Raw genomic sequence first — 56,274 nt, forward strand, 5'->3', positions numbered from 1 at the left:
CAGATCCGGTCGACGCCCGCCTCGACCTCGGCGGCGGGGCGCAGGGCGGACTCGTTCGCCCACGCGACCGCCGCGATCGAGGTGCGCTCGCGCTCGCACAGCGCGAGGAGCTCGGCGGCGTTGGCGAACGGGAACGGTACGCCCGACGGCTCCGTCCCGGGGTCGATCGCCTCGCCCGCGAGCTCGGCGCCGAGCTGCGCCGCCTCGTTCGCGGCCGCGGACTCGAGCGCGGCGGCGGTGAGCACGAAGCCGCCGCCGACCGAGTAGTACGCCTCCTCCGCGAGCGGAGCCCCGCTCGCGTCGAGCGCGGTGAACCGCATGCCGTTGGGGTGGCCCGGCATCCGGGTCAGCGGCGCGAGGCGCACGTCGGCGCTCGTCATCGTGATGCGGTGCCGGCCCAGCAGCGCGACGGGCGCGCCGTCGCCCAGCTTCTCCCACGAGCCGGGTACGCGCGCCGGGTCGCACGTCTCGGGGTCGAGGCCGAGCACCCCCGCGACCACGGCGTCCGGCGTGCCGTGGCCCGCTCCCGTCGCCCCGAGCGACCCGCACAGCACGACCCGCAGCCCGGCGACCTCGCCCAGCACGCCGCGGTCGTCCAGCGTCGCGACGAACGCCTTCGCGGCCCGCATCGGCCCGACGGTGTGCGAGCTCGACGGACCCACGCCGACGGAGAAGAGGTCGAGGACGGACACGTACGCGCTCATGAGGCCATCGTCGCACCTCGTCTCACCATGTGGTCGCCGCCAGGGGGCAGGGCCGCGCACGGAGACGCCCGACGGTCCGCTCGCCCTGCCGCACCGGAGTCGCGAGCCGTCCGCGGAGGCGACGGCGCGGACCGAGGTGCGGCTCGCCGCCGCTCACGGGCGGCGCAGCACGACGGGGCAGGTCGCGAGGTGGTCGTCCACGAGCCCGCACGCCTGCATCGCGGCGTAGGCCGTCGTCGGCCCGACGAACCGGAAGCCCAGCTTCTTGAGCGCCTTCGAGAGCGCGGTCGACTCGGGGGTGAGCCCCGGGACGTCGCCCCAGGTCGCGGGGCGCTCGCGACGGGCCGGTGGCGCGAACGACCAGATCAGCTCGTCCAGCGTGCGCCCGCTCTCCTGGAGCGCCAGCAGGGCGCGCGCGTTGTCGATCGTGGCCGTGATCTTCTGCCGGTTGCGGATGATGCGCGCGTCGGCGAGGAGGCGCTCGACGTCGGGCTCGGCGAACGCGGCGACGGCCTCCGGGTCGAACCCCGCGAAGACCTCGCGGAAGGCGGGGCGCTTGCGCAGCACGGTGATCCACGACAGGCCGGACTGGAACCCCTCGAGCGCCAGGCGCTCGAACAGCGCCGTGTCCCCGTGGACCGGGACCGCCCACTCGGTGTCGTGGTACTCCTCGTAGAGCGGGTCGCCGTCGCCGAAGCAGCGGGCGCCGGGTCGGGGACCGCCGGGGGCCTCGGCGGGCGCGTCGTCGGGCACCGCGAGGGGTGTCGACGCGGTCGTGTCGGTCGTCATGCGTCCACTCTGCCCGGTCCCGCCGACACGGAGGCGCCCTCCGGTGCGCGCTGTGGACGGGGACCGCGGTGTCCGGGCCTGTGCACGGTCAGGCTCCCGGGGACGGCGCGGATAGCAGGGTGCCGATGGTCGGCGTCACCGGTCCGGGGCACACTGTTCCCGGCCGGCCGCGCTCACGGGCGCACCGGCGTCGTCGTCCCCGCCCGACCCGAGGAGCACCCATGTCCGACGCCCTGGCCGCGCTCGCCGCCGCGGTGGCGGCCGCGCCGTCGAGCGCCCCGCTGCGCGTCCACTACGCGAGCCTCCTGCTGGCGGCGGGGCGGCCGGTCGAGGCGCTCGAGCAGGCGAGCACCGCGCTCCGGATCGACCCGGCGGACGGCGAGGCGCTGCGCCTGGTCCAGGACTCGGCCGTCGCCGCGGCGACGGGGAGCGGCCCCGCGGCCGACCGGCCCGCGACGGCCCCCGCTGCACCGCCGGCCCCGGTCACCGGCCTGCACGCGCCGGCGTCCGCACCCGGCGGCCCCGACGACGGGATCATCACGGGCGTCCCGTCCGACGCGACCGTCCCGCGCGCCCCCGGCGCGCCCGCGACCCCGACCGCGGGGATCCCCGCCGAGCCCGCCCCGTCCACCGGGCCCGGCGCCCCCGCAGCCCGGGGCCCGGCGGCGCCGTCGGGCATCGACTGGGACCGGCTGGAGCACGAGGTGGGCGTCCACGTCCCGGCACCGTTCGTCGAGACACCCGTCGTCGAGGCGCCGCCCGGACAGGTGCCCGCCGCACCGCCCGCCGGCCCGGGCGGCGTGCCCCGCACGGACGACGACGCCGTCCCGCCCGCACCGGGCGACGGGCCGTTCCTCGTCCCCGCGCGCGACGACGCCCCCGACGACGGCTCGGGCCTGCTGGAGGTCTCGCGCGAGACGGTGACGCTCGCGGACGTCGGCGGCCTGGAGCCGGTGAAGCAGCGCATCCGGGAGGCGTTCCTGGAGCCGATGCGCCACCAGGCGATCGCGAAGGCGTTCGGCAAGTCGTTGCGCGGCGGGCTCCTGCTCTACGGGCCTCCCGGGACCGGCAAGACGTACATGGCGCGGGCCGTCGCGGGCGAGCTCGGCGCACGGTTCCTCACCGTGACGCTCGCGGACATCCTCGACAAGTTCATGGGGGAGAGCGAGCAGAACCTCCACGCGCTGTTCCAGCGCGCGCGCCAGCTCGCGCCGGCCGTGCTGTTCCTCGACGAGGTCGACGCGATCGGCGGCAAGCGCGCGCAGTACTCCGGCTCGTCGGGCATGCGGACCGTGGTCAACCAGCTCCTCCAGGAGATGGACGGCATCGGCTCCGACAACGACGGGCTGTTCGTCCTCGGCGCCACGAACCACCCGTGGGACGTCGACACCGCGCTGCTGAGGCCCGGGCGGTTCGACCGCGTCGTGCTCGTGCTGCCGCCCGACGAGCCCGCGCGCGAGGCGATCCTGCGCCACCACCTCGCGGGCCGCCCGGTCGCGGGGATCGACCTGCGCGTGGTCGTGCAGCGCACCGACGGCTTCTCCGGCGCCGACCTCGAGCACCTCGCGGCGACGGCGGCGGAGAAGGCGATGATGGACTCCATCGCGACCGGCCAGGTGCGCCCGATCACCATGGCCGACCTCGACGCGGCGCTCGCGGACGTGCGGCCCTCGACGACGGCGTGGCTCCAGTCCGCGCGCAACGTCGTCACGTTCGCGAACAACGACGGCCGCTACGACGACCTCGCCGCGTACCTGCGCGCGCGGCGCATGCTCTGAGCGCCGGAGGACCCCGGACCGTGAGCACCACGACCGACCCGCGCGCCGTCGCCTCGCGCGCGGAGCTGCTCGTCCAGATGGGGCGGCCCGAGCGTGCGCTCGACGAGGTCGACGACGCGCTCGCGAGCGTGCCCGACGACCCGCGGCTGCTCCTCACCGCCGCCTGGGTGCGGCTGCACCTGCAGCGGTCGGCCGAGGCGCTGCCGCTGCTGGAGCAGGTCGTGGGCGCCCAGCCCACCGCCGACGGCGCGCTCCACCTGCTGTCGATCGCGCGCCAGAACACGGGCGACGTGCCGGGAGCGCGCGACGCCGCGGCGAAGGCGCTCGAGCTCGACCCCGACGACGCGCGGTACCACCTGCAGCTCGCCGACACGCACCTGTCGGGCCGGGTCCGCGGTGCCGACCGGAGGCTCGCGCGCGAGCGCATCGACGCGGCGCTCGCGCTCGCGCCCGAGAACCCCGACCGGCTCGCGCAGGCGGCGCGGCTGTGGTCGCGCCTCGGGGACGACGACCGGGCGCGCGCCCTCGTGCGCCAGGGCCTCGGCGTCGCCCCGGAGCACGAGGACCTGCTCTACCTCGACGCGGCGCTCGCCCTCGACACCGGCCGCAGCGCGAAGGGGTACAGCAGCGTCCTCGCGACGAACCCGGAGCACGCCGAGGCCGGCTACCTGCTGCACCTCAGCGTGTGGCAGCAGGTGCTGCGCCTCGTCGAGATGCCGGTGCTGCTCGTCGGGGCGGTCGCGCTCGTCGTCACGTTCTCGATGAGCGACGCGCACGTCGGCGGCGTGCCCCTCTGGGGGATCGTCGTCCTGCTGTGGACGGCGATCACGGCCCTGCGCGTGCTCCCGGTGCTCCTCCAGGTCCCCCGCGGGCTGCTGCGTCGCACCCTCCGCCAGACGCCGTTGCGGGGCGGGGCCGTCGCGGCGGTCGTCGTGGGCTGGGTGGCCGTGCTCGCCGGGCTCGCGCTGCTGTACGTGGTGCGCGACGCCGTCGTCGTGCGGTGGTTCCTCGTCGCCCTCGGTGCGGTGCTCGCGGTGACGACCGTGACCTCGGCCGTCCTGTACGCGGCCATGGTCACGCAGACGCGCGACCTGGGGTACCTCCCGCCCGGCCCGGTGGGCGCGGCGCGGATCGCCGGGCTGCGCTCGGGTCTGCGCGGCGCCGCGGTGCGCCGCACGATCGTGACGGGGATCGTCGCGGTCGTCGTCGCGGCGATCGGGCCGGGGGCGCTCGCGCGCGAGGACGCCCGCTCGGTCGCGGCGCTGGCCGCCGTGGCGTTCGTGCTCCCGGTGACGGTCGGCCTGTGGGTCGCGTGGCGTGCGGCGGAGCGGCAGCGCGCGGCGTCGGACGAGCGCCTGCCCGTGAGCGCCGGCGCCGCGGTCCGCGCCGGGCTGGGCGCGGCGGTCCTCCTCGTCACGACGGCGCTCCTCGCCGTCGGCGGCGTCGCGGCCGTCGTCGCGCTGCCCGTCACGCCGAACGCGCACGACGCCGACGGCCGCTACGTCCAGTCGCCGAAGGCCCCGCGCGACCCGGACTCGGAGGTCCAGGAGTGCGGCGGCCGTCCCGTGACCCGGCTCTCCTGCATCCAGGAGAACAACCGCATCCGTCAGGAGGAGCTGCGCGACCGGATGGAGGACGTCGACATCCCGAGCATCGACGTCCCGACGCTCGACCTGCCGGACCTGCCCGACGTCCAGGTGCCCGACGCCCCGGTCCAGCCGACGCCCTGACCGGCTCCGAGCGCCGACGGCGTCCCGTTCGCGACCCGGGCACCGTGGGCGGTCAGCCGTGGTCGGCGGCCCTGCGGGCGGTGGCGCGCCGGGCGACGAAAGCCTCGATCCCGTCGAGGAGGATGTCGAGGCCGAAGCCGATGTCGCTCTCCCAGTCGTCCGGCTGCGGTGCGGTCGGCGACCACGAGGCGAGCGCACCGGTGAGCGCGGGGTAGGTCTCGGGATCGACGAGCCGCGTGAGCACGAGCTCGTAGTCGGCGTACGGGTTGGCGGCGGCGACCGCGTCCGCGTCGAGGTCGGACTCGGGGGTGTCGGCGGGCAGGCCCTGGGCGCGGCGCACGGCCTCCGCGGCCGCACGCCGGGTCTCGACCTGGACGCGGCCCTCGCCGAGCACGTGCTGGGCGAGGAGCCCGACGATCTGCAGCTTCTCGTCCACCGTCAGGTCGAGCGGTGCGAGGATCGCGAACGCGCGGTCGATCCAGCGCAGGCGGTTCGGCCCGACCTGCGCCGTCGTCAGCGGTAGGTCGAGGAACCACGGCCGCGCGAGAATGCCCGCGATCTGCGCGCGGGTCCAGGCCTCGAGCCCGGCGCGCCAGTCGCCCTCGTCGTACGGGGGCAGGGTGAGCACGTCCGCCGCGGCGTCGGCCATGAGGACGAGGAGCTCGTCCTTGCTCTCGACGTACCGGTAGAGCGCCATCGGCGTGTAGCCGAGCGCCTCCGCGACGCGCGCCATGGAGACCGCGGGCAGGCCCTCGGCGTCGGCGAGGTCGACGGCGGCCCGCACCACCTGCTCGACCGTCAGCGCGGGCTTGGGGCCGCGCCGTGGGCCGGGTGCGCGACCCCAGAGGCGCGCGATCACGGGCGGCAGCTCCGTCGTCGGGGCCGACTCGTCGGGCGCGTGCCGCTCGGTGGGTTCGGGCGTGGTCATCTCGTCATCCTCCCGCGGGCCTTGACCGCCCACGAAACCGTGTCTACCGTACACAGAACAGTGGATAGCATAAACAGTTTCTCTCACACGCGGTTCTGCCGCCTGAACCCTGGAGGCCTCATGCCCGCACCGGACGTGCTCGTGCACGCCGACGGCCTGCGCAAGAGCTACGGGACACCGCGCCGCCCCGTGCGCGTGCTCGACGGCGTCGACCTCACGCTGCGCCGCGGCGAGGTCCTCGCCCTGCTCGGCCCCAACGGGGCGGGGAAGACCACCACGGTCCGCATCCTCGCCACCCTCCTGCGTCCCGACGGCGGCACGGCGACGGTCGCGGGCCACGACGTCGTGCGCGACGCCGCGCGCGTGCGCGGGCTCATCAGCCTCACCGGCCAGTACGCGGCGGTCGACGAGAAGCAGACGGGCCGCGAGAACCTCACGATGATGGGCCGCCTCGCGCACCTGCCCCGCCGGGCCGCGCGCGCCCGCGTCGACGGCCTGCTCGACGCGTTCGACCTCGCCGCGGCTGCCGACCGCCGCGTCGGGACCTACTCCGGCGGCATGCGCCGCCGGCTCGACCTGGCGGCCGGGCTCCTCACCCGTCCCCAGGTCATGTTCCTCGACGAGCCCACCACCGGCCTCGACCCGCGCAGCCGCCAGACCATGTGGGAGGTGATCCGTGGCGTCGTCACCGACGGCACGAGCCTGTTCCTCACGACGCAGTACCTCGAGGAGGCCGACCAGCTCGCCGACCGCGTCGCGCTGATCGACGACGGCCGCGTCGTCGCCGAGGGCTCCCCGTCCGACCTCAAGCGCCGCGTCGGCGACGCGAGCATCGAGCTCACCTTCGCGTCGGCCGCCGCGGCGGCGTCGGTCGGGGCCGCGGGACCGTGGCCGGAGGCGCTCGACCTCACCTCCGCGACGCTCCGCGTCCCCACCGACGGGTCGGTCGAGCACGTCCGCGACGTCCTCGCCGCGGTGGCGGCGACCGGCGTCGAGCCGATGCGGTGGGAGGTGCGGGAGCCGACGCTCGACGACGTGTTCCTCACCCTGACGGGCCACGCCGCGCGGACCCGAGACCGGGACCGCGGCACGACCGAGACCGACCACGAAGCCGACCGTGAGGAGACCGCAGCATGACCGCCCAGACCGCCGCTGCGCCGTCGGGCACGACGCCGCGCCTCCCAGCCCCTACGGCCCGGCCGGGCCGCCACGTGCTCGCCGACGCCGGGACGATGGTCGCGCGCTCGCTGCGGCTCGTGCGCCGCGAGCCGGACGAGCTGATCCTCGCGCTCGTGCTGCCGGTGATGCTCATGATCCTGTTCGTGTACGTGTTCGGCGGCGCGATGAGCGTCGGCACGGACTACGTCACGTACGCGACGCCGGGGATCATCCTGCTGTGCGCGGGCTACGGGGCGTCGAACACGGCGATCGCCGTCGAGCAGGACATGTCCGGCGGCATCATGGACAGGTTCCGGTCGATGCCGATCGCGAGCGGGACGGTGCTCGTGGGGCACGTCGTGGCGAGCGTCGTGAAGAACCTCGTGACGACGGCCGTCGTGCTGGGCGTCGCGTTCCTCATCGGCTTCCGGCCCGACGCGACCGCGCTCGAGTGGCTGGGGGCCGTCGGGGTCGTCGCCGCGTACGTGCTCGCGATCACGAGCGTCGCGGCCTTCGTGGGCGTGCTCGTGCGCTCGCCCGCGGCGGCCGGGGGGTTCAGCTTCTTCATGCTGTTCCTGCCGTACGTGTCGAGCGCGTTCGTGCCGCCCGAGACCATGCCGTCGTGGCTGCGCGGGTTCGCGGAGCACCAGCCCGTCACGCCGGTCATCGAGACGATCCGCGGCCTGCTCGTCGGGACGGGCTCGACCGGAGCGCCGGTCACCGACCTGGGCCCGACGGCGGCCCTCGCCCTCGCGTGGTGCCTCGGCCTGGTCGCGGTGTTCCTCGGCGGGGCGGCGTCCGTGTTCGCCCGGCGCCGTCGGCAGTAGGCGTGGGCCGGCGGTCGCCGCGCGGTGCCGCGCAGGGCGAGAGGGTCGGCGACCGACCGGATCGCGGGGACGTGCCGCCGCGGTCCGCGCGGCACGGGGGTCGTCGTGCAGGTCGTGCCCACGCCCCTGCTCACCCGACGCTCGGTCGTCGAGCACCCCACAGAGACGGTCGTCCCGGCGACCCGTGACCGGCCACGCGGCGTGCGTCCGGAGCAGAAGGTGCCCGCCGGCCAGTACCGGCCCGGTCAGGTCGTCCCCGTCGTCCAGCGCGCGGGCGACCCCGACTCGGACCGGCTCGACCGCCCCCGACCTGGGGGCGTCGGACGTGTCCCGGTGGAGGCTCGGCGCGATGCTCGTCGCCCTGCCGGTGATCGCCGTCCGCGGTGTGCTGAGCGTGCTCGCCGGTGGTCAGCGACGACCAGTCCGCAACGGGTCGCGGGCTCCGTCGCCTGGCGTGGTCGGCGCGTCGTCGTCCTGGGCGTCCCGTCCTGCGCCGACGAGCCGCCCGGCGAGCGGCACGGCGGCCTGCACGGCGACGCTCGCGGCGAGGGCGACCCCGAAGGCCGCGGCGATGCCGAGCCGGTCCACGAGGAGCGCGACGAGGAGGCAGAACACCGCGAACCCGGTGAGCCCGGCCAGCAGACCGCGCAGGAGCCGGACGGTCTCGGCCGACCCGCGCTGCGCGAGCGCGAACGCGGCGACCACGCTCGACGCGATCGGGAACGGCGCGAGCACGCCCGTCATCGCCGGGCCGAGCGCACCCGACGCGGTGGTGACGGCGAGGACGAGCGCCGCCGTCGTCGCGGCGCGGGCGGGGAGGTCCCACCAGGGCGACGGGACGGTCGACGGCGGGGGGCCCGCCGCGTCGGGCGGCATGACCCGGGACGCGCCCCAGAACGTCGCGAGCGCCACGACGAACGTGATCCCGGCGGGCAGCGTCAGTCGGGCGAGCGCGACGTCCGCCACGAGGCACGCGGCCCAGGACGCCGCGAGCGCACCGAGCCAGCCCGTCCGGCGCGAGCACCAGGCGAACACCACGGCGAACAGGGCGAGAGACGTGAGGCCGAGCAGCGCTGACGACGCCGCGGCGGCGCCGAACCCGGTGCCGTGGTCGAGCGTGGTGATGAGGAGGATCGGCCCGGCCACGACGGGCAGCCCGACGAGCACCCCGGTGAGCCGGGCTCCCCAGCGCCGTCCGGCGAGCGTGGACGCGACCACCAGGGCGGGTGCCAGCACGAGCTTGAGGAGCAGCGTCACGCGGCCACGGTAGCCCGTGCCGGTCCGGTGGTCGGTGCCGGTCCGGTGGCCGTGCCGGGTCGCCGGGCGGTCGACCCTGGGCTGCTGCGGCCGGCGTGCACGAAGAAGGGCGGCGGGCCCGGAGTCCTGTCCACCGGGACCGCCGCCCGCGAGGGCGACACCGTCGACGTGCAGCCGCCCTCGAGCCGAGGGCCGGGCGGTGAGGAGATGCCGCCCGGCCGTGCGCGACGGTCGGTCAGACCGCCGCGAGCCGACGGCGCAGCCCGAGCCCGACGCCCGCGACGCCCGCGAGCACGGTCCCGCCGACGAGCGCCGACATGCCGAGCGACACCCGTCCGACGGGGCTGTTCTCGACGCTGTCCTTGAGCTCGGTCGTGCCGTCGGAGAGGGTCTCCGTGCCGTCGGAGAGCGTGGCGGCGCCGTCCGCGATGCGCGTGCTGCCGTCGTGCAGGTCGGACGCGCCGTCGGCGAGCGTCGTCGTCCCGGCGTGCAGCGTCGTCGAGCCCTCGGCGAGCGCCGCGTTGCCGGCGGCGAGCGTCGTCGCACCGGTGGACAGCGTCGTGAGCCCGTTCTGCAGCCGCAGCGTCCCGTCCTCCAGGCGCGTGGTCCCGGCGAACAGGTCGCCGGCGCCCGTGCGCAGCCGCACCGTCCCGGCGGAGAGGTCGGCGGCGCCCGCGGCGGCCTGGGTCGTCCCGGCGTGCAGGTCGGACGCGCCGGTCGCGAGCTCGGCCGTGCCGGCGGCGAGCTCGGAGGTCTTCGTCGCGAGGAGCGCGCTGCCGCTGCTCACGCGCGCCGCGCCGGCGGCGAGGTCGGCGGTGCCGCCCGCGATCGTCGAGGCGCCCGCGCTGAGCTCCCCGACCTTCCCGTGGAGCGTCGCGGCGCCGGTCTCGAGCTCGCCGATCTTGCCGTCCAGCGTGGTGGCACCGGCGGCGAGCGCGTCGATCCCGCCGGCGAGCTGGACGTCGATGCCGGTCCGGAGCTGCTGGACCCCGGCGGCGAGCCCCGGCTGCGCGGGGGTGCCCTCGCCGAGGCCCGTGCGGAGCCGCGCGAGCCCCGCGGTGAGCCCGGGCCGGTCCGGGGTGCCGGTCCCGAGGCCGGCCGAGAGCTGGTCGATCCCGGCGGTGACGGCGGCCGCCCCCGCGGAGAGCTCGCCCGCGCCCGACGCCAGTCGTCCCGCGCCGCCCGCGATCTGCGCGGACGCGCCGGGAGCCGACTCGGTGCCGTTGCCCAGGGCGCGGAGGCTCGCGGCGATCGTCCCGAGGGTCTCCGGGGTCGCCGCGACCTCGCCGCGCGCGATCGCGTCGAGCTGCGCCGCGAGGCCGTCCAGGTTGGTCCCGACGGTCACGGCGGAGCGCTGGAGCTCGCCGGCAGAACCCTGCAGCTGCTCGGCGTACCCGCCCAGGGTGACCGCACCACCGCGCACCCCGGTCGCTCCTTCGCGGAGCTGGTCGACTCCCGCCTGGATCGCGTCCGCCCCTGCTCCCGCCGCGGCGACCCCGCCGGCGAGGCGCGCCGCACCGGCGGAGAGCTGGGCCTGGCCCTGGTCGAGGGCCAGGACCCCTGCGCCGAGGCTGTCGCGCACGCCCGTCCGGAGCTCGGTGGTGCCCGCCGCGAGGGTGCCGGCCCCGGTCGCGAGCCGATCGGCTCCGGTCGCGAGGTCGGCGGAGCCGGTCGCGGCGCGGGCAGCCCCCGCGCTCAGGTCGCCGGCGCCCGTGCTGAGGTCGCCCGCTCCCGCGGCGAGCTGCGACGCACCGTCGGCGGCGCGCGTGCTGCCGGCCGCGAGGCGCGCGGCCCCGGCGTCGAGGTCCGTGCTGCCTGTGGCGAGGCGGGCTGCGCCGCTCGCCGCGTCGCCCGTGCCCGCGGCGAGGCGGGCCGCTCCGGCGTTCAGCTCGTCCGCACCGGCGGCGAGCTCGCTCGCGCCGTCGAGCGCGGTGGTGCCGCCCGCGGCGAGCTGGGTCGCGCCGTCGGACGCCTTCTGCGCACCGGCGACGAGGTCGCCGGCGCCGTCCCGCAGGTCGCCCGCCCCGTCGGAGAGCCGCTGGGCGCCGGCCCGGGCCTCGGCGGTGCCGTCGGCGAGCGTCGCGGCGCCGTCGGAGAGCTGTGCGGCGCCGTCGTCGAGGCGGGTCGCGCCGTCGGCGACCTTGCCGTGGTACACGAGCAGGAACGCGATCAGGCCGGCCACCGCGAGGGCGAGCACGGCGAGCGCGACGGACGTGAGGACCGTGTGGGTGCGCGACGGTCGGGGAGAGGCGTGCTGCGTCATCGGTCGTCCTTCCTCGCGCCCGGCGTCGTCGCGGGGCGGTCGGCACAAGGGGAGAGGAGCGGGGAGAGAGGCGGGTCGTGCGTCCGCCCGACGCGGGAGTGCGCCGGGGCCGCGGCCCGCCACCGTTGGTGGGACGTGGAGTAGCAGGTAAATCTCGAAAGACGCTAGCAACCGCCGGGACGGGCCGGACAGCGAGTACTAGGTACTTGCGCCGTCACGATTCGGTCACGGCGTCGAAGTATCAGGTACTCCGTCCCGGAACCCGTCGCCCAGGGCAACGGGCGCCCCGCTCCCGGCGCCGAGCGGGCCGTCGCGCACTGTTCATCCGGCGGTCACCCGGTGGCCCCGGGCCGGTCGTCGCCGCGCCACGGCGGACCACCACCCTCTGCTCGACCCACGTCGAAGGAGAGACATGTCAGCCATCCCCGAGCGGACCCTGGCGCGCACGTCCGCGCGCACCCCGGCCCGCCGCACGCGCATCGCAGCGCTCGTCGCCACGGGCGCGACGCTCACCCTGGGCCTGGGCGCGCTGCCCGCCCTCGCGGCGGCTCCCGCGCACCCGGCCGGGGCGGCGGCGCCGGTCCCGACGGCGCCGCTCGGTCTCGCGACGGAAGCGGCCTGGACGGCGCCCGCCGCGGACGAGACGTTCCACCGCCTCGCCACGTACCCGGTGTTCCAGAACCGCCCGGCCGGCGAGGACGCGGCCGCCGAGACGGTCGCTGAGATCTCCGCGGTGAGCGAGGACGGGCGCACGGTCGTCCACACGGACGCGCTCGCGCGCCGCATCGGCTTCCTCGACCTCACCGACCCGAGCGCCCCGCAGGGCCTCGGCACGCTGAGCCTCGCCGAGCTCGGCTCGGAGCACGACGAGCCGACGTCGGTCGCGGTCGTCGGCGGGTACGTCCTCGTCGTCGTGGACACGTCGGTGAGCTTCACCGAGCCGAGCGGTCGCCTCGACGTCGTCGACCTCGCGACGCGCGAGCGCGTGCGGTCGCTCGACCTCGGCGGCCAGCCCGACTCGATCGCCGTCACGCCCGACGGCGCGCACGCCGTCGTCGCGATCGAGAACCAGCGCGACGAGGAGGCGACGCCCGAGGGCGGTGCCGGCGGAGGTGACGAGGGCGACCTCCCGCAGCTCCCCGGCGGCTTCCTCCAGATCCTCGACCTGCCGGGCGACGACCCGGCCGCCTGGTCGACCCGCGCCGTCTCCTTCCTCGACGAGGCCGGGGCGCCGCTCCCGGTCGTCGCGGCCGCCGGCCTCGACACGCCGCAGGACCCCGAGCCCGAGTACGTCGCCGTCAACCCGGCGGGCACGAAGGTCGCGGTGACGCTCCAGGAGAACAACGGGGTCGCCGTCGTCGACATCGCCACGGGCGAGGTCGAGAACGTCTTCTCCGCGGGCGCGGTCGCCGTGTCCGGGATCGACGTGAGGAAGGACGGCGTGATCGACCAGACCGGGTCGATCCCGGCGACGCCGCGCGAGCCCGACGCGATCGGCTGGCTCGACGACGCGCACGTCGCGACCGCGAACGAGGGCGACTGGAAGGGCGGGTCCCGCGGCTGGTCGGTGTTCGACGCCGCGTCGGGCGAGGTCGTGTGGGACGCGGGCGCGGAGCTCGAGCGCCTCGCCGTGCGCGTCGGCCTGCACACCGAGGACCGCGCGGCCAAGAAGGGCGTCGAGCCCGAGGGCCTGGCCGTCGCGACGCTCGGCGGCACGCGCTACGCGTTCGTCGGCTCGGAGCGCTCGAACTTCGTGGCCGTCTACGACGTCTCCGACCCGAGCGCCCCGCGGTTCGTCCAGGTGCTCGCGACGACCAACGGCCCCGAGGGCCTGCTCGTCGTCCCGCAGCGCGACCTGCTCGTCGTGTCGAGCGAGGAGGACGACGCCGGTGCGGGCGTGCGGTCGGCCGTCACGGTGTTCGGGCGCGGCGCGCAGTGGGCCGACGGCGCGGGGTCGCCGCAGTTCCCGAGCGTCGTCTCCGCGGACGCGGCCGAGGGCCCGCAGGCCGGCGCCCCGATCGGCTGGGGCGCGCTCGGCGCGCTGACCGCGGACCCGACCGATCCCCAGCGCCTGTGGGCGGCGACCGACGCCGCGTACTCCACGACGCAGCTCCTGTCGCTCGACGTGAGCGGCTACGGTGCGGGCTCCCCGGCCGTCATCGACAGGTCCGTGACCCTCACGCGCGACGGCGCCCCCGTGGGCCTCGACGTCGAGGGCGTCGCGGCGCGCGCCGACGGCGGGTTCTGGCTCGGGGTCGAGGGCGCGAAGGGTGCCGAGAACGCGATCGTCCGCGTCGACGCCGCGGGGGCGGTCGTCGAGTCGGTCGCGCTGCCCGAGGCGGTCGCCGCGGGCCTCGGCAAGCAGGGCATCGAGGGCGTCGCGGTCGCTCCGGCGGTCTCGACGGACGACGGGTCCGCGGCCGCGGGCGAGCAGGTGTGGGTCGCGCTCCAGCGCGGCCTGACCACCGACGAGGGCGGCACGGCGGGCACCGCGCGCCTCGGCCGCTACGACGTCGCGTCGGGCACGTGGGACTGGTTCGCCTACCCGCTCGAGCAGACCACGACGGACGGCGACTGGCTGGGCCTCAGCGAGGTGACCGTCGTCGACCACGACACGCTCGCCGTGATCGAGCGCGACAAGCTCAACGGCCCCGCCGCCGCGGTGAAGCGCGTCTACGCGGTCGACGTACCGGACGTCGCCGTCGGGGCCGCGTCGACGACCCCGGTCGCCGTGACCAAGACGCTCGCGCACGACGTCCTGCCCGACCTGCGCGCCACGCACGGCTGGACGCAGGAGAAGCTCGAGGGCCTCACGCTCGGCGGCGACGGCACGGTCTGGGCGATCACCGACAACGACGGCCTCGCCGACGCCACGGGCGAGACGGTGCTCCTGCGCCTCGGCGCGGCGTCGGACGTCTTCGAGGGCCACCTCGACGGCGAGAACCCGGGCGGTCCGGGCGAGCCCGGCGAGACGCCCGGTGCGGGCGAGCAGCCGCCGTCGACCCCGCTCCACACGGTGGACGCCGACGACCTCACCGACGCGAACCACGGCGGGGTCACCCTCTCCCCGGCGCGGGTCCGCGCGGGCGAGCAGGTCACGGCGACGGCCGAGGGCTTCGCGCCCGGCGAGTGGGTCTCCGCGACCCTCTTCTCGACGCCGACCGACCTCGGCATGGTCCGCGCCGACGCCTCGGGCACCCTCACCGCGACCGTGACGGTCCCCGCCGACGCCGCGGCGGGCGTGCACCGGTTCGCGCTCGTCGGGCAGGTGGACGGCCGCGTCCTGTGGACGGAGCTCGAGGTCCTCGCGGCGGACGGCACGGCCAGCGGGTCCGACGGCGCGGGGCCGGGACGCCCCGACGGGCTCGCCACGACCGGAGCGCACGTCGGCGCCCTGGTGGGCCTCGCCGTCGTGCTGGTCGCCGGCGGCGCGACGATCGTCGTCGCTCGGCGCCGCATGCGCGGCCTCCCGGGCTGACGGCCCGGCCCCGCGCCGAACCCGGGCTTGCGGGCGGTCTCGATGCGGAGACTGCCCGCAACCCCGGGTTCGGCCGCGTGCCGCGGCCGGCGCGGAGGGTCAGTCGCGGTCGTTGGGCATGAGGGCCCAGAGGATCAGGTAGGCGATGACCTGCGGGCCGGGGAGCAGGATCGAGACCGCGGCGACGATGCGCACGACGGTCGGGTCCCAGCCGAAGCGGCGGGCGATCCCTGCGCACACGCCCGCGATCATCCGACCGTGGCGCGGCCGGGACAGGGTCGGCCGGAAGGAGGCTGCGGAGGCGTCGGAGGTGCTCATACCTCGACGGTAGGAGCACGCTCGTCGCGGCGGTATCGGGATGTCCCCCGAACCGACCCTGATCCTCCCGACGCCGACCCTGACCCGGGGCTCGGCCCTACGGGCTCAGCTCGCGAGGGCGGCCTCGAACGCGGCCAGGGCGCGGGGCGACACGAGCGCGAACGTCGCGGCGGCGACACCGTCGCCGCGGTCGGCGCTCGGACGGGCGGCGGACCACCTGCGGACCGCCTCGACCGCGACCCGCGCGACGTCGTCGACGTCCCAGCCGTAGACGCCCGCGCTCACGGCGGGGAAGGCGACGGTCGCGGCGCCGAGGCCCGCGGCGAGGTCGAGCGAGCGCGTGAAGCACGACGCGAGGAGCGCAGGGTCGGTCTGGCCGCGGTGGCGGTCCGGCCCGACGGTGTGGACCACCCAGCGGGCGGGGAGGTCGTAGCCGCCGGTCGCGACGGCGTCGCCGACGGGCAGGCCGTCGGGGAGGGTCGTGCGCCGGATCCGGCGGCACTCCTCCAGGAGTCCGGGACCGGCGGCGGCGTGGATCGCGCCGTCCACGCCCCCGCCGCCGAGCAGCGACGAGTTCGCGGCGTTGACGATCGCGTCGACGGCGAGCGTCGTGATGTCGGCGAGCCGGGCGTCGAGGTCCATGCCCCCATCGTGCCTCGCGGCGCGTCGCGACGGCCGAGCACGTCCTCTCGCGCGGTCGAGCACGACCTGAAGGACGGAAAGCGCCCCATAACGACCTTCAGGTCGTGTTCGGCGGGGGAGGTCAGTCGCGCGAGACGACCACGCTCGCGCTGTGGCCGCCGAAGCCGAAGGCGTTGACCAGCGCGTGGCGGGCGGTCGTGTCCCGGGCGGCGCCGTGGACGACGTCGAGGTCGATCGCCGGGTCCAGCGCGTCGAGGTTGAGCGTGGGCGGCACGCGGCCGTCGCGCACGGCGAGCAGCGCGACGAGGATGCCCAGCGCGCCCGAGGCGCCGAGCAGGTGGCCCGTCGCGCCCTTGGTGCTCGTCACGGGCGGGGGCACGCCGAGCGCCGCGTGCAGGGCGTCCGACTCGTTGACGTCGCCCACCGGGGTCGACGTCGCGTGCGCGTGGACGAGGCCGACGTCGGCGGGGGAGAGGTCCGCGGCGCGCAGGGCCATCCCGATCGTCCGGGCCTGGTTCTCGGGGTCCCCGCCGACGATGTCGAACGCGTCCGAGGTCAGCGCGGCCCCGGCGACGACGCCGTGCACCGCGGCGCCGCGCGCCCGCGCGTGCTCCTCGCTCTCGAGGACGAGGAGGGTCGCCCCCTCGCCCATGACGAAGCCGTCCCGGTGGACGTCGAACGGGCGCGACGCGCGCTCGGGCTCGTCGTTGCGGGTCGACATGGCGCGCGCCGCCGCGAACGCGGCCAGGGAGAACGGCCGGACGCCCGCCTCCACCCCGCCGCAGACGACGACGTCGGCGGACCCGGAGAGGATCATCTCCCGACCCATCGTGATCGCCTCGGAGCCCGCGGCGCACGCGCTGATGGGCGCACGCGCACCGGCCTTGGCACCCAGGTCGATCGACAGCCACGCCGCCGGCCCGTTGGCCATGAGCATGGTGACCGTGTGCGGCGAGACGCGGCGGGGCCCCTGCTCGTCGAGCACGTGGGACTGGTCGAGCGTCGTCGCGATGCCGCCGTTCGCCGACCCGACGACGACCGCGAGGCGCGTGGGGTCGACGTCGGGCGACCCCGCGGAGGCCCAGGCCTCGCGGCCCGCGACGAGCGTGAGCTGCTCCGCCCGGTCCGTGCGGCGCGCCTCGCGCACGGCGAGCCCCTCCGCGAACGCGTCGTCCACCCGCGCCGCGATGCGCACGGGCAGGTCGGCGGCCCAGTCGTCCTTGATGGCGTGCACCCCGGGCTCGGCGCGCAGCAGCGCGTCCCAGGTGCCTGCCGCGGTGAGCCCGACCGGGGTCACCGCCCCGTAGCCCGTGACGACGGCTCGTGTCATGGTGTCCCCCTACCTGCGGGCGTCGCCTCGTCGGACGACGGTTGTGGTCGATGGGTCCCATTTCAAGACATCCGTATGGGGTTTGTCTTGTCCGACAGTGTGACAGTGCGCACGCTGTCACCCACCACGAGTAAAGCGGCGGGTCGTCATCCCGGCCACGGCGGGCCCGCAAGGTCACCGAGATGGAGTGCAACAGCGGGGAGGACGCCGAGGGCCGGGTGCGGCTCTCCGACCTCGCGGTGCGCGACGACGCGATCGCCGTGGCGGTCGGCGTCGAGCCGCGCACGGGCGTGGCGGACTGCCCGTCGAACCCGCCGACGCCGTTCGTCGTCGAGCTCGACGAACCGCTGGGCGACCGCGTCGTGCTCGACGCGTCGGTGCACCCGGCGCGGGAGGTCGTGCTGCCCTGACCCGGCGGGTCAGGCCCCGTCGAGCCCGAGCACCCGGCACGCGTTCCCCGCGTAGAGGGCCGGCAGGAGGTGCGCCGGGAGGTCCGCGCCCGAGATGGCCCACCGACCCTGCGGCGGAACGGGGTCGCCGGGAGCGTAGGAGAAGTGCTCGTCGGCCGTCTCGAGGAACCGGAAGTGCGTCTCGAGCTGCTCGCGGGACAACGGGAACGCGTCGGTGCCGAACAGGACGCGGTCGGGGAAGTCCTCGACGAGCCGGCGGAAGCGCCGTGGCTGACGCCCGAGCTCCGCCAGCCGGCCCGCGACGTCGACGACGAGGTTCGGTGCGGACCGCAGGAGCCGTGAGACGTGGTCGAGGTCCTCGGCGACGCAGCCCACGTGCGCGCCGACGTAGGTGGTCCCCGGCGTCGCGACGAGCAGGCGTTCGAACGCGTCGAGCAGGTGCTCGAACGACGGGAACCGGGACCGGTCGGCGAACGACCACGACGGCTGCGCGGTGAGCTCGTCGACGCGCTCGTTGTACCGGTCCAGCGGGTCGAAGAACGCCTTCGGGTCGGCGACGTGGATCAGGACGGGCAGCCCGAGCTCGCCCGCGAGCGCGAGCGTCTCGACGACGCGAGGGTCGTCGGGCGCGACGAGCGCGCCGTCGGGGCCGGTGACGGTCAGGCCGAGGTCCTTCCACACCTTGAGGCCGCGCGCCCCGCGCGCCGCGGCGTCGCGGAGCTGCCGCTGCACCTCGCGCTCGCCGCCCGCGTGGGCGAGCGCCCCCCAGTCGACCTGGCAGAAGGTGAGGAACCGGCCCGGGTGGGCGCGGTCGTACCGGTCGAGGTTGGCCTCGAGCTCGTCGCCCCACAGGCCGTCGAGGTTGACGACCGTGCGCACGTTCGTGCGGTCGAGCAGGTCGAGCAGCGCGGGAACGTCCGGCGCGCACCAGTCGGCGGTGAGCCAGCGGCCCAGGTGGTTGTGGACGTCGACGGCGGGCACCGCGGCCCGGGTGACGTCGGTCCGGGGGAGCCGCACGCGGGCACGCGGCTCCCAGTCGGCGAGCCGCAGGTCGGGTGCGGGCGGCACCGGGGGCGGGGTGGCGTGGTGGAGAGGATCGGTCACGTCCCCGAGCATCTGCCCCCCGCGCGCAGATTTCACGGATGTTACGCGAACCGATCATCCAGAGTGAGTGAATGTGCCACTCTGCGTGACTATCGCGCAGACGATGAGCAGGATCTTGGGCATCGGGTCCGCGCCGCGCGGCACCCACCACCGCTGGACCCGGGGTCACGACCCCGCCGACGACAGGACAAGCACGTGAGCCCGAGCGCCGTCACCGAGCGAGAGATCCACAGCCAGCCCGACGTGTGGGCCAAGGCCCTCGCGGGCGGACCCGCCACCGGCTCCGTGCTCGGCGCGCCCGGCGAGCGCGTCCTCGTGCTCGGGTGCGGGACGAGCGCGTTCGTCGCCGAGGCGATCGCGGTCCTCCGTGAGGACGCGGGCCTCGGCGAGACCGACGCCGCGTACGCGTCGGAGTGGAACCCGACGCGTCCCTACGACCGCGTGGTCGTCATCAGCCGCTCCGGGACCACGAGCGAGTGCCTCGAGGCGCTCGCGGCCGTCCCCGCAGGAACGCGCACCGCCGCGGTCGTCGGGGTCGCGGGTACGCCCGTCGCCCTCGCGGCGGACGACGTCCTCGTGCTCGACCTCGCGGACGAGGAGTCGGTCGTCCAGACGCGGTTCCCGACCACCGTGCTCGCCGTCGCCCGCCAGGCGTTCGGCGAGGACCTCTCCGACCTCGTCGAGCAGGCCGAGCAGGCGCTCGCGGCGCCGCTGCCCGTCGAGCCGGGCGCGTTCGAGCACTTCGTGTTCCTCGGCCGCTCGTGGGCCTACGGCCTCGCGCAGGAGGCGGCGCTGAAGATCCGCGAGGCGGCGCAGGCGTGGTCCGAGTCGTACCCGGCGCTCGACTACCGGCACGGGCCGGTCGCCGTCGCGACCGACGCGACGCTCGTGATCCTGCTGGGCGAGGACGACCCGGCGCTCGCCGACGACGTGCGGCGTACCGGCGCGACCGTCGTGCACCTCGAGGGGGACCCGCTCGTCCAGCTCGTGCAGTGCCAGCGCCTCGCCGTCGCCCTCGCCACCGACCGCGGCCTCGACGCGGACGCGCCGCGCCACCTCACCCGCTCCGTCGTCCTCGGCTGAGGACGACCCGCGACAGCCCGTCACCGACGGGGACGCAGTACCCGGACACTCGACGAAGAGACCGCCCAAGAGACAAGGCCGACAATGTTCCGTCATCCCACCCGCCGCCGTCCCGACCGTCCTCTCACCGTGGCCCGGGGAGCCGCCGGAGCGGTCGTCGTCTCCGGCGCGCTGCTGCTCGCCGCGTGCTCGTCCGGGACGCAGGGCGCCACGACCCTCGACCCCGAGGCCGACGTCACGCTCACGTGGTGGACCGGCCAGGCCGACCAGGCCCAGACGATCCTCACGGGCCTCGCCGAGGAGTTCGAGGAGCTCCACCCCAACGTGACGATCGAGGTGTCGTCGGGCGCGCCGTCGACGGAGGACCTGCTGCAGAAGCTGTCGTCCTCGTTCGCCGGCGGAACCTACCCGGACATCTCCTACGCGTTCGGCTCCTGGGCGAGCGAGCTCGCCGAGTCGGAGCGCACGCTCGACATCACCGACCAGGTGAGCGACCCCGACGTCGGCTGGGACGAGTTCTCCGGCGCCGCTCGCGCCACCGCCCAGCCGGACGGCGAGACCACCATCGGCTTCCCGGCCGTCGTCGACAACCTCTCCCTCCTGTACAACAAGACGGTGTTCGACGCCGCCGGCGTGGACTACCCGACCGAGGACTGGACGTGGGACGACTTCCGCGCCGCGGCGAAGGAGCTCACGGACCCCGCGACGAGCACGTACGGCTACGCCTACGGGGTCTCCGGCTCCGAGGAGACGACGTGGCAGTTCTGGCCGCACCTGTGGCAGCGGGGCGGGGAGATCCTCGACGAGTCCGGCACGACCGCGACGTTCGACTCCGACGCCGGCGTGGACGCGCTGACGTTCCTGCGCGACATGGCCGTCGAGGACGGGTCGGTCTACCTCGACCAGACCGACACCAAGTTCACGCAGATCTTCGCGAGCGACCAGATCGGCATGGTCACGTCCGGGCCGTGGACGCTGTACGACCTCCAGGTCGCGGGCACGCAGTACGGCGTCGTCCCCCTGCCGGCCTACGACGGCGAGCACACGACGATCTCCGGCGCCGACCTCTGGGTCCTGTTCGACCACCAGGACGCGAACCGTGAGCACTGGTCGTACGAGTTCACGAAGTGGCTGACCGACCCCGAGCAGGACGTGCGCTGGAACGTCGTCTACGGCAACCTCCCGCTGCGCGAGAGCGAGATCGACTCGCCTGAGTTCCAGGCACAGGTCGCGGCGATGCCCGGCCTGGACGTCATGGCGCAGAACAGCGAGAACGCGACGATCCCCCGCCCGACCGTGCCGGGGTACGTGAACCTCTCCGAGGCCGTCGGCACAGCGGTCTCGGAGGTTCTCCAGGGCAAGGGAGAACCGCGCGAGGCGCTCGAGCGGGCCGCCGACCGGTCGGACGAAGCGCTGGCGGACCAGTGACGACGACGATCGCGCCCACCCCCGTCCGGCGGCCCCCGCGGCGCCGCCGGACGGGGGAGGCGCTCGCCGGGTGGGGCTTCGTCACCCCGGCGACGCTCCTCGTCGTCGGTCTGTCGATCTTTCCCGCGGTCTGGGCGTTCCTGCTGTCGCTGCAGGACTGGAACGGCTTCTCCGCCCCGGAACCGGTGGGCGCGGACAACTACCGGCGCATGCTGACCGACGCCGAGCTGGGAGCGGCGGTAGGGCACACGCTCCTGTACACCGCGCTGTTCGTCCCGGCGTCGCTCTTCCTCGGGCTCGGTCTCGCGGTCGCGCTCAACCGCCGGCTCGTCCTGGTCGGGGTCTACCGCACCCTCGTGTTCCTGCCGTTCGTGGTCTCCGCGGCGGCCACCGGCATCCTCACGACCTACCTGTTCAACCCGCAGTTCGGGTTCGTGAACAACGTGCTGCGCGTCCTCGGCCTCCCGCAGCAGGGCTGGCTCGAGGACCCGTCGCAGGCGATGGTCGTCATCACGATCATGTCGTTGTGGGGGCAGGCCGCGTTCACGACCGTCATCTACCTCGCCGCGCTCCAGGACATCCCGGTCGAGCTCGCGGAGGCCGCCCGCGTGGACGGCGCGAACCGGTGGCAGTCGTTCTGGCACGTGACGTTCCCCCAGCTCGCCCCGGTCACGGTGTTCGTCGCCATCTGGCAGACGATCCAGGCGATCCAGCTCTTCGACCTCGTCTACACGACGACGCGCGGCGGCCCGCTCGGATCGACCGAGACGATCGTGTACTACCTGTGGAAGGCGGCGTTCAAGGAGCTCGAGTTCGGGTACGCCTCGGCCGTGGCGTACGGGCTGTTCGCCGTGACCCTGCTCATCACCATCGCCGTGACGCTCTACTCCCGCCGCACGAAGGTTGGTGGACTCTGATGTCGACGACCGTTCCCGGACCTGCCGCCTACGCCACGACGCCCGGCGGACCGCAGGCGGCGCCACCCGGCGCCCCGGACGGCCCGCTCCCCGCCACCGCCACCCCCGCACCGCGGCGCCGGCGGCGACGCGCCTGGCTGTGGCACCTGCTGCTCGTCCCCGTCGCCGCGCTGTTCGCGACGCCGTTCGTGCAGATGTTCCTCACGTCGCTCACGCCCGAGGCGGAGATCAACCGGTTCCCTCCGCGGTTCTGGCCCTCGCAGCTCACGCTCGACGGCTACGTCAAGCTCTTCACCGAGACCGACGTGCTGCGCTGGACGACGAACACCGTCCTCGTCTCGGTCGTCGCCGTCGCGTCGCACATCGTGCTGTGCTCGCTCGCCGGGTACGGGTTCGCGCGCCTCAAGTTCCCGGGCCGCACGTTCGGGTTCCTCGCGATCATGGCGACGATCATGATCCCGACCCAGCTCCTCATGGTCCCGACGTACGTCCTCTTCGCGCGCATCGGCATCATCGACACGCTCGCCGCCGCGATGGTCCCGTGGCTCGCGTCGGCGTTCGGGATCTTCCTCATGCGCCAGTTCTTCCTGTCGCTCCCGCCCGAGCTCGAGGAGGCGGCCGTCCTCGACGGGTGCTCCCGGCTCGCGACGTTCTGGCGGATCATCCTCCCGCTCGCGCGGCCCGCGCTCGCGACGCTCGCGATCTTCACGCTGCTCGGCTCGTGGAACGACCTCGTCTGGCCGCTCATCGCCATCAACGACCCGTCGTCGTTCACGCTCCAGCTCGGGATCACGAACTTCCAGGGCGCGCGCCGGACCGACTGGTCGCTGCTCATGGCGAGCAACGTCGTCGCGACCCTGCCGCTGGTGCTGTTCTTCCTGTTCGCCCAGCGCCAGTTCATCGCCACCATGACCTTCACCGGAGTCAAGGGATGACCACGCCCCGCACCCTGCCCCACGGACCCGACCGGACGACTGCACGACCCGTCGTCGTGGTCGGCGACGCGAACGTCGACCTCGTGCTGCGCGGCGACGTCGTCCCGCGCTTCGGCCAGGCCGAGCAGCTCGCCGACTCCGGCGACCTCGTCCTCGGCGGCTCGGCCAGCATCGCGGCGGCCGGCGTCGCGCGCCTCGGGGTGCCGACGACGCTCGTCGCGCGCGTCGGCGCGGACACGTTCGGCACCTTCACGCTCGACGCGCTGCGCGCCGCCGGGGTGGACGTCTCCGCCGTCGACGTCGCCCACGACGAGCCGACAGGGCTCTCGGTCATCCTCTCCACGCCCGACGACCGGGCGATCCTCACGGTCCCGGGCACGATCCCGACCCTCACCGGCTCCCACGCGCTCGCCGTGCTCGACGGCTGGCACGGGCCGCCCGGCGTCGTGCACGTCGCGTCGTTCTTCCTCCAGCCGCGCCTCGCCGCGGACCTGCCCGCGGTCCTCGCGTCCGCACGCGCGCGGGGGTGGACGACGACCCTCGACACGAACTGGGATCCCGCCGAGCGCTGGACCGGGCTCGCGGACCTGCTGCCCCACGTGGACGTGCTGCTGCCGAACCGCAACGAGCTGCGAGCCGTCGCGGCGGCGTTCGGCGCGGGCGTGCGGGACGCGCCGCACACCGGCGATCCCGACGTCGCGCTCGCCCGGGCGGTCGCCGCGCGCGGCCCCCGCGTCGTGGTCAAGGACGGTGCGCGCGGCGGGTGGTCCGTGGGACCGGCCGGAGCCGACGTGCGTGCCCCGGGGCTCGCCGTGGACGTGGTCGACACGACCGGCGCCGGAGACAGCTTCGACGCCGGCTACCTCGCGGCCCTCGCGCACGGGATCGAGGACGAGACCGAACGCGTGCGCTGGGCGGCCTGCGCCGGCTCGTTGTCGACGCGCGGCCCGGGGGGCACCGGGGCGCAGGCCACGCTGGCCGCGCTGCGTGCCGCGCTCGCATGATCTCCGCGCTCGCCCTCAGCCCCTCGCTCGACGTCACGTACGTCGTCGACGCGCTCGAGGGGATCCAGCGCCCGCGCGAGGTCCGTCGCGTCGGCGGGGGGAAGGCGCTCAACGCGGTCCGCGCCGCGGCGTCGCTCGGCGCCCGCACGACCGCCGTCGCGGTCCTCGCCGGGGGATCGGGCGAGGACGTCGCGGCGGGGGCGAGAGCCGACGGCGTGGACCTGCGGGTCGTGCCCGGAGAGCACCCGACGCGCACGTGCGTCTCGGTCCTGGCCGCAGAGACCGGTGCGCTCACCGAGATCTACGAGCGTGCCGTCCCGGTGGGGCCGGACACGCTCGACCGTGCCGTCGGGCTCGCGCTCGACCTCGCCGCGCACCACGGCGGGTGGTGGCTGCTGTCCGGCGGCCTCCCCGGCACCATCGCGCCGAGCGTGGTCGGCGCCGTCGTCGGTCGGCTGCGGGCGGCGGGTGCCCGCGTCGCCGTGGACAGCCACGGTCCGGCGCTCGCGGGTGCCGTGGGGGAGGGGCCCGACCTGGTCAAGGTGAACCGGGTCGAGGCGGCAGAGCTGCTGGGCGTCCCCGAGGACACCCCGGGGCCAGCGCTCGTCACCGGGATCCGCGACCGGTCGGGCGGCCTCGTGGTCGTCACGGACGGCGCCGAGGGGGCGTGGGCGAGCGACGGCACGAGCGTCCTGCGCGTGCGGCTCGGGGGCCACGTCGGCCGCTTCCCGGTGGGGAGCGGCGACTCGTTCCTGGGCGGGATGCTCGTCGCGCTCGACACGGGGGCCTCCCTCGCCGCGGCGGTGGCGCTCGGTGCCGCCGCGGGCACGGCCAACGCCCAGGTCCCCGGTGCGGCCGTCCTGGACGCGGACCTGGCCCGCCGTCTCGTCGGCGAGGTCGAGGTCGAGGCCGTGGCGCTCCCGGTGCCGTAGACCCGCTGCGGGGTCAGAGCGGCGTGGTCGGCCCCTCGGCCGGCTGCACGGCCGTGACCGGGCCGTCGTCGGGCACGACCTGGACGTCGACACCGGCCGCCGCGATCGCGTCGAGGGCCTCCGGGTCGGCGGACGAGTCCGTCACGAGCACGTCGATCTCCTCGAGGTCCGCCATCTTGGCGAGCGTCACGCGCCCCACCTTCGACCCGTCCGCGACCACGACGACGCGCTCGGCGTGCGCGACCATCGCGTGGTTGGTGCGCGCCTCGGTCTCGTCGTGCGTCGTCGCGCCGCCGCGCACGCTGATGCCGTCCGTGCCCAGGAAGGCCGTGCCGACGTTGATCGCGTTGAACGTGTGCTCGGCGAGCACACCGACGGCCTCCAGCGAGCTCGACCGGACGAACCCGCCGGTCATGATGACCTGCAGGTTGCTGCGCGCGGCGAGCTCGGTCGCCGTCGTCAGGGCGTTCGTGGCGATCGCGAGGTCGGGTCGCGTCGCGAGGGCGCGCGCGACGGCGGCCGCCGTCGTGCCGCCGCTGATCGCGACGGAGTAGCGCCCCGGCGGGAGCAGCCCGGCGGCGTGCTGGGCGATGCGCAGCTTGGCCTCGCGGAACCGGGAGTCGCGCAGGAGCACCGGGACCTCCGTCGTGGGGTCGAGGGCGCGCACCCCGCCGTGCGTGCGGAGCACGAGGCCCTGCTCCTCCATGTCCGCGAGGTCGCGCCGCATCGTGGCCGAGGACACGCCGAGCTCGCGGACCAGCTCCGTGAGGCGTGCCGTGCCGTGCTCGTTGACGTACGTCAGCGCCCGCATCATGCGGTCGCTGCGCTTGTGGGAGATCGCGCGGGGCGCGGCGTCGGGTGCGACGGACATGCGCTTCCTTCCGGCGGTTGTGGGGCGCACGCCCGAGGCCCTCGGCGCCCGGACGAGGCAAATCGCTCATTCAAAGTGAGTGTTATCAGCGAAATCTGATCGTATTCTTGCACAGTGCGCTCGACGGCGCCGAGGATCGTCGACATGGTCAGCATCGCGTTCGTCGGCGCCGGGAGCGTCGTCTTCACCCGCCAGCTCGTCGCCGACATCCTGCGCTACCCGGAGCTCGCCGACGCCCGCCTCGTGCTGCACGACATCGACCCCGAGCGGCTCCGCGTCGCCGAGGGCACCGCGCGTCAAGTGAGCCGCCAGCTCGGGGCGTCGGCCACCGTCGAGGCGTACGCCGACCGTCGCCAGGCCCTCGACGGTGCCGACTTCGTCGTCAACATGATCCAGGTCGGCGGCATCGACGCGACGCTGAAGGACCTCGAGATCCCCGCGCGCCACGGACTGCGCCAGACCATCGGCGACACGACCGGCGTCGGTGGCGTGTTCCGCGCGCTGCGCACGTTCCCGGTGCTCGAGGGCATCGCGACCGACGTGCGCGAGCTGTGCCCCGAGGCGTGGCTGCTCAACTACACGAACCCGATGGCGATGAACGTGTGGTGGGTCTCCACCGTCGCTCCCGACCTCAAGGTCGCCGGGCTCTGCCACTCCGTCTACTGGACGGCGCACGACCTCGCGGAGCTCGTGGGCGTCCCGGTGGAGGAGACGCGGTACCGGGCCGCGGGCGTCAACCACCAGGCGTGGCTGCTCGAGTGGGAGCACCAGGGCGAGTCGCTGTACCCCCGGCTGCGCGAGACGATCCGCCGCGACCCCGGGCTCGAGCGTCGCGTCCGGGTCGAGATCTTTCGTCGCCTCGGCTACTACCCGACGGAGACGAGCGAGCACTCCTCCGAGTACCTGCCGTGGTTCCTCCGCTCCGACGAGCAGATCGAGCGCTACCGCCTGCAGCCGCTCGAGTACGTCGGCATCAGCCGGGAGAACGTCGCGGAGTTCGAGGCGGCGCGGCGTGCGCTCGCCGCCGGCGAGGACCTCGCGCTCGAGGACGGCGCGAGCGAGTACGCGCCCCAGATCATCCACTCGCTCGTCACCGGGACGCCGCGCGAGGTGCACGTCAACGTCCCCAACCACGGGCTGATCGACAACCTGCCCCAGGGCGCGGTCGTCGAGGTCCCGGCGGCGGTCGACGGCGACGGCCTGCGCCCCGTGCCGATGGGCTCGCTCCCGGCCCAGTGCGCGGCGCTCAACCAGCCGTACGTCTCGGTCGGCGCGCTCACCGTCGAGGCGGCGCGCACCGGCGACCCTCGGCTCGTGCGCCAGGCCGTGCTCATGGACCCGAACGCGTCCTCGACCCTCACCCCCGAGCAGATCTGGGCCCTGTGCGACGAGCTCGTCACGGCGCACGGCGACCTGCTCCCCGAGCCGCTCCGCGCCCGTGTGCCGGCAGGTGCCCTGTGACCCTGGCCGCGACGGGGAACCTCGTCGCTGCGGCGGCGCGCGACGGCGGCGCCGTGCTCGCGTTCAACGTCATCACGCTCGAGCATGCCGAGGGCATCGTCGCCGGCCTCGAGGACGCCGGGGCTCCCGGCATCCTGCAGATCAGCGAGAACGCCGTCCGCTACCACGAGGGCCGCATGACGGCCCTGGTCGCGGCCTGTCGCGAGATCGCCGTCGCGGCACGCGTCCCCGTCTCGCTGCACCTCGACCACGTCCAGGACGTCGACCTCGCGCGTCAGGTGGTCGACCAGGCGTGGCGACTCGGGATCACGTCGATCATGGTCGACGCCGCCCACCTCGACTACGCGGACAACGTCGCCACGACCCGCGACCTCACCCGGTCCGCGCACGACACCACGCTGTGGGTCGAGGCCGAGCTCGGCGCGATCGGCGGCAAGGACGGTGCGCACGCACCCGGCGTGCGGACCGACCCGCACGAGGCGGCGTCCTTCGTCGCGGCGACCGGTGTCGACGGGCTCGCCGTCGCCGTGGGCAGCTCCCACGCCATGACGAGCACGACCGCGGAGCTCGACCTCGACCTCGTCGAGCGGATCGCCGCGGAGGTCCCCGTCCCGCTCGTGCTGCACGGGTCGTCCGGTGTCCCTGCCCCGATGCTGCGCGACGCCGTCGCGCGGGGGATCCGCAAGATCAACGTCGGGACCGCGCTCAACGTCGGCTACACGCGTCAGGTGCGAGACTTCCTCGACGCGCACGACGCCGTCACCGACCCCCGCAAGTACCTCGCCCCGGCGCGGGGGGCCGTGCGCGACGCCGTCGACCGGCTCTGCACGCAGGTGTTCGCCTGACACCTCGGGCCGTCCTGCATCTCCTGATCGGCACCCCCACCATGGCGCGCGGGCAGCGCGTCACGACGAGAGGAACGAGCACATGAGACGAACGACGACCGGCCTGGCACTCGGCTCGGCGCTGGTGCTGACCGCGTGCGCGGGCGGCCCCGCCGTCGGCGGCACGAGCCCCGTCCCGGACACGGCGCGCACGACCACGACCGACGCGACGACCGCGGCGCTGGTCGAGCTGCCGCCCACGAGCGGGGTCCTCGACTACCAGCTCGGCGGCGCGTACGACGAGGTCGACGCCGGTTCCGGTCCGGTGACTCCCGACGTCGTGGTGCGCGACGCGACGGCGGCGCCGCTCTCCGGTGCGTACAACGTGTGCTACGTGAACGGCTTCCAGACGCAGCCCGACGACGCCGACCTGTGGCTCGCGCACGAGGACCTGCTGCTGCACGACGCCGACGGCGTGCTCGTCGTCGACCCGGACTGGCCGGACGAGTTCGTGCTCGACCCGTCGACCGCGGCGCAGCGCGACGGGATCCTCGACGTCCTCGGTCCGGTGGTCACCGGCTGCGCGGGCGACGGGTTCGACGCCGTCGAGATCGACAACCTCGACACCTGGACCCGGTTCGCCGAGATCGACGAGGCCGGCGCGCACGCGCTCGCCACGGCGTACGTCGACCTCGCGCACGACGCCGGGCTCGCCATCGCGCAGAAGAACGCCGCGGAGATCACGCAGGTCGCGCACGACGACCTCGGCTTCGACTTCGCCGTGACCGAGGAGTGCGCCGTCTGGGACGAGTGCGCCGCGTACACCGACGTGTACGGCGACCACGTGCTGCAGGTCGAGTACCCGGGCCCGCTCGCAGGCGAGGGGCTGACGTTCGCCGACGCGTGCGCCCTGCCCGACCGCGCACCGCTCACCGTGCTGCGCGACCTCTACCTCGTCACGCCCGACACGGACGTGAGCGGGATCGACCCCGTCGAGGAGACGGGCGAGCCGTACTCGTACGTGTTCGAGACCTGCTGACCGCGAGGCGGCGGGCGGCGCCCGCGCCGTGCGCGGCCTCGTGTCACCAGCCGTCGGGCGTGAGGAGCTTGCGGATGCGCTTCTCGCTCACCGGGCCGTCCGTGCCGAGCTGCTGCGCGAACAGCGACACGCGCAGCTCCTCGACCAGCCACCGGGCCTCGGCCAGGTCGGCCGCGCGGACCGGGTCGGCCGAGCCCTGGGCGTAGGCGGCCCGGGCGCGCTGGTACGCCTCCTCGACGTCGTGCACGCGCCACGCGAGCTCGGCGTCGCGGTTCGGGTTCGTCTGCGCCTTCTCCAGCCGGTACGACGCCGCGCGCAGGTAGCGCGTGAGGTGCGGCAGGCGTCGGGGCGGGGTCTGGGACACGAAGCCGTCGTGGATCAGGCCCGCGGCCTGGTCGCGCAGGTCGGTGAGCGTGTTGAGCAGCGCGAGGCTGTTCGACGCGCGGATCTCCGCGTCGAGGTTCCGCGACGCCGTGAGCGCCGCCACGACGTGCCCGACCACCTGGTGCACCTGGTCCTCCTGGTGCGCCCGGACGAACGTCCGCGCCGCCGCGTACGCCTCGCCGTCGTGGATCGCCGTGGCGTCCGGCTGCGTGCCGTGCTGCCCGCTGCCCCCGCTCGTCAGTGCGATCACCGCGGCGAGCTGGAGGTCCGCGACGAGCGCGTCCGTGTTCCGGTACGGGCTCGCCGCCATCGTGAGCGACTGCGTCCCGTTCCACCGGCTGGTGATGCGCCCGGTCTGCAGCGCCGTCTCGGACAGCAGCAGACGCCGCACGCCGCGCGCGTGCTCGCGCGCCTGCGCGGTCGCGTCGGCGAGCACGCGCAGCGCGACGACCGGCTTCCCCTTCGCGTCCTGCTCCTCGACGACCGCAGGGAACCCCCGCACGACCACCCCACCCCCGAGGTCCGTCGACACGGTGCTGGGCAGCGTCCCGTCAGGGAGGCTTGTGGGCCACGTCGTGAGCCCGCTCTGCTCGGTGATGAGCACGCTCGTGGTCGCGGCAGCGGCTGCCGCACGCCCGGGCGAGCCGGTCGCCGAGGGTGAGACGGCGCCGTCGGCCCCGATGGCCCGACCGCTGGCGGACGGCGAGCCGGACGCGGAGGTGGTGGAGGGGGCGTCGGATGCGAAGGGCGTGGCGGGCCTGGCGGGAGCGCCGTGAGGAACGAGCGGCGCGGATGGTAGCCCGAGCACCGACGCCCCCTCCGCCGCCGAACCCGACCCAGAGACCGACGTTCCCGACCCCGACGCCGCCTCGCGAAGAGCAGCGCCCACCGCGCCCTTGACCGCCGCGCGGACCGCCGCCTGGTTCTGGGCGGCGAGACGGCGCTGGAGGGCGACGAGGTCCTTCGACTCGTCCAGGACGACGGAGCCGCGCCCGCGGGTGTCCTCGACGCGGAACGTCATGCGCAGGTGCGCGGGCAGGCGCGCCTCCTGCTCGGGGCCCCACGCGTCGTCGGGGATGACGACGTCGCGCAGCGCCCGGACGGCGCGCGTGAACGCGACGGGGAACGGCTCGGCCATGTCGCCCGCGCGGGCCATGTCCTCCCAGGCGGGCGTGTGCTCGCGGAGCCAGGCGACGACGTCGCGCGCGACGTCCGGTGCCGGCACGAGCTGGACGCGGACCGGCTTGGGCAGCGAGCGGATCGTCGCCGTGGCGAGCTCGTCGAGCAGGCCGGGGACCATCCAGTCGAACCCGTCGGGCACGACGCGGTTGAGCACGGAGATCGGGACGTGCACGGTCACGCCGTCGGCGTCGGTCCCGGGCTGGAACTGGTAGGTGAGCGGGAGGGTGAGCTCGCCCTGCGGCCAGGTCTCGGGGAACTGCGACGTGTCGACCTGCTCGGCGTCGGGCACGAGCTGTTCGAGCGTGAAGGTGAGCAGGTCGGGGTCGCGGCGCTGCGCCGTCTTCCACCAGCGGTCGAAGTGCGCGGCGGACACGACGTCGTCGGGCACGCGCTCGTCGTAGAAGTCGAACAGCACGTCGTCGTCCACGACAAGCCCGCGCTGGCGGGAGCGCGCCTCGAGCTCCTCCGCCTCGGCGAGGAGCTTCCGGTTGTCGTGGAAGAACCGGTGGTGCGTCGTCCACTCGCCCTGCACGAGCGCGTGCCGCACGAACATCTCGCGCGCGGCCTCGGGGTCGACCTTCGCGTAGAGGACCTTGCGGTCCGCGACGATCGGCACGCCGTACAGCAGCACCTTCTCGGTCGCGATGGCGGCGCCGCGCTTGGTCGACCAGTGCGGCTCGGAGTACGTGCGCCGCGCGAGGTCGCCCGCGAGGTCCTCGGCCCACTCGGGCTGGATCCGGGCGACGTCGCGCGCCCACAGCCGCGACGTCTCCACGAGCTCGCCCGCCATGATCCAGGCCGGCGGCTTCTTGCTCAGCGGCGAGCCGGGGAAGATCGCGAACCGCGCGCCGCGCGCGCCGGTGTACTCGTTGCGCGCCTGCTTCTGCGCGCGCCGCAGCGCCTTGGCACGCGCCTCGCCCTTGAGGTGCGCGACCGACGACGCCTTCACCTCGCCCGTGTCCTGCATCCCGATCTGCGACAGCAGGCCGGACAGGAGCGCCTTGTGGATCGTGTCGCCGTCCCAGGCGCGCTTGTAGGCCTGGCTGTCGGGGGTCGGGTCGGGGGCGGTGGTCGGGTCCGCCGCGACTGCGCCCGAGGTGCTCGGGCTGCCGGCCGCGCCGCGTGCGCGCGGCTTGTACGACATGTCGATGCCGAGGGGCTTGGACATCTCGCGGAGCTGCGCGACGACGTCCTGCCACTCCCGGATGCGCAGGAAGTTGAGGTACTCGGCCTTGCACAGGCGGCGGAAGGCCGACGACGAGAGCTCGTGCTGCTGCTCGCGGACGTACTCCCAGACGTTGAGGTAGGTGAGGAAGTCGGAGTGCGGGTCGGTGAAGCGCGCGTGCGCCTGGTCGGCCTGCGCGCGGACCTCGGCGGGGCGCTCGCGCGGGTCCTGGATCGACATGACGGCGGCGATGATCGCGACCTCGCGCGCGACGCCGAGCCTCGAGCCCTCCCAGATCATGCGGGCGAGGCGCGGGTCCATGGGGAGCTGCGCGAGGACGCGCCCGACCTCGGTGAGGCGCGCGACGCCGTCGGACGTGGCGAGGGCGCCGAGCTCGGTGAGGAGCTGGACGCCGTCGCGCACGGCGCGCGTGTCCGGGGGCTCGACGAACGGGAAGCGGGCAACCTCGTCGGGGGTCTCGACGACGCCGACGGAGATCATCTGGAGCAGCACCGACGCGAGGGAGGTGCGCAGGATCTCCGGCTCGGTGAACTCGGGCCGGGAGGCGAAGTCGTCCTCGGAGTAGAGGCGCACCGCGATGCCGTCGGCGACACGGCCGGAGCGGCCGGAGCGCTGGTTCGCGCTCGCCTGCGAGACGGGTTCGATGGGCAGGCGCTGGACCTTCGTCGCCTTGGAGTAGCGCGAGATGCGGGCCGTGCCGGGGTCGACGACGTAGTGGATCCCCGGCACGGTGAGCGACGTCTCGGCGACGTTCGTCGCGAGCACGATGCGCCGCGAGGAGTGCGCCTGGAACACGCGGTGCTGCTCGGCCGACGACAGCCGCGCGTACAGCGGCAGGATCTCGACGCGCTGCGGGTGCTTCGGGTCGGTCACGCGGTCCTTGAGGTGGCCGGTGAGCGCGTCGGCGGCGTCGTGGATCTCGCGCTCGCCGGAGAGGAACACGAGGATGTCGCCCGGTCCCTCGCGCATGAGCTCGTCGCACGCGTCGACGATGCCGGTCACGAGGTCCTTCTCCTCGGCGCCCGCGCGCCCCTTCGCCTTCCCGGAGCCGGGGTCGACGTCCGGCGACAGCGGTCGGTACCGGATCTCGACCGGGTAGGTGCGGCCGGACACCTCGACGACGGGCGCGGCGTCGGGCAGCGCGTCGACCACGTACTCCGGCGCGCCGCCGAGCCGGGCGAGGTGCGCGGGGGAGAAGTGCTGCGCGAAGCGCTCGGAGTCGATCGTCGCCGACGTGATGATCAGCTTGAGGTCGGGGCGGCGCGGCAGGAGCCGCGCGAGGTAGCCGAGCAGGAAGTCGATGTTGAGGGACCGCTCGTGCGCCTCGTCGACGATGATCGTGTCGTACGCGAGGAGCTCCGGGTCGCGCTGGATCTGGGCGAGCAGGATGCCGTCCGTCATGACCTTGACGAGCGTGTCCTCGCTGGAGGTGTCGGTGAACCGCACCTGGTACCCGACCACGCCGCCCAGCTCCGTGCCGAGCTCCTCCGCGATGCGCTCGGCGACCGTGCGCGCGGCGATGCGGCGGGGCTGGGTGTGCCCGACCTGCCCCGCACGGCCCCGCCCGAGCTCCAGCGCGATCTTGGGGAGCTGCGTCGTCTTCCCGGAGCCCGTCTCGCCCGCGACGATGACGACCTGGTGGTCGCGGATCGCGGCGGCGATGTCCGCGCGTCGGGCACTGACGGGGAGCTGCTCGGGGTACGTGATCGGCGGGACCGTCACGGTCTCGCGCGCCTGCGCGGCCCGCTCGAGCTGCGCGCGGCTCACCTGTCGCGGGCCCGACGTCGCTCGCTCGCCCCGGCTGCGCCGCGCCGTCGTGCCGGTCGTCGGGGTGCCCGACGTCGGGCGGTCGCCTCGCCCGCGGCCGCGGCGGTTCCCGCGGCGCCGACGACCCTCGCGCGGGGTGCCCTCGGCGGCGCCGCCCTGCTGGGGAGGGCGCGCGTCAGGCGGGTTCGCTGCGGGCTCGGTACTCACGACGGTCCATTCTCTCAACCCGCCGCAACTTCATTGCTCCCGAGGGCGGGGCGACCCTGGTGGGCAGTGCTGTCGTTTTGCTAGCGTGGTGATCGGAGGTGGTCGAGATGGCGACGCTGACGATCCGAGGGCTCGACGACGACGTGCGCGAGCGGCTGCGAGCGCGTGCCGCAGAGCACGGCCGGTCCATGGAGGCGGAGATCCGCGCGATCCTCACGTCTGCGGTGACGGCACCGAGCGGGCTGGAACGCGGGCTCGGCACGTTCATCCACAGCTCGTTCGCCGACGCCGGGCTGACGGTCGAGCTCGACCTGCCCCCGCGCTCGGAGCACGGACGCGCCGTCGACTTCTCCGACGAGCCGGGCGGGCCGGACCGCGAGGTCGCGGACGCGTGATCGTCCTCGACACGAACGTCGTGTCCGAGGCGATCCGCCCGGTACCCGAGGCGCGCGTGCTCCGCTGGCTCGACGCGCAGGCTCCGGAGGCGCTGTGGATCACGGCCGTCACCGTCGGCGAGATCGTCCACGGCGTGGCTCGGCTGCCCGAGGGGCGGCGCCGGGACCGCCTCGCCGCGCTCGTCGAGGAGCACGTCACCACGACCTTCGCGGGCCGGGTGCTCGCGTACGACGCCGACGCCGCGCGCGTCGGTGGCACCCTCCTCGCGCTCCGCGAGCGAGCGGGGCGGCCGATGAGCATGGCCGACGCGCAGATCGCCGCGATCTGTCGCGTGCACGACGCGACGCTCGCGACGCGCGACGTGCACGACTTCGTCGGCACCGGCGTGGCCGTCGTCGACCCGTGGGGCATCGGGCCGTCCTGACCGAGCGCGCTCAGCCGAGCGCGCGGCGCATGACGACGCGCGGCACGCCGCCGCTCACGCCGGTGGTCGGGGCCGCGCGCACGAACCCGGTCCGCTCGAACAGCGCGACGGTGCCGACGTACCCGGAGATGACGTCGACGCGCTCGCCGCCCGCGTCGACGGGATAGCCCTCGACCGCGGGCGCGCCGTGCGCTGCGGCGTGCTCGACCGCCCCCGCGAGCAGGTGGTGCATCAGCCCGCGGTGCCGGTACCCGGCCCGGACGACGAAGCACACCGCGCTCCACGCGTCGAGGTCGTCGACGAACGGGATGGTCCGGGCGTTCATGAGCCGCCGGTACGTGCTGCGCGGCGCGACGGAGCACCAGCCCGCGACCTCGCCGTCGACGTAGGCGAGCACGCCCGGCCCCGGCTCGGTCCTGCACAGGTCGGCCATGAAGCCGGGGCGGTCCTCGGCGCTGACCCGGCTGTCGCGGTAGGACATGCACCAGCACCCGCGCACCCCGGCCTTCCGCGGCCCGACCACGGTGGCGAAGTCGTCGTAGCGCCCGACGGCGGAGCGCACCTCCACGTCCATCCCCCACACGCTAGGCGCGCCCGCCCCCGCGGGCGAGCGCCGCCGTCGGACCCGCCCAGGACCGACCGGCGCCGAGAACGACCCCACCCGCCGTCGAGCACGACCTGAAGGACGGAAAGCGCCCGAGAACGACCCTCATGTCGTGTTCGGCGACCGACCGGGGGCCCGGGGGCCCGGGGGCGGGAGTCAGGGCGAGATGGCGTGGGTGTAGCGGGTTGCGAGGGTGCGGACGTGGTCGACGAGGGCCTGCGGCTCCGTCACGTGGAAGTCGAGGCCGAGCATGCCGACCCACACCGCGACGACCTCGACGCTGTCGCCGCCGGTGACGAGGACGCAGCGGTCGTCGTCGAGCGGCTCGACCGTGCCGACCGTCGGGTTGATGCGCCGCAGGACCTCCTCGGCCGGGGCGTCCACGACGATCCGGGCGTGGACCGCCCATCCCGTGCGCGCGACCTCCCGCACGACGAACTCCGTCATGTCCCCGGGGAAGCTCACCGGCGTGAACCGCCGCCCACCGGGGACACGCAGCACCAGCCAGTCGACGCGGTACGGAGCCCACCCACCCGTCGTCGGGTCGCGCGCGACGAGGAACCAGCGGCGCTGCCACGCGACGAGGCGGTACGGCTCGAGCTCGACCGGCTCGTCCTGGTAGAAGCAGCGCAGGCCCTGGTGGTCGCGCACGGCGTCGGCGAGGGCGGTCAGCGTGTCCGGGTCGACGACCGGGTCCTCGACGTTCGAGTCGGTGTTCGCGGGGCCGGCGGCGCTCGCGGACCGCAGCGCGGAGAGCCGACGGCGCAGGCGGTCGGGCATGACCTGCTCGAGCTTCGCGAGCGCGGACGCCCCGGACTCCTCGAAGCCCGCGGTGCCGGTCGCGGCCCGCAGCCCGACGGCGACCGCGACGGCCTCGGCGTCGTCGAGCAGGAGCGGGGGGAGTCGTGCACCCGCCCCCAGCCGGTACCGGCCGCCCGGGCCGCGCACGGCGTCGACGGGGTAGCCGAGCTCGCGCAGCCGGGCGACGTCGTTGCGGACGGTGCGGTCGGTGACGTCGAGCCGGGCGGCGAGGTCGGCGCCCGACCAGTCGGGGCGGGACTGGAGCAGCCCGAGCAGCGCGAGCATGCGGGCAGAGGTGGAAGCCACGAGGTCCCTCCGAGGGGCCGCCGGAAGAAAGTCGGAACCAGGTCAGAATAGCGGAAGAAAACGTTCCGGAACGCTGCGTAGCGTCGGTACCAGAGCAGGGCACGAGGCCCGCTCCGACCGAGGAGGCATCATGAGCAGCACCACCCTCGAGCACCGCCCGTTCTCCGTCGCCGTCCCGCAGGCCGACCTGGACGACCTGCGCGAGCGGCTCGAGCGGACCCGCTTCGCGCCGGCCGCGCCCGGCGACTCCTGGGACTACGGCACGCCCGAGTCCTACCTGCGCGACATGGTCGGGCGCTGGACGGCGTTCGACTGGCGCGCCGTCGAGGACCGGGTCAACGCGTACCCGGGCTTCCGCACCGAGATCGACGGCCAGCCGATCCACTACCTGCACGTGCGCTCGCAGCACGAGGACGCGACCCCGCTGCTGCTCGCGCACTCGTACCCCGGGTCGTTCCTCGACTTCCTCGACATGATCGACCCGCTCGTCGACCCCGTCGCGCACGGCGGCCGCCCCGAGGACGCGTTCCACCTCGTGATCCCGTCCATGCCGGGCTTCGGGTTCTCCACGCCCGTCGTCGGCGACACCGACTGGACCATGGCGCGCGTCGCCCGGGCCTACGACACGCTCATGCGCGACCTCGGCTACGCGTCCTACGGCATCCACGGCAGCGACGGCGGGGCGATGGTCTCGCGCGAGCTCGCGGTCCTCGACCCCGAGGGCTTCCGCGGCGCGCACGTGCTCCAGCTCTTCTCCTTCCCGTCCGGTGCGCCGGGCGAGATGGACGGCTTCGGGGAGAAGGAGTACGCGGCGCTCGGCCACCTCCAGTGGTTCCAGTCCGTGGGCGCCTACAACACGATGAACGCGTCCCGGCCGCAGACCATGGCCGCGGGCCTCGCCGACTCGCCCGTCGCCGTCCTCGCGTACCACGAGCTGTTCGAGAGCTTCGGCAACGGGACGAGCCTCGTGAGCGCCGACCAGGTGCTCGCGCAGGCGACGCTCTACTGGCTCACCAACTCCTACGCGACCGCCGCGCGCTACCACTACGCCGAGCAGCGCTCCGGTGCCGAGCCGGTCGTGAGCCAGGGCCGGATCGGCGTCGCCGTCTTCCGGGACGTCTTCCAGACGATCCGCGCCTTCGCCGAGCGCGACAACGCCCGGATCGAGCACTGGTCCGAGTTCCCGCGCGGCGGCCACTACGCCTCGCTCGAGGTCCCGCAGGACGTCGTCGCCGACCTCCGGGTGTTCTTCGCCTGAGCCGCAGGGCGGTGCGCGCCCCGGCGGTCGCGGTCCTCAGGACCGCGGGCCGCCGGGCCGTGCGAGCAGCAGCGCCGGGTCGCGCCGGGCCCGGGTGCTCGGCGCGGCCGGGTCGCCGGCCTCGGACCGCCCGCCCGACGTCGGCCTGGCCGACGCCGGTGCTTCGGTGACGAGCCCGGCGAGCCGCTCGCGGTGCGCGGCGAGCTGCGCCAGGCGCGCGTCGACGCGCGCCAGCTCTTCCTGGAGGAGCGGGTCGAGGCACGGTTCGACGTCTCCCGACCCGCCGCACGCGCACGCGAGGACCTGCCCGATCACCGTCGTGGACAGCCCTGCGTCGAGCAGGCGGCGGACCCGCCGGACGCGCTCGAGGTCGTCGGGCGAGTACAGCCGCTGCCCGGACGGCGATCGGGCCGGGGCGAGCAGGCCCTGCTCCTCGTAGTAGCGCAGCAGCCGCGCGCTCGCGCCGGTCGCGCGAGCGACGTCCCCCACGCGCAGCGTGACCTCGGTCACCATCGCTTGCCCCTCCCATGCATGTGAGCCCCCAGCATCGGTCCCATGACGAACCGAACACATCTTCTCGGCGGCGATCTTCCCGTGCACCGCATCGGGCTCGGCACCATGCGCCTCGCCGACGGACCCGACGAGCGGCGCGGCCCGACCGCCCCGGTCTGGCAGGCTCCCGCGGACCGCGCCGACCTCGTCCGTCTCGTCCGCACGGCGGTCGACCGCGGCGTGGACCTCGTCGACACCGCCGACGCGTACGCGCTCGGGGCGGGGGAGGAGCTCGTGGGCGAGGCGCTCGCGGGCGTCGGACTGCCGGTCGCCGTCTCGACCAAGGTGGGCGTCGTGCGCCCCTCGCCGGACGAGTGGGTCCCGCTCGGCCATCCCGCCTACCTCCGCCAGCAGGCCGAGCTGAGTCTGCGCCGTCTGGGCCGCGACACGATCGACCTCCTCTCCCTCCACCGCGTGGACGACGCGTACCCGCTCGAGGACCAGGTCGGTGCCCTCGCGCGCCTGGTCGAGGAGGGCAAGGTGCGCCACCTCGGACTGTCCGAGGTCACGACGGCGCAGCTCGACGCGGCGCGGGAGGTCGCGCCGATCGCCGCGGTGCAGAACCTCTACAACGTCGCGACGCGCGACCACGACCCGGTCGTCGAGCGCACGCGCGAGCTCGGCGTCGCCTTCGTCCCGTACTTCCCGGTGTCGTTCGACCCGCGCACGACTCCCGGCCTCGTCGAGGTCGCGACCCGGCGCGGTCTGGACCCGCGGCAGGTGGCGCTCGCGTGGCTGCTCCACCGCGGGCCGCACGTGGTCCCGATCCCGGGCACGACGTCGGTCGAGCACCTCGCGCACAACCTCGCCTCGGCGGACGTCGTGCTCGACGAGCACGACCTGTCCCTGATCGACGCCGTCGCGGCGAGCACGACCTGACCCGCCGTCGAGCACGACCTGAAGGACGGAAAGCGCCGGATACCGACCCTCATGTCGTGCTCGGCGCAGAATGGGGCGGTGTTCGCCCGAGCCCGCACCACCCTCGACCTCGTTCCCCGCCGCGTCCGCGTGCACCGCGTCCAGGAGACGTCCGGCGCGCTGCGGCGCATCACGTTCCGCGACGCCGCCCCGGCCGCGCACGACGACGGGCGGGCGGCCGGGCCGGTCGTCGACGGCTCGCGCCTGGCCTCGCTCGCTGCGCTGCGCACCCCCGGCCCGGACGACCACGTGAAGGTCTTCCTGCCCGACCCGGCGAGCGGTGTGCTGCACGCCCCGACCCTGACGGCGGACGGCGCGCTCCAGCGCCCGACCGGCGTCGTGTCGATCTCGCGCGAGCTGACCGTGCGGGCGACGCGGACGGTCGACGGGGTCGCGGAGGTCGACGTCGACTCGGTGCTGCACGGCGGCGACGCCCCGGGCGTGCCGCCCACCGGCGAGGGTGGTCCGGCGTCGGCCTGGGCTGCGGGCGCCGACGTCGGCGACGAGGTCGTGCTCGCGGGCCCGACGACGAGCCGCGGCGTGCCCGACGGCGTCGCCCGGCTGCTGCTCGTCGGGGACGAGACGGGGCTGCCCGCGCTCGCCCGGTGGGTCGACGCCGTCGGGACGGACGTGCCGGTGACGGCGATCGTCGAGATCGGCGACGACGTGGACGAGGCGTTCGTCGAGGACGAGCTCGGTCGCGCGACGCTCGAGATCCTCTACCGCACGGACGGTCCCGGCCAGCTCGCGGAGGCGGTCCGCGCCCTGGGCCCGCTCGACGCCGACGAGTACCTGTTCGGCGCCGGTGAGGCGACCGACCTCGTCCCGGTGCGCCGCGACCTACGGCGGGCGGGGGCGCGGCCCGACCAGGTCGAGGTGCACGGCTACTGGCGCCGCGGCGTCGTCAACCTCGACCCCGACGCACCCCTGGACCCGACCGACCCCGACTGAGCGTCGGCCGGTGCGCGAGCGCACCTGGGTCCGGGTCAGGCGCCGCGTAGCACGTCCACGGCGAGCCCGCGCCCGGCGACGGCGAGCCGCGCGTCGTTCGTCCACAGGGCGGTGCACCCGTGCACCTGCGCGACGGCGAGGTGGAGTGCGTCAGGCGTGCGGAGCGACGAGGTGGCGCGGAGACGCGTGGCACGCTCGAAGACGGTGGCGTCGAGCGGCACCTCGGCGAACAGCCCGAGTGCCGCGCGGTACCGGTCCTCGAGCTCGACGTCCCCGGACCGGAGCGGCCCGGCGAGGCACTCGAGCCGGACCAGCGGGCTGATCGCGAACTCCTCCTCGCCGTGCCGGGCGAGCAGCCCGCGGACGTGGGACCCGCGCTCCGCGTCCTCGACCAGGTAGATCACGAGACACGAGTCGAGGTAGATCACTCCCAGCCCTCGCGCTCGGCCTCGATACCGGCGTCGACCTGCTCCGCGGGGCGGATCGAGCGCGTGGACGGCGGATGGTCGTCGAGCCACTCGACGATCGCCGCGCCCGTGCCGTGCGCGAGGTCCGCGCGGACCGGCACGAGCCGGACCAGCGGGACGCCGCGGCGGGCGATGACCACGTCCTCTCCGGCCGCGGCGCGGTTCACGAGCTGGGAGAGGTTGTTCTTGGCCTCGAGCACGTTGACCTGCACGGTGCCTCCTCGGTGTCGGGCGTCATGGCCAGGTTACCTGGCCAGGTGGGGCAGGCGGGGACCCGGGTCGAGAGGACCTGTCCGAGCGCGCGTGCCTCCGGCCGTCTGCCCGCGGCGAAACCGCCTGCGGGCGAGTCGACGACACACCAGAGTGGGTCCATGACCCGACTCCTGGTCCTCGGCGGCTCCGACTTCGTGGGACGTGCCGTCGTCGACGACGCGCTCGCCCGCGGCTGGGACGTGACCGTCCTCAACCGCGGCAGCACGCCCGTGCCCGACGGCGTCCGACAGCTCGTGGGGGACCGCACCCGGGCGGACGGCCTGGACGCGCTGCGGGCCGGCGACGTCCCGCAGACGTGGGACGTCGCGGTGGACACGTGGTCGTGGGCCCCCGCGGCGGTCCGCGACGCCGCGCGGCTGCTCGCCGGCAGGATCCCCGGCGACAGCCGGTACGTCTACGTGTCGTCGCGCTCGGTGTACCCGTTCCCGACGCCCCGCGGAGCCGACGAGACGGCGTCGGTCGTCGACGGCGACCCGGACGACACGAGCCACGACGACTACGCCCGCGCGAAGCGGGGGGCGGAGATCGCCGCCGTCGACGCGCTCCGCGACCGGGCGGTCCTGCTGCGCGCGGGGCTGATCGTCGGCCCGCGCGAGAACGTCGGGCGGCTGCCGTGGTGGCTCCGGCGCGTCGCGCGGGGCGGGCCCGTGCTCGCGCCCGGTCCGAAGGACCTGCCGCTGCAGTACGTCGACGCGCGCGACCTCGCGGCGTTCGCGCTGGATGCGGCGCTCGCGGGCGCGTCGGGACCGGTCGACGTCGTCAGCGCCTCGGGCCACACGACGACGGGCGAGCTGCTCGCCGCGTGCGTCGCCGTGACGGCCGACGACACCGCCGCGGCCGGGAACCCGCCCGCCGAGCTCGTGTGGGTCGAGCCGGAGGCCGTGCTCGCGGCGGGCATCGAGCCGTGGAGCCAGCTCCCGGTGTGGCTCCCACCGGGCGAGCTGCACGACGCGCTCCACGGCTCCGACACGTCGCGCGCGTACGCCCTCGGGCTCCACCCCCGGGACGTGAACGAGACCGTGCGCGACACCTGGGCCTGGCTCCGCGAACTCGACGTCGCGGGCGAGGCGACGCCGCAGCGCGCGGACCGCCCCGCCGTCGGCCTCCCGCCGGACCTCGAGGCCGCCGCGCTCCGCGCAGCCGCCACCGGCTGACCCGCCGACCCCGCCGCCCAGGGACCACCCCCCGGGGGGCCGGCCGTCGTCGAACACGACCCTGCCCGCCGTCGAACACGAGGTTGGTGTCGTTATCAGCCCCATAACGACAGCAACCTCGTGTTCGGCGGGGGGCCGGAGGCCGGGGCGGGGGGCGGGGCGGGCGGCTCAGGAGTCTGCGAGGAGCTCGCGGACGCGCGGGATGACCTGGGTGCCGTAGAGCTCGATGCTGCGGAGCATCGTCGCGTGCGGGAGCGTGCCGGTCGAGTACTTGAGGTCGAACCGGCCCGCGCCCAGGAGGCGGACGGTGCGGGCGATCTTGCGGGCCACCGTCTCGGGCGAGCCGACGTAGAGCGACCCGTCGCGCACGTCGTGGGCGAAGCGTCCGCGGTGGTAGGCGGGCCAGCCGCGCTCGCGGCCGATCCGGTTGTTCATCGCCGCGAAGTGCTCGTAGACCTCCTCCTGCGCCTGCTCGTCGGTGTCGGCGACGTGGCCGGGCGAGTGCACGCCGACCGGCAGCACCGGGTTGCCGAGCTCCTCGACGGCGCGGTGGTAGAGGTCCACGTACGGGCGGAACCGCTCGGGCTCGCCGCCGATGATCGCGAGCATGAGGCCCAGGCCGTGCCGTGCGGTCCGCACGACCGACTCGGGCGACCCGCCCACGCCGACCCAGGTCCGCAGCCGGCCGCTCTCCGTCTTGGGCCAGACCTCCTGGTCGGCGAGCCCGGCGCGCGTCGTGCCCGACCACGTGACGGGGCCCTCGTCGAGCAGGTGGACGAACAGGTCGAGCTTCTCCTCGAACAGCACCTCGTAGTCCGCGAGGTCGTAGCCGAACAGCGGGAACGACTCGATGAACGACCCGCGCCCCAGGATCACCTCCGCGCGTCCGCCGGAGAGCGCGTCGAGCGTCGAGAAGCGCTCGAAGACGCGCACCGGGTCGTCGGAGCTGAGCACGGTCACCGCGGACCCGAGCCGGATCCGCGAGGTCCGGGTCGCGATGCCGGCGAGCACGACCTCCGGTGCGCTGATCGCGAAGTCCGCGCGGTGGTGCTCGCCCACGCCGAAGAAGTCGACCCCGACCTCGTCCGCGAGGACCGCCTCCTCGACGACGTCGCGGATCGTGCGCGCCCCGCTGAGCAGCGCGCCGTCGGGACCGGCGGTCACGTCGCCGAACGTGTCGAGGCCGAGCTCGACCGTCGTGGGGTCCGACGGCGGTCCGGCGGTGGTGCTCTCGGGTCCGGTGGGGGTCGGGGGAGTCGTGTCGGTCATCGTCTGCTCCTGCGGTCGGTCGACCGTCGGCGGACCGGTGCTCTCACCGGCGGCGCGGTCGTGCGCCGTCTCAACCGTGCCCGGCCGTGGGATCTTCCGCGACCGGGCAGCGTGCCGGGTGGACAGGCCCGGAGCAGTCCGTGGGCGCACGGGTCACGACGACGGCCGCCGCCCCGGGTGGGACGACGGCCGTCGGACGGTGCGCCGGCAGCGGCGCGGCGACGTCAGTACGTCGAGGTCACGGCGCCGTTCGCGACGAGCGCGGCGATCGCGACGATGTAGATGATCGTCCCGATGGCGCCGAGCACCGTGAAGATGATGCTGAGGATGAGGCCCCACTTGGCGAGCTGGTTGTCGAAGCCCGCCTCCTTGCTCTTCTTGCGCGCGATCGCGCTGACGACGATGCCCGCGATGGCGAAGACGAACGCGAGCACGAAGCCCACGATGCCGAGGGTCTTGCCCGGGTCCTCGATCGGGGCGGCGTAGCCGGAGGGGGCCTGGGGGGCGGCGGGGTACTGCTGGGCCATGGTTGTTCTGCTTTCTGGGTGGGCCGTCGAGGCCAGGTCCTGAGGATGCGCGGACGGGCCGTCCGCGGGTGCGGGGCTCATTGTGGGCCATGTCGTGTGTGTCTGAACAGGGGGAGTTCTCCCCCATGTCCGTGAAAGAAGGACGAATGGTATGGATCGGGCGCGCTACCCGGCGGTCGGGTCGCTCGGCGCGTAGAGGCGCACCGCGCCGGGCCGCATGGTGAGACGGACGGTCACCGGCTCGGCGTCCGCGACCGCGTCGAGCGCGAGCGTCTCGCCGTCGTGCGCGAGCACGACGGGCGGCGACCCGGCGGCCGTGGGCGAGGTCCCGTCGTCGCGCACGGACCTGCCCGGGCCGACGACCGCGCCCCGGGCGGGGAACCGGAGCTCGAGCGCCGGGACGGTCGTCGCGTCGACCACGAGGTGCCGACGCACGCCGGGCACCCGCCGCGCGAGGCGCGTCCCCGTGTCGCCCGCCGCGACCTCGAGGAACGTGCGCAGCCGGCTCGCGCGTCGCTCGGCGCGGGCGGTGCGGACGTCCAGCACCCCGTCGTCGAGCCGGCGCCGTTCGACCGGGGCGAGACTCTGCGGGAAGTAGCGGTTGACCCCCGCGAAGAGCGACCAGTACTCGCCCTCGTGCCCGTCCACCTCCATCCGCACACGGTGGGCCCGCCGCAGGACCCGTGCCGCGGCCAGGACTGCCGCCGGCCACTTGCCCAGACGGTGCTCGTGCTTCTCGCGCTCCGTGACGAGCTCCGGGTAGACGCCCGCCGAGAAGGTGTTGAGCACGGTCCGTGGCGGTCCGTCCTGCCCGTCGACCTCGAGGTCCGCGACATCGATCGTCACGCCGGATCCCGTGCGGACGGCGGCCGCCGTCGCGCTCATCGAGGTGAGGTCGGCGGCCCGGGCGAAGTGGTTCAGCGTGCCCCCGGGGAAGACGGCGAGGGGGAGGTCGTGCGCGCGGGCCGCCGCCGCGGCCGTGGAGACGGTCCCGTCGCCGCCGCTGATGCCGAGCGCCCGGACGCCCCTGCCGGCGGCGTCGTCGAAGAGGCGCCGGAGGTCGTCGCCCTCGCCGAGCACGTGCACCTCGGCGCGAGGCAGGCCCTCGCGCAGCGCCACGAGCGGGTCCTCCTTGAGCAGACGACCCGACCCCGCCGCCGGGTTCACGACGACGAACAGCCCCACCCCGTCGTCGAGCGCAGGGACGACGGCGGGCGGTCCCGCGGGCACGTCGGGGCCACGCTCGGCTCGGTCGGGGACGAGCGCCCGGCCCACGAGGGCGACCCCGGCTCCGAGCGCGGCGCCCGCGGCGACGTCGGAGAACCAGTGCGAGCCGGTGTGGAGGCGCGAGTACAGCACCGCGCCCGCGAGCGGCGCGAGCGCGAGGCCCAGCGTGGGCCACACGGTCGCGACGCCCGTGACGAACGCCGCCGCCGACGCCGAGTGGCCGGAGGGGAACGACGGCGACGTCGGCGGGTCGGCGAGCCGGCGCCACAGCGGCAGCGGCTCGAGCGAGGGTCGCTCGCCGCCGAACACGGTCTTGCCGACGACGTTGGCCAGGAGGCTCGAGACGAGCAGCGAGCCGTAGCCGCGCAGCGCCGCCTCGCGCCCGCGCCGGCCCGTCGCGGCGATGCCCAGGGCCGCCCCGGCCCACAGGACGCTGTGGTCGGCCGCGGCGGACAGCCGCGAGAGCGCGGCGTCGGCGCGGGGGCCGAGCGCGCGGCGGTTGGTCCAGTCGTTGACCGCGCGGTCGAGCCGGGCGACCCCGGGGAACGCCTCGTGCGGCTTGACGATCCCGGTGACGCGCGGCATCCCGCCATCGTAGGAAGCCGCGCGACGGACCGCGCGGCGGCGGTCGGCACCCCGAGATCGACCCCACCGTCACGTGATCGACCCACCGAGGGTCGATCTCGACCGTGCGGGTCGATCTCGCGAGGGGACGGGAGGCGGGTCAGACCCCGGCGCGGCTCGTCTCGCCGCGGAGCACGTCGATGTGGGCCTGCAGCCGCTCGAGCGCGACGGCGACGCCCTCGCCCGCGTCGTGCGCGAGGTCCGTCACGTGGCGCAGCTGCGCGGACGCCGCGTCGAGGGCGACCTGCGCGTCGGCCAGCGCGACGGCGGCCCGGCCGTCCGCGGCCTCGTCGCCGTCGGTCGCGCGGTCGAGCGCGGAGCGGGCCTCGTCCGTCGCGGCCTGGACCGACTCGACGGCGTCGAGCACGTCGTTGCGGAGGACGGGGTGCAGGGCGGGGAGCTGGGCGTGGACCCGGTCGAGGTCGTCGCCGATGGTCTCGGTCTGCACCTGCGCGTCCGCGATGAGCTGCTGGACCTCCGCGGCGTTCGCCGAGGCGCACATCGGGAGCATCATGGCCAGCGCGAGCAGGCTCGCCGCGGCGAACCGGGCTGACGTGCGCGTGCGCTGCGGCGTCGTGGGCTCGCTCGTCCTCGCTGACATGGCACCTAGTCTCCCGGTCGAACCTGAGAAGAGCCAGGGAATCGTGGGCGAATTCATGGAGATTTCGCACACAGCGCACGTGGGCGACACGTCCGGAACGGCGCGGGGTGCGCCGAGCGCGAGGTCAGACCCGGACGAGGCGGCGGCGCCGGGCGGCGGCCGCTCGCGTCCCGATCAGTCCGTGGCGCGGGCTGAACAGGTAGGCGAGGGCGAACGCGACGCCCAGCGCGACGACGACCGTGCCACCCGAGGCCGTGTCGAGGTAGTAGCTCACGTAGATGCCGACGACCCCGCACACGGCCGCCACGAGCGGCGAGATCCACAGCATCCGCGAGAACCGGTCGGTGAGGAGGTAGGCCGTCGCGCCGGGCGTGATGAGCAGCGCGACCACGAGCACGACGCCGACCGCCTGGAGCGCGACGACGACGGTCAGCGCGAGCAGGCCGAGCAGCAGCGCGCCGAGCCGTCGCGGGGACAGCCCGATCGCGTGCGCGTGCGTGGGGTCGAACGCGTAGAGCGTGAGGTCGCGCCGCTTGAGCACGACGACCGCGAGCGTCACCGCGCCGAGCGCGAGCACCTGGAGCAGGTCCGCGCGCGACACCCCGAGCAGGTTGCCGAAGAGGATGTGGTTGAGGTCCGTCTGGCTCGGCGTCACGGAGATGAGGACGAGGCCGAGCGCGAACAGCGTCGTGAACACGACCCCGATCGCGGCATCCTCCTTGACGCGGGACGTGTCGCGCACCGCGCCGATGAGCAGCACCGCGAGCAGCCCGAAGACGAGCGCGCCGAGCGCGAACGGCGCGCCCACCACGTAGGCGAGCACGACGCCGGGCAGCACGGCGTGCGAGACGGCGTCGCCCATGAGGGACCAGCCCACGAGCACGAGCCAGCACGACAGGACGCCGCACACGATCCCGGCGGTCACCGTGACGGCGAGCGCGGTGCGCAGGAACTCGAACGACAGGGGCTCCAGAAGGGTGGCGAGGAGGTCGGTCACGGGGCCACCTCCACGCCGAACGCGAGCGCGAGGTTCTCGGGCCGCAGGACCTCCGCGGGCGTCGAGTGCAGCAGGACCCGCTGCTGGAGCAGCACGGCCTCGTCCGCGAGCTCGGGCAGCGCGTGCAGGTCGTGGGTCGAGACGAGGACGGTCGCCCCGCCCGCCGCGAGCTCGCGCAGCAGCGTGGTGATGGTCGCCTCCGTGCGCTTGTCCACACCGGCGAACGGCTCGTCGAGCAGGAGGATGGTCGCGCCCTGCGCGAGCCCCCGGGCGACGAACGCGCGCTTGCGCTGCCCGCCCGAGAGCGCGCCGATCTGCCGGTCGGCGAGGTCGGTGAGCTCGACGCGCGCGAGCGCGTGCTCGACCGCCTCCCGGTCCGCGGGCCGCGTGCGCCGCGTGAAGCCCTGGTAGCCGTAGCGGCCCGTCATGACGACGTCGCGCACGCTCAGCGGGAACGCCCAGTCGACGTCCTCGCTCTGCGGCACGTACCCCACCGCCTGGGCGCGCCGGGCGCGGGCCGCGGGAGCGCCGTCGACCAGGACCGTGCCGCGGTCGGGCCGGACCATGCCCATGACCGCCTTGAACAGCGTCGACTTGCCCGAGCCGTTCATGCCCACGAGCCCGCACACCGTGCCCGGCCCGTGCGCGGACCCCAGGGCGAGGGTCGCGCCGTCGAGCGCGAGGACGTCGCCGTAGTGGACGGTGAGGTCGCGCACGTCGATCGCGGGCGTGCCCGACGGCGCCCACTCGCCCGCGCTCACGCGTCACCGCCCGCGGTGGTGCCGGTGAGGCCCGCGACGATGGTCTCCGTGTCGTGGCGCAGGAGGTCGAGATAGGTCGGCACGGGGCCGTCGGGCGCGGAGAGGGAGTCGACGTAGAGCGTCCCGCCGAAGGCCGCGCCGGACTCGCGCGCGACCTGCTGCATCGCGTCGTCGGAGACGGTGGACTCGCAGAACACGGCCGGGACGTCGTGCTGCTCGACGAACTCGATGGCGCCGACGACCGACTGCGGCGTCGCCTGCTGCTCGGCGTTGACCGCCCACAGGTACTTCTCCGCCAGCCCGGCGTCGCGCGCGAGGTAGGGGAACGCGCCCTCGCACGTGACGAGCGCGCGGTGGCCCTCGGGCAGCGCGTCGAGCGCCGTCGTGAGCTCGTCGTGCACGGCGGCGAGCTCGGCGGAGTAGGCCGCGGCGTTCGCCGCGTAGTCGTCGGCGTGGGCCGGGTCGAGCTCCGCGAACGCGTCGGCCATGTTCTGCACGTAGACCTGCGCGTTCACGGGCGACATCCAGGCGTGCGGGTTCTCCTTGCCCTGGTACTCCTCGGCGGTGTCGTCCCCCAGTGCGATCGGGTCGACGCCCTCGCTGACGACGACGTGCGGCACGTCGAGCCCGTCGACGAACCGCCCGAACCACGCCTCGAGCCCCATGCCGTTGTCGAGGATCAGGTCGGCGTCCGCCGCCTTGCGGACGTCGCCGGGCGTCGGCTCGTAGCCGTGGATCTCCGCCCCGACCTTGGTGATCGACTCGACGCGCAGGTGGTCGCCCGCCACGTTCTGCGCCATGTCCGCGAGCACGGTGAACGTCGTGAGCACGACGGGCCGGTCGTCGTCGGGCGGGACCGACCCCGCGTCCGTGGCGCTCGAGCAGCCGCTCAGCGTCGCTGCGGCGAGGGCCGCGACGGCTGCGGCAGCACGACGTACGGACCTCCGCGTCAAAAAGTTCGGCATACCGAAAAATCTAGTCGGGACGTCGGCCGTGCGCAACGTCGTCGGCGTCCCCTCGCGAGGTAGAGCCCTGGTCCCGCGAGGTAGAGCCCTGGTTCAGCGAGAAGAAGACCAGAGCTCTAGCTCGGCAGACCGGGCTCTACCTCGGGGCGGTCGGGCCGGACGGGCGGGTCGAGGTGGCGCGGGCGCCGAGGCGGCGGCTGACCTCGGTGGCGGCGCGTCCGACGGCGGCGGCGAGCTCGGCACGGCGGGCGGGTGGGGCGTCGTCGGCCCAGAACGTGAGGGCGATGCCGGCGACGGGGAGGCCGGTGTGGTCCACCGCCGCGTGGGCGACGGACGCGAGGCCGGGGGTGACCTCGCCGTCCTCCTCGGCCCAGCCGCGCCGGCGGACGCCGCGCAGGACCTCGCGCAGCGCGCCGAGGGTCTGCGGCCCGACGCCGGTCCGGTCGGCGAACGCGGCGGCGCTGGGGAAGAGGGCGCGCACCTGGGCGGCGGGCAGCCCGGCGAGGACGGCGCGCCCGCTCGCGGTGAGGTGGGCGGGGAGACGGACGTCGACGTCGGTCACGAGCGTGGGGCGGCGCGGCGCGCGCTGCTCGACGAGGTAGAGCACCTCGCGCCCGTTGAGGACGGCGAGGTGGGCGCTCTCGCCCGTGGACTCGACGAGGCGCGCGACGACGGGCCGCGCGAGCCGGGCGAGCGGTGCCTGGCGCGCGTACGCGGAGCCGAGCGCGAGCGACGCCGTCCCGAGCCCGTACCGGTGCTCCTCGGGGAGGTGCGTCACGAACCCCTCGTCCACGAGGACGGACAGCAGGTGGTACACGGTCGACCGGGGGAGCCCGAGGCCCTGCGCGACGGCGGCCGCGGGCGACGGGCCGGCCTGCGCGGCGAGGTAGGTGAGCACGCGGACGGCCTGGCGCGCGGCGGGCACGTCGCTCGGCATGAGGACCACGGTAGGGCCGTGGCACGATCGAGGCGTGACGACCGTGCCCGACGACCAGCGCCTGCGCGACCTCGCGCGGCTGCGGCGCGTGCGGGACCGGATCGACCGCGAGTACGCGCAGCCGCTCGACGTCGCGGCGCTCGCGGCCGGTGTGCACGTCTCGGCCGGGCACCTGAGCCGCGAGTTCAAGGCCGCGTACGGGGAGTCGGTGTACGCGTACCTCATGACGCGACGCATCGAGCGGGCGAAGGCGCTGCTGCGCCGCGGCGACCTGAGCGTCACGGACGTGTGCTTCGCCGTCGGGTGCTCGTCGCTGGGGACCTTCAGCACGCGGTTCACGGAGCTCGTGGGCGTGCCGCCGAGCGTCTACCGGCGCCGCGCGGCGGAGGCCGACGCCGCGTCTCCCGCGCCCGTGGAGTCCCGGACGGCCGCGGCGGGCGCGTCGCGCGGGGCCGGCACCGCGACCGACGCCGTCGAGGCGCTGCCGGACGGGAGCGCCGCCGTCCCCGGCGCGGAGCGGCTCGACGGGATGCCGGCGTGCGTCGCGCGCCGCGTCACGCGACCGGTCAGGAATCGAGAAGCGCGGGCCGGGTGACGCGCCTAGCGTCGATCCCATGAACCTCACCATCAACTCCAGCTTCCTGCCCCAGACCGACCCCGACGCGTCGCTGGCCTTCTACCGCGACGTCCTCGGCTTCGAGATCCGCAACGACGTCGGCTACGAGGGGATGCGGTGGATCACCGTGGGCCCGGCCGACCAGCCGGACACCGCCATCGTGCTGCACCCGCCGGCCGCGACGCCGGGCCTCAGCGACGACGACAAGCGCGCGCTCCTGGAGATCGTCGCGAAGGGCGCCTACTTCGGGGTGAACCTCGCGACGACCGACGTCGACGAGACGTTCGCGCGCATCGAGGCCGCGGGGGCGGAGGTCGTGCAGGAGCCGATCGACCAGCCCTACGGCGTGCGCGACTGCGCGTTCCGGGACCCGGCGGGCAACGAGATCCGCATCCAGCAGCGCCGCTGAGGGTCGTCAGACCCGGCCGCTCGACCCCGCAGCCGCGAGGTCGAGCGAGAGCGCGAGCGGACCGAGCTCAGCCGCGACCTGGGAGAACTCCGCGACCAGCGGCGGGATCGGACCGGCGCGCCGGACGAGGCCCCAGCGCAGCACGGGCTGCTCGTCGAGCGGCACGTAGGCGACGTCGGAGCGCTCGAGGTAGCGGATGCCCTGGGCGCACGCGACCGCGACGCCGTCGCCGGACATGACCCGCCACAGCACCTCCTCGCGCGTCGGGGTGGTGCCGCCGCGGTCGGGCTCGCTGCGGGGGACGGGGCTGACGGCGTCCTCCCAGTAGTCGGGGACGGGCAGCCCGGAGGGCAGGACGTTCTCGTCGGCCAGCTCGGCGACGGACACCGACGAGCGCGTGGCGAGCGGGTGCGTCCGCCCGACGGCGAGCACGATCGGCTCGGTGAAGGTCACCGGGCCGACCGCGAGGTCCTTCTCCTCGACGGGGAGCCACAGGAGCGCGACGTCGACCTCGCCGTCGCGCAGGAGGCGGAAGGGCTCGTCGAGGCGGACCTCGCGCATGCGCAGGTCGACGTGCGGGTTGCGGGCGCGGAACAGCGCCGTGACGGGGGCGATCTCCTGCCACAGGGGTCCCATGACGCCGAACGTCAGGGTCTCGCGCGCGGCCCGAGCGGTGCTCGCGGCGGACTCGACGCCCTCGAGGATGCGGCGGTACCCGGCCTCGAGGTCGGCCCGGAGCTGTTCCCCGAGGGGCGTGAGCGCGACGCGCCGGCTGGTCCGCTCGAAGAGCGGGGCGCCGATGCGGCGCTCCTGCTTGGCGATCGCCTGGCTCACCCGGGGCGCGGACACGTGCAGGCGCTCCGCAGTGCGCCCGAAGTGCAGCTCCTCGGCGAGCGTCAGGAAGATCTCGATGTCGCGCAGCTCCACCCGACGATCGTCGCGTTCGTTAACCCCGGGCGCAACCACCGTTGCCGGATCGGCCGTTGTTCGCCCGCGCGTGCGGCCCGAGCCTGGAAGGGCGCGGCGAGAGGCGCCGGGCGGGACGGAGAGGAGACGACCATGGCCGTCGTCAGGACGCACCGGTACACGGTGGAGACGGGCCGGCTGGCCCAGATGCTCGAGCAGCGCAGCGCGCTCATCCAGGGGCTGCGGGCGGCGAACCCCGCGTTCACCGCCGCCACGCTCGTCCGGCTCGAGGACGGGACGTACCTCGACATCTGGCGCTGGGACTCGGCCGCCGCGATGCAGACCGCGGCCCAGGCCGCGCGCGACGTCCCGCTCGTCGGGGCGACGCTCGGCCTCACGACGGACCACGAGGCGCTCGACGGCGAGGTGCTCGACGAGCGGTGAGGACCGCCGTCGGCCCCGGGCCACCCCCCCGGGGGCGACGCAGCACCGACGACGCAGCACCACGACGCACCACGGACCGGCCCGACGGGCGGGGCCGACCACGAGGACGAAGGAGACGACGATGAGCACCGAAGGACGCACGACGAACGGCGCGGGGCGCGCCCCGGGCACGCCGGGACGGTTCTCGCGCTGGATGCAGCGCCGCTCGAACGCGCGGCTCGTCCGCAAGGTCCGGGGCGGCAAGGCCACGTTCATGGGCATGGACGTCCTCGTGCTGCACACCGTGGGCCGCCGCAGCGGGGCGCCGCGCGAGACGCCGCTCATGTGGCTGCCGGACGAGGGCGACGCCGTCCTCGTGGTCGCCTCGGGAGGCGGCAGCCGCAACCCGGACTGGCACGCGAACCTCGTGGCCCACCCCGACGACGTCGCGATCGAGCTGCCCGGCAGGGCGCCCGTCCCCGCGGTGCCGCACGAGCTCGCGGGGGCGGACCGGGAGCGGGCGTGGCGGCGCGTCGCGACGGAGCAGCCGCGCATCGCGCGGTACCAGAGCAAGGCCGAGCGGCAGTACCCGCTCGTGCGGCTCACGCCGCGATGAGCGGCGCCCGCGTGGCCGGTCCTGACAGGGACGGCCGCGCGCCCGGCACCGGACGGTCGCGCGGCGCGGCAGGATCCGCGCGCCGGACCGACCGGTTCTCGGGCAGACTTTCACGGGGCTGCCGAGGTCGGACGGTCGGCGCCGTCGACCGGCCGGTCGACCGGATCGGCGGTGGCCGCGCGACGAGGCTCGACGACGAGGAGACACGATGAGCACGGCAACGACGACGGGAACGCAGACCGCGGCTCCGCGGGGCGCGGACGGGCACGACGTCATCCGGGTCCAGGGGGCACGGTCGAACAACCTGCAGGACGTGAGCGTCGAGATCCCCAAGCGGCGCCTCACGGTGTTCACGGGGGTCTCGGGGTCCGGCAAGAGCTCGCTCGTGTTCGACACGGTCGCGGCCGAGTCGCAGCGCCTCATCAACGAGACGTACCCGGCGTTCCTGCAGGGCTTCATGCCGACGCTGGACCGTCCCGACGTCGACGTGCTCGAGGGCCTCACGACGGCGATCGTCGTCGACCAGGAGCGCCTCGGCGCGAACCCGCGCTCCACGGTCGGGACGGTGACCGACGCGAACGCGATCCTGCGGGTCCTGTTCAGCCGGTTCGGGGAGCCGCAGATCGGCCCGCCGCCCGCGTTCTCCTTCAACGTCCCCGCGCGCAAGGCGAGCGGCATCATGACGTCGGCCACGGGCGAGAAGACGATCGTGCGCAACGCGATCTACCACGGCGGCATGTGCCCGCGGTGCGAGGGGCGCGGCTCGGTCTCCGACCTCGACCTCACGGAGATCTTCGACGACTCCAAGTCGCTGCGCGACGGCGCGATCAAGGTCCCGGGATACACCGCCGACGGGTGGATGGTGCGCGGGTTCGCCGAGTCGGGGTTCTTCCCGGGAGACCGGCCCATCCGCGAGTTCACCGACCAGCAGATGCAGGACTTCCTCTACAAGGAGCCCACCAAGATCAAGGCGATGGGGATCAACGTCACCTACGAGGGCCTGATCCCCAAGATCCAGAAGTCGATGTTCTCCAAGGACGTCGACTCGCTCCAGCCGCACGTCCGGGCGTTCGTCGAGCGCGCGGCGACGTTCGCGCCGTGCCCCGACTGCGGCGGCACGCGCCTGTCGGAGTCGGCGCGCTCGTCGAAGATCCGCGGCGTGAACATCGCCGAGCTGTGCGCGATGCAGATCACCGACCTCGCGGCCTGGATCAGGGACCTCGACGACCCGAACATGGCCCCCGTCGTCGACGCGCTCGGCGACAACCTCGCGTCGTTCGTCGAGCTCGGGCTGGGCTACCTCAGCCTCGACCGCCCCTCAGGGACGCTGTCCGGGGGCGAGTCGCAGCGCATCAAGATGCTGCGCCACCTCGGGTCGTCGCTCACCGACGTCACCTACGTCTTCGACGAGCCGACCATCGGCCTGCACCCGCACGACATCGACCGCATGAACGGCCTCCTGCTGCAGCTGCGCGACAAGGGCAACACGGTCCTCGTCGTCGAGCACAAGCCCGAGACGATCGTCATCGCCGACCACGTCGTCGACCTCGGCCCGGGCGCGGGCACGGCCGGCGGGCACGTGACGTTCGAGGGCACGGTCGAGGGGCTGCGCGCGAGCGACACCGTGACCGGCCGCCACCTCGACGACCGGGCGACGCTCAAGGACGAGGTGCGCTCGCCGTCGGGCGCGCTGGAGATCCGTGGCGCGGACGCGCACAACCTGCAGGACGTGGACGTCGACATCCCGCTCGGGGTGCTCGTCGTCCTGACCGGGGTGGCCGGGTCGGGCAAGAGCTCGCTCGTCGAGGGGTCGGTGTCGCGGCGCGAGGGCGTCGTGACCATCGACCAGAGCGCGGTCAAGGGCTCGCGCCGCAGCAACCCCGCGACGTACACCGGGCTCCTGGAGCCGATCCGCAAGGCGTTCGCGAAGGCCAACGGCGTCAAGCCCGCCCTGTTCAGCGCGAACTCCGAGGGCGCGTGCCCCGAGTGCAAGGGCGCGGGCGTGATCTACACCGAGCTCGGCTTCATGGAGACCGTCTCGACCCCCTGCGAGGACTGCGGCGGGCGCCGCTTCCAGGCCGCGGTGCTCGACTACACGCTGGGCGGGCTCAACATCGCCGACGTGCTCGACCTCCCGGTCGCGAAGGCCCGCGAGTTCTTCTCGTCCGGCGAGGCCAAGGTCCCGGCGGCGAAGGCGATCCTCGAGCGGCTCGACGACGTCGGCCTCGGGTACGTGAGCCTCGGCCAGCCGCTCACGACGCTGTCCGGCGGCGAGCGTCAGCGCCTCAAGCTCGCGACGCACCTGGGCGACAAGGGCGGCGTCATCGTCCTCGACGAGCCGACGACGGGCCTGCACCTCGCCGACGTGCAGAACCTCCTCGGCCTGCTCGACCGGATCGTCGACTCGGGCAAGTCGGTCATCGTCATCGAGCACCACCAGGCGGTCATGGCGCACGCGGACTGGATCATCGACCTCGGCCCGGGCGCCGGCCACGACGGCGGCCGCGTCGTCTTCGAGGGCACCCCGGCCGCCCTCGTTGCGGCGAGGTCCACCCTCACGGCCGAGCACCTCGCGGCCTACGTCGGAGCCTGACCCGCCGAACACGACATGGGGGTCGTCATCCGCGCGATAACGACCCCCATGTCGTGCTCGACGGCGGGTGGGGGCGTGGTCGGCTCCTGGCGGTGAGTCTGGGATCCCAGACGGAACCTGTCGTGACGGGCCCGCGGGGCGCCGGGGCGCGGTGTGTGCTGGGGGCATGGCAGCGACGACGCACTCCCCGGCCGTCCCCGACCGCTCCGGCGCGGGCGCGCCCGGCTCCGTCGGGCCCGGCCCGACGGCGGCCCTCACGGCAGGCCCGACGGCGGGCCTCGCTCCCGACCCGGCCCGCGCCGCGCGCGTGGTCGTCGTGGGCGACGGCCCGCTGACGATCGACGACGTGGTCGACGTCGCGCGGCACGGCGCGCGCGTCCGGCTCGCGGACGCGGCGGTCGAGGCGATGGCGGCGAGCCGCGCCGTCGTGGAGGGGCTCGCGGACGACGACCGCCCGCACTACGGCGTGTCGACCGGGTTCGGTGCGCTCGCGCGGCGGCACATCCCCGTCGAGCGGCGCGCGCAGCTCCAGCTCAGCCTGGTGCGCTCCCACGCCGCAGGGTCGGGGCCGGAGGTCGAGCGCGAGGTCGTGCGGGCGCTGCAGCTCCTGCGGCTCGCGACCCTGGCGACCGGGCGGACCGGGGCGCGCCCCGTCGTCGCGCAGACGTATGCCGCGATGCTCGACGCCGGGATCACCCCGGTGGTGCGGGAGTTCGGCTCGCTCGGCTGCTCGGGCGACCTCGCACCGCTCGCGCACGTGGCG

Annotated in this window: 51 protein-coding genes and 1 pseudogene (2 of these 52 only partly in view); 27 read left to right on the forward strand and 25 right to left on the reverse strand. The window is 74.9% G+C overall.

The window, feature by feature from the left end:
* Both ABWU78_RS06260 and ABWU78_RS06265 read right to left on the reverse strand, forming a co-directional pair.
* Positions 1-704, reverse strand: the 5' end (the start) of a protein-coding gene (locus tag ABWU78_RS06260; protein WP_439157859.1) for an L-serine ammonia-lyase. 739 nt of this gene lie to the left of the window's left edge; 704 of the gene's 1,443 nt are visible here — the first part of the coding sequence; it begins with the start codon at positions 702-704; its stop codon lies off the left edge, out of view.
* Positions 705-857: 153 nt separating this feature from the next.
* Positions 858-1,493, reverse strand: a complete 636-nt coding sequence (locus ABWU78_RS06265) for a DNA-3-methyladenine glycosylase I (RefSeq protein ID WP_353706818.1) — start codon at positions 1,491-1,493, stop codon at positions 858-860.
* Positions 1,494-1,714: 221 nt separating this feature from the next.
* Between ABWU78_RS06265 and ABWU78_RS06270 the strand changes: the two genes are divergently transcribed.
* Both ABWU78_RS06270 and ABWU78_RS06275 read left to right on the forward strand, forming a co-directional pair.
* Positions 1,715-3,271, forward strand: coding sequence for an ATP-binding protein (locus ABWU78_RS06270; RefSeq protein WP_439157860.1), 1,557 nt, complete (start codon positions 1,715-1,717; stop codon positions 3,269-3,271).
* Positions 3,272-3,291: 20 nt separating this feature from the next.
* A complete protein-coding gene (locus ABWU78_RS06275) occupies positions 3,292-5,001 on the forward strand; it encodes a tetratricopeptide repeat protein (protein ID WP_439157861.1) in 1,710 nt (569 codons plus the stop codon).
* A gap of 52 nt (positions 5,002-5,053) precedes the next feature.
* Here ABWU78_RS06275 and ABWU78_RS06280 read toward each other — a convergent pair whose 3' ends face one another.
* Positions 5,054-5,929: a TetR/AcrR family transcriptional regulator gene (locus ABWU78_RS06280; RefSeq protein ID WP_439157862.1), complete on the reverse strand. Its 876-nt coding sequence runs from the start codon at positions 5,927-5,929 to the stop codon at positions 5,054-5,056.
* 120 nt (positions 5,930-6,049) lie between these two features.
* Between ABWU78_RS06280 and ABWU78_RS06285 the strand changes: the two genes are divergently transcribed.
* Together ABWU78_RS06285 and ABWU78_RS06290 are read left to right on the forward strand one after the other, a co-directional pair.
* Positions 6,050-7,066 carry an ATP-binding cassette domain-containing protein gene (locus tag ABWU78_RS06285; RefSeq protein ID WP_439157863.1) on the forward strand — a complete coding sequence of 339 codons (1,017 nt, stop codon included), beginning with the start codon at positions 6,050-6,052 and terminating at the stop codon, positions 7,064-7,066.
* The gene (locus tag ABWU78_RS06290) at positions 7,063-7,914 is read left to right on the forward strand and encodes an ABC transporter permease (protein ID WP_253054770.1); all 852 of its coding nucleotides are present in this window, start codon (positions 7,063-7,065) and stop codon (positions 7,912-7,914) included. Before ABWU78_RS06285 ends, ABWU78_RS06290 begins: the two co-directional genes overlap by 4 nt.
* Positions 7,915-8,322: 408 nt before the next feature.
* On the opposite strand, the gene ABWU78_RS06295 is transcribed toward ABWU78_RS06290, so the two are convergent.
* Both ABWU78_RS06295 and ABWU78_RS06300 read right to left on the reverse strand, forming a co-directional pair.
* On the reverse strand, positions 8,323-9,171 hold the full coding sequence (locus ABWU78_RS06295; protein ID WP_439157864.1) for a hypothetical protein: 849 nt from the start codon (positions 9,169-9,171) through the stop codon (positions 8,323-8,325).
* 235 nt (positions 9,172-9,406) lie between these two features.
* Positions 9,407-11,434, reverse strand: a complete 2,028-nt coding sequence (locus ABWU78_RS06300) for a hypothetical protein (protein WP_439157865.1) — start codon at positions 11,432-11,434, stop codon at positions 9,407-9,409.
* Between the two features lie 412 nt (positions 11,435-11,846).
* Here ABWU78_RS06300 and ABWU78_RS06305 point away from each other — a divergent pair, with 412 nt between their 5' ends.
* Positions 11,847-14,912: an esterase-like activity of phytase family protein gene (locus ABWU78_RS06305; RefSeq protein WP_439157866.1), complete on the forward strand. Its 3,066-nt coding sequence runs from the start codon at positions 11,847-11,849 to the stop codon at positions 14,910-14,912.
* A gap of 99 nt (positions 14,913-15,011) precedes the next feature.
* On the opposite strand, the gene ABWU78_RS06310 is transcribed toward ABWU78_RS06305, so the two are convergent.
* The 3 genes from ABWU78_RS06310 to ABWU78_RS06320 all read right to left on the reverse strand — a co-directional run bounded on the left by ABWU78_RS06310 (position 15,012) and on the right by ABWU78_RS06320 (position 17,202).
* Positions 15,012-15,230, reverse strand: a complete 219-nt coding sequence (locus tag ABWU78_RS06310; protein ID WP_053370472.1) for a PspC domain-containing protein — start codon at positions 15,228-15,230, stop codon at positions 15,012-15,014.
* Between the two features lie 105 nt (positions 15,231-15,335).
* The gene (locus ABWU78_RS06315) at positions 15,336-15,872 is read right to left on the reverse strand and encodes an O-acetyl-ADP-ribose deacetylase (RefSeq protein ID WP_439157867.1); all 537 of its coding nucleotides are present in this window, start codon (positions 15,870-15,872) and stop codon (positions 15,336-15,338) included.
* Between the two features lie 121 nt (positions 15,873-15,993).
* The gene (locus ABWU78_RS06320; RefSeq protein ID WP_353706807.1) at positions 15,994-17,202 is read right to left on the reverse strand and encodes a beta-ketoacyl-[acyl-carrier-protein] synthase family protein; all 1,209 of its coding nucleotides are present in this window, start codon (positions 17,200-17,202) and stop codon (positions 15,994-15,996) included.
* Between the two features lie 182 nt (positions 17,203-17,384).
* On the opposite strand from ABWU78_RS06320, the gene ABWU78_RS06325 reads away from it, so the two are divergent.
* Positions 17,385-17,612: a hypothetical protein gene (locus ABWU78_RS06325; protein WP_439157868.1), complete on the forward strand. Its 228-nt coding sequence runs from the start codon at positions 17,385-17,387 to the stop codon at positions 17,610-17,612.
* A 9-nt stretch (positions 17,613-17,621) separates the two neighbouring features.
* Here ABWU78_RS06325 and ABWU78_RS06330 read toward each other — a convergent pair whose 3' ends face one another.
* Positions 17,622-18,716, reverse strand: coding sequence for an amidohydrolase family protein (locus ABWU78_RS06330; protein ID WP_439157869.1), 1,095 nt, complete (start codon positions 18,714-18,716; stop codon positions 17,622-17,624).
* A 195-nt stretch (positions 18,717-18,911) separates the two neighbouring features.
* Here ABWU78_RS06330 and ABWU78_RS06335 point away from each other — a divergent pair, with 195 nt between their 5' ends.
* The 6 genes from ABWU78_RS06335 to ABWU78_RS06360 all read left to right on the forward strand — a co-directional run bounded on the left by ABWU78_RS06335 (position 18,912) and on the right by ABWU78_RS06360 (position 25,015).
* On the forward strand, positions 18,912-19,799 hold the full coding sequence (locus tag ABWU78_RS06335) for an SIS domain-containing protein (protein ID WP_439157870.1): 888 nt from the start codon (positions 18,912-18,914) through the stop codon (positions 19,797-19,799).
* 129 nt (positions 19,800-19,928) lie between these two features.
* Positions 19,929-21,227 (forward strand): ABC transporter substrate-binding protein, encoded by a 1,299-nt coding sequence (locus tag ABWU78_RS06340; protein WP_439157871.1) that lies wholly within the window; start codon positions 19,929-19,931, stop codon positions 21,225-21,227.
* The gene (locus ABWU78_RS06345) at positions 21,224-22,144 is read left to right on the forward strand and encodes a carbohydrate ABC transporter permease (protein ID WP_253054747.1); all 921 of its coding nucleotides are present in this window, start codon (positions 21,224-21,226) and stop codon (positions 22,142-22,144) included. Before ABWU78_RS06340 ends, ABWU78_RS06345 begins: the two co-directional genes overlap by 4 nt.
* Positions 22,144-23,079, forward strand: a complete 936-nt coding sequence (locus tag ABWU78_RS06350) for a carbohydrate ABC transporter permease (protein ID WP_439157872.1) — start codon at positions 22,144-22,146, stop codon at positions 23,077-23,079. Before ABWU78_RS06345 ends, ABWU78_RS06350 begins: the two co-directional genes overlap by 1 nt.
* Entirely contained in the window at positions 23,076-24,083 is a 1,008-nt protein-coding gene (locus tag ABWU78_RS06355; protein WP_439157873.1) for a carbohydrate kinase family protein, read from the forward strand. Before ABWU78_RS06350 ends, ABWU78_RS06355 begins: the two co-directional genes overlap by 4 nt.
* Positions 24,080-25,015: a 1-phosphofructokinase family hexose kinase gene (locus ABWU78_RS06360; protein ID WP_204538252.1), complete on the forward strand. Its 936-nt coding sequence runs from the start codon at positions 24,080-24,082 to the stop codon at positions 25,013-25,015. The genes ABWU78_RS06355 and ABWU78_RS06360 overlap by 4 nt, the downstream gene beginning before the upstream one ends.
* Positions 25,016-25,028: 13 nt before the next feature.
* Here the strand turns inward: ABWU78_RS06360 and ABWU78_RS06365 are convergent, their stop codons facing one another.
* On the reverse strand, positions 25,029-25,886 hold the full coding sequence (locus ABWU78_RS06365; protein WP_087470278.1) for a DeoR/GlpR family DNA-binding transcription regulator: 858 nt from the start codon (positions 25,884-25,886) through the stop codon (positions 25,029-25,031).
* 144 nt (positions 25,887-26,030) lie between these two features.
* Here ABWU78_RS06365 and ABWU78_RS06370 point away from each other — a divergent pair, with 144 nt between their 5' ends.
* The 3 genes from ABWU78_RS06370 (at position 26,031) to ABWU78_RS06380 (ending at position 29,210) form a co-directional block, all read left to right on the forward strand.
* Positions 26,031-27,347 carry an alpha-glucosidase/alpha-galactosidase gene (locus tag ABWU78_RS06370; RefSeq protein ID WP_439157874.1) on the forward strand — a complete coding sequence of 439 codons (1,317 nt, stop codon included), beginning with the start codon at positions 26,031-26,033 and terminating at the stop codon, positions 27,345-27,347.
* Positions 27,344-28,192, forward strand: coding sequence for a class II fructose-bisphosphate aldolase (locus ABWU78_RS06375; RefSeq protein ID WP_439157875.1), 849 nt, complete (start codon positions 27,344-27,346; stop codon positions 28,190-28,192). The genes ABWU78_RS06370 and ABWU78_RS06375 overlap by 4 nt, the downstream gene beginning before the upstream one ends.
* 82 nt (positions 28,193-28,274) lie before the next feature.
* The gene (locus ABWU78_RS06380; protein ID WP_439157876.1) at positions 28,275-29,210 is read left to right on the forward strand and encodes an endo alpha-1,4 polygalactosaminidase; all 936 of its coding nucleotides are present in this window, start codon (positions 28,275-28,277) and stop codon (positions 29,208-29,210) included.
* Between the two features lie 43 nt (positions 29,211-29,253).
* Here the strand turns inward: ABWU78_RS06380 and hrpA are convergent, their stop codons facing one another.
* Positions 29,254-33,936 carry an ATP-dependent RNA helicase HrpA gene (gene hrpA / locus ABWU78_RS06385; protein ID WP_439157877.1) on the reverse strand — a complete coding sequence of 1,561 codons (4,683 nt, stop codon included), beginning with the start codon at positions 33,934-33,936 and terminating at the stop codon, positions 29,254-29,256.
* 107 nt (positions 33,937-34,043) lie between these two features.
* On the opposite strand from hrpA, the gene ABWU78_RS06390 reads away from it, so the two are divergent.
* A complete protein-coding gene (locus tag ABWU78_RS06390; RefSeq protein ID WP_253054730.1) occupies positions 34,044-34,331 on the forward strand; it encodes a FitA-like ribbon-helix-helix domain-containing protein in 288 nt (95 codons plus the stop codon).
* Positions 34,328-34,756, forward strand: coding sequence for a type II toxin-antitoxin system VapC family toxin (locus tag ABWU78_RS06395; RefSeq protein WP_439157878.1), 429 nt, complete (start codon positions 34,328-34,330; stop codon positions 34,754-34,756). The genes ABWU78_RS06390 and ABWU78_RS06395 overlap by 4 nt, the downstream gene beginning before the upstream one ends.
* A 10-nt stretch (positions 34,757-34,766) precedes the next feature.
* Here the strand turns inward: ABWU78_RS06395 and ABWU78_RS06400 are convergent, their stop codons facing one another.
* Complete coding sequence (locus ABWU78_RS06400) at positions 34,767-35,330, reverse strand: GNAT family N-acetyltransferase (protein ID WP_439157879.1); 564 nt, start codon at positions 35,328-35,330, stop codon at positions 34,767-34,769.
* Positions 35,331-35,516: 186 nt separating this feature from the next.
* Positions 35,517-36,467, reverse strand: a complete 951-nt coding sequence (locus ABWU78_RS06405; RefSeq protein WP_439157880.1) for a helix-turn-helix transcriptional regulator — start codon at positions 36,465-36,467, stop codon at positions 35,517-35,519.
* Between the two features lie 130 nt (positions 36,468-36,597).
* Between ABWU78_RS06405 and ABWU78_RS06410 the strand changes: the two genes are divergently transcribed.
* On the forward strand, positions 36,598-37,725 hold the full coding sequence (locus tag ABWU78_RS06410; protein WP_439157881.1) for an epoxide hydrolase family protein: 1,128 nt from the start codon (positions 36,598-36,600) through the stop codon (positions 37,723-37,725).
* Between the two features lie 36 nt (positions 37,726-37,761).
* On the opposite strand, the gene ABWU78_RS06415 is transcribed toward ABWU78_RS06410, so the two are convergent.
* Positions 37,762-38,238 carry a MerR family transcriptional regulator gene (locus tag ABWU78_RS06415; RefSeq protein ID WP_439157882.1) on the reverse strand — a complete coding sequence of 159 codons (477 nt, stop codon included), beginning with the start codon at positions 38,236-38,238 and terminating at the stop codon, positions 37,762-37,764.
* Positions 38,239-38,280: 42 nt separating this feature from the next.
* On the opposite strand from ABWU78_RS06415, the gene ABWU78_RS06420 reads away from it, so the two are divergent.
* Together ABWU78_RS06420 and ABWU78_RS06425 are read left to right on the forward strand one after the other, a co-directional pair.
* Positions 38,281-39,156, forward strand: a complete 876-nt coding sequence (locus ABWU78_RS06420) for an aldo/keto reductase (RefSeq protein WP_439157883.1) — start codon at positions 38,281-38,283, stop codon at positions 39,154-39,156.
* A 78-nt stretch (positions 39,157-39,234) separates the two neighbouring features.
* Complete coding sequence (locus ABWU78_RS06425) at positions 39,235-40,146, forward strand: siderophore-interacting protein (RefSeq protein WP_439157884.1); 912 nt, start codon at positions 39,235-39,237, stop codon at positions 40,144-40,146.
* A 35-nt stretch (positions 40,147-40,181) separates the two neighbouring features.
* On the opposite strand, the gene ABWU78_RS06430 is transcribed toward ABWU78_RS06425, so the two are convergent.
* On the reverse strand, positions 40,182-40,664 hold the full coding sequence (locus ABWU78_RS06430) for a type II toxin-antitoxin system VapC family toxin (RefSeq protein WP_439157885.1): 483 nt from the start codon (positions 40,662-40,664) through the stop codon (positions 40,182-40,184).
* Positions 40,571-40,825: a type II toxin-antitoxin system Phd/YefM family antitoxin gene (locus ABWU78_RS06435; protein ID WP_253054702.1), complete on the reverse strand. Its 255-nt coding sequence runs from the start codon at positions 40,823-40,825 to the stop codon at positions 40,571-40,573. Before ABWU78_RS06435 ends, ABWU78_RS06430 begins: the two co-directional genes overlap by 94 nt.
* Positions 40,826-40,984: 159 nt before the next feature.
* Between ABWU78_RS06435 and ABWU78_RS06440 the strand changes: the two genes are divergently transcribed.
* Positions 40,985-42,040: an NAD-dependent epimerase/dehydratase family protein gene (locus ABWU78_RS06440; RefSeq protein WP_439157886.1), complete on the forward strand. Its 1,056-nt coding sequence runs from the start codon at positions 40,985-40,987 to the stop codon at positions 42,038-42,040.
* Positions 42,041-42,208: 168 nt separating this feature from the next.
* On the opposite strand, the gene ABWU78_RS06445 is transcribed toward ABWU78_RS06440, so the two are convergent.
* The 8 genes from ABWU78_RS06445 to ABWU78_RS06480 form a co-directional block, all read right to left on the reverse strand.
* The gene (locus ABWU78_RS06445; protein ID WP_253054698.1) at positions 42,209-43,309 is read right to left on the reverse strand and encodes an LLM class flavin-dependent oxidoreductase; all 1,101 of its coding nucleotides are present in this window, start codon (positions 43,307-43,309) and stop codon (positions 42,209-42,211) included.
* A gap of 224 nt (positions 43,310-43,533) precedes the next feature.
* Complete coding sequence (locus ABWU78_RS06450; protein ID WP_439157887.1) at positions 43,534-43,836, reverse strand: hypothetical protein; 303 nt, start codon at positions 43,834-43,836, stop codon at positions 43,534-43,536.
* A gap of 165 nt (positions 43,837-44,001) precedes the next feature.
* Entirely contained in the window at positions 44,002-45,648 is a 1,647-nt protein-coding gene (locus ABWU78_RS06455) for a bifunctional phosphatase PAP2/diacylglycerol kinase family protein (RefSeq protein WP_439157888.1), read from the reverse strand.
* A gap of 139 nt (positions 45,649-45,787) precedes the next feature.
* On the reverse strand, positions 45,788-46,288 hold the full coding sequence (locus ABWU78_RS06460; protein ID WP_253054694.1) for a hypothetical protein: 501 nt from the start codon (positions 46,286-46,288) through the stop codon (positions 45,788-45,790).
* Between the two features lie 124 nt (positions 46,289-46,412).
* Complete coding sequence (locus ABWU78_RS06465) at positions 46,413-47,285, reverse strand: metal ABC transporter permease (protein ID WP_353706790.1); 873 nt, start codon at positions 47,283-47,285, stop codon at positions 46,413-46,415.
* The gene (locus ABWU78_RS06470) at positions 47,282-48,046 is read right to left on the reverse strand and encodes a metal ABC transporter ATP-binding protein (RefSeq protein ID WP_439157889.1); all 765 of its coding nucleotides are present in this window, start codon (positions 48,044-48,046) and stop codon (positions 47,282-47,284) included. The genes ABWU78_RS06465 and ABWU78_RS06470 overlap by 4 nt, the downstream gene beginning before the upstream one ends.
* Positions 48,043-49,011 carry a metal ABC transporter substrate-binding protein gene (locus ABWU78_RS06475; protein ID WP_439157890.1) on the reverse strand — a complete coding sequence of 323 codons (969 nt, stop codon included), beginning with the start codon at positions 49,009-49,011 and terminating at the stop codon, positions 48,043-48,045. The genes ABWU78_RS06470 and ABWU78_RS06475 overlap by 4 nt, the downstream gene beginning before the upstream one ends.
* A 136-nt stretch (positions 49,012-49,147) precedes the next feature.
* Complete coding sequence (locus ABWU78_RS06480; protein ID WP_353706787.1) at positions 49,148-49,948, reverse strand: IclR family transcriptional regulator; 801 nt, start codon at positions 49,946-49,948, stop codon at positions 49,148-49,150.
* Here ABWU78_RS06480 and ABWU78_RS06485 point away from each other — a divergent pair.
* A pseudogene (locus ABWU78_RS06485) lies at positions 49,947-50,339 on the forward strand (helix-turn-helix transcriptional regulator); the annotation flags it as partial. The gene ABWU78_RS06480 and the pseudogene ABWU78_RS06485 sit on opposite strands and share 2 nt — an antisense overlap.
* A gap of 223 nt (positions 50,340-50,562) precedes the next feature.
* A complete protein-coding gene (locus ABWU78_RS06490; protein ID WP_253054684.1) occupies positions 50,563-50,973 on the forward strand; it encodes a VOC family protein in 411 nt (136 codons plus the stop codon).
* A gap of 6 nt (positions 50,974-50,979) precedes the next feature.
* Here ABWU78_RS06490 and ABWU78_RS06495 read toward each other — a convergent pair whose 3' ends face one another.
* Positions 50,980-51,900, reverse strand: a complete 921-nt coding sequence (locus ABWU78_RS06495) for a LysR family transcriptional regulator (RefSeq protein WP_353706786.1) — start codon at positions 51,898-51,900, stop codon at positions 50,980-50,982.
* Positions 51,901-52,032: 132 nt separating this feature from the next.
* Here ABWU78_RS06495 and ABWU78_RS06500 point away from each other — a divergent pair, with 132 nt between their 5' ends.
* The 4 genes from ABWU78_RS06500 to hutH form a co-directional block, all read left to right on the forward strand.
* Positions 52,033-52,323: a hypothetical protein gene (locus tag ABWU78_RS06500; protein WP_205205596.1), complete on the forward strand. Its 291-nt coding sequence runs from the start codon at positions 52,033-52,035 to the stop codon at positions 52,321-52,323.
* A 121-nt stretch (positions 52,324-52,444) separates the two neighbouring features.
* Positions 52,445-52,918 (forward strand): nitroreductase family deazaflavin-dependent oxidoreductase, encoded by a 474-nt coding sequence (locus tag ABWU78_RS06505; protein ID WP_439157891.1) that lies wholly within the window; start codon positions 52,445-52,447, stop codon positions 52,916-52,918.
* A 208-nt stretch (positions 52,919-53,126) separates the two neighbouring features.
* Entirely contained in the window at positions 53,127-55,511 is a 2,385-nt protein-coding gene (locus ABWU78_RS06510) for an excinuclease ABC subunit UvrA (RefSeq protein ID WP_353706785.1), read from the forward strand.
* Positions 55,512-55,677: 166 nt separating this feature from the next.
* On the forward strand, positions 55,678-56,274 hold the beginning of the coding sequence (hutH, locus tag ABWU78_RS06515) for a histidine ammonia-lyase (RefSeq protein WP_353706784.1). The gene runs 1,104 nt beyond the window's last position; 597 of the gene's 1,701 nt are visible here — the first part of the coding sequence; it begins with the start codon at positions 55,678-55,680; its stop codon lies off the right edge, out of view.

Source organism: Cellulosimicrobium sp. CpK407, from assembly GCF_051844275.1.
GTDB lineage: Bacteria > Actinomycetota > Actinomycetes > Actinomycetales > Cellulomonadaceae > Cellulosimicrobium > Cellulosimicrobium cellulans_G.

Coding starts and splice junctions, on each gene's coding strand:
- ABWU78_RS06265 (WP_353706818.1), bottom strand. CDS start 1,493: ATGACGACCGACACGACCGCGTCGACACCCCTCGCGGTGCCCGACGAC.
- ABWU78_RS06270 (WP_439157860.1), top strand. CDS start 1,715: ATGTCCGACGCCCTGGCCGCGCTCGCCGCCGCGGTGGCGGCCGCGCCG.
- ABWU78_RS06280 (WP_439157862.1), bottom strand. CDS start 5,929: ATGACCACGCCCGAACCCACCGAGCGGCACGCGCCCGACGAGTCGGCC.
- ABWU78_RS06285 (WP_439157863.1), top strand. CDS start 6,050: ATGCCCGCACCGGACGTGCTCGTGCACGCCGACGGCCTGCGCAAGAGC.
- ABWU78_RS06290 (WP_253054770.1), top strand. CDS start 7,063: ATGACCGCCCAGACCGCCGCTGCGCCGTCGGGCACGACGCCGCGCCTC.
- ABWU78_RS06300 (WP_439157865.1), bottom strand. CDS start 11,434: ATGACGCAGCACGCCTCTCCCCGACCGTCGCGCACCCACACGGTCCTC.
- ABWU78_RS06305 (WP_439157866.1), top strand. CDS start 11,847: ATGTCAGCCATCCCCGAGCGGACCCTGGCGCGCACGTCCGCGCGCACC.
- ABWU78_RS06310 (WP_053370472.1), bottom strand. CDS start 15,230: ATGAGCACCTCCGACGCCTCCGCAGCCTCCTTCCGGCCGACCCTGTCC.
- ABWU78_RS06315 (WP_439157867.1), bottom strand. CDS start 15,872: ATGGACCTCGACGCCCGGCTCGCCGACATCACGACGCTCGCCGTCGAC.
- ABWU78_RS06320 (WP_353706807.1), bottom strand. CDS start 17,202: ATGACACGAGCCGTCGTCACGGGCTACGGGGCGGTGACCCCGGTCGGG.
- ABWU78_RS06325 (WP_439157868.1), top strand. CDS start 17,385: ATGGAGTGCAACAGCGGGGAGGACGCCGAGGGCCGGGTGCGGCTCTCC.
- ABWU78_RS06350 (WP_439157872.1), top strand. CDS start 22,144: ATGTCGACGACCGTTCCCGGACCTGCCGCCTACGCCACGACGCCCGGC.
- ABWU78_RS06355 (WP_439157873.1), top strand. CDS start 23,076: ATGACCACGCCCCGCACCCTGCCCCACGGACCCGACCGGACGACTGCA.
- ABWU78_RS06360 (WP_204538252.1), top strand. CDS start 24,080: ATGATCTCCGCGCTCGCCCTCAGCCCCTCGCTCGACGTCACGTACGTC.
- ABWU78_RS06365 (WP_087470278.1), bottom strand. CDS start 25,886: ATGTCCGTCGCACCCGACGCCGCGCCCCGCGCGATCTCCCACAAGCGC.
- ABWU78_RS06370 (WP_439157874.1), top strand. CDS start 26,031: ATGGTCAGCATCGCGTTCGTCGGCGCCGGGAGCGTCGTCTTCACCCGC.
- ABWU78_RS06380 (WP_439157876.1), top strand. CDS start 28,275: ATGAGACGAACGACGACCGGCCTGGCACTCGGCTCGGCGCTGGTGCTG.
- ABWU78_RS06390 (WP_253054730.1), top strand. CDS start 34,044: ATGGCGACGCTGACGATCCGAGGGCTCGACGACGACGTGCGCGAGCGG.
- ABWU78_RS06400 (WP_439157879.1), bottom strand. CDS start 35,330: ATGGACGTGGAGGTGCGCTCCGCCGTCGGGCGCTACGACGACTTCGCC.
- ABWU78_RS06410 (WP_439157881.1), top strand. CDS start 36,598: ATGAGCAGCACCACCCTCGAGCACCGCCCGTTCTCCGTCGCCGTCCCG.
- ABWU78_RS06415 (WP_439157882.1), bottom strand. CDS start 38,238: ATGGTGACCGAGGTCACGCTGCGCGTGGGGGACGTCGCTCGCGCGACC.
- ABWU78_RS06420 (WP_439157883.1), top strand. CDS start 38,281: ATGACGAACCGAACACATCTTCTCGGCGGCGATCTTCCCGTGCACCGC.
- ABWU78_RS06440 (WP_439157886.1), top strand. CDS start 40,985: ATGACCCGACTCCTGGTCCTCGGCGGCTCCGACTTCGTGGGACGTGCC.
- ABWU78_RS06445 (WP_253054698.1), bottom strand. CDS start 43,309: ATGACCGACACGACTCCCCCGACCCCCACCGGACCCGAGAGCACCACC.
- ABWU78_RS06450 (WP_439157887.1), bottom strand. CDS start 43,836: ATGGCCCAGCAGTACCCCGCCGCCCCCCAGGCCCCCTCCGGCTACGCC.
- ABWU78_RS06455 (WP_439157888.1), bottom strand. CDS start 45,648: ATGCCGCGCGTCACCGGGATCGTCAAGCCGCACGAGGCGTTCCCCGGG.
- ABWU78_RS06460 (WP_253054694.1), bottom strand. CDS start 46,288: ATGTCAGCGAGGACGAGCGAGCCCACGACGCCGCAGCGCACGCGCACG.
- ABWU78_RS06475 (WP_439157890.1), bottom strand. CDS start 49,011: ATGCCGAACTTTTTGACGCGGAGGTCCGTACGTCGTGCTGCCGCAGCC.
- ABWU78_RS06480 (WP_353706787.1), bottom strand. CDS start 49,948: ATGCCGAGCGACGTGCCCGCCGCGCGCCAGGCCGTCCGCGTGCTCACC.
- ABWU78_RS06490 (WP_253054684.1), top strand. CDS start 50,563: ATGAACCTCACCATCAACTCCAGCTTCCTGCCCCAGACCGACCCCGAC.
- ABWU78_RS06500 (WP_205205596.1), top strand. CDS start 52,033: ATGGCCGTCGTCAGGACGCACCGGTACACGGTGGAGACGGGCCGGCTG.
- ABWU78_RS06505 (WP_439157891.1), top strand. CDS start 52,445: ATGAGCACCGAAGGACGCACGACGAACGGCGCGGGGCGCGCCCCGGGC.
- ABWU78_RS06510 (WP_353706785.1), top strand. CDS start 53,127: ATGAGCACGGCAACGACGACGGGAACGCAGACCGCGGCTCCGCGGGGC.